This is a genomic window from Microbulbifer rhizosphaerae (genome assembly GCF_014191725.1).
GTDB lineage: Bacteria > Pseudomonadota > Gammaproteobacteria > Pseudomonadales > Cellvibrionaceae > Microbulbifer > Microbulbifer rhizosphaerae.
Window position 1 is genome coordinate 1 of the sequence record NZ_JACHWZ010000025.1, and the last position, 57,671, is coordinate 57,671.

At 57.9% G+C, this 57,671-nt stretch carries 24 protein-coding genes (1 of these 24 running past the window's edge); 16 read left to right on the forward strand and 8 right to left on the reverse strand.

The genetic code is table 11. The annotated features are described in order from the left end of the window. The first annotated feature begins 322 nt into the window (after window positions 1–322). The 11 genes from FHS09_RS19530 to FHS09_RS19580 all read left to right on the forward strand — a co-directional run bounded on the left by FHS09_RS19530 (window position 323) and on the right by FHS09_RS19580 (window position 14,588). Window positions 323–1,021 (forward strand): ABC transporter ATP-binding protein, encoded by a 699-nt coding sequence (locus FHS09_RS19530; RefSeq protein WP_183463066.1) that lies wholly within the window; start codon window positions 323–325, stop codon window positions 1,019–1,021. Between the two features lie 13 nt (window positions 1,022–1,034). Continuing rightward, a complete protein-coding gene (locus tag FHS09_RS19535) occupies window positions 1,035–2,366 on the forward strand; it encodes an ABC transporter permease (protein ID WP_183463068.1) in 1,332 nt (443 codons plus the stop codon). A gap of 10 nt (window positions 2,367–2,376) precedes the next feature. Further along, complete coding sequence (locus tag FHS09_RS19540; RefSeq protein WP_183463069.1) at window positions 2,377–3,585, forward strand: ABC transporter permease; 1,209 nt, start codon at window positions 2,377–2,379, stop codon at window positions 3,583–3,585. Between the two features lie 160 nt (window positions 3,586–3,745). Next, the gene (locus FHS09_RS19545) at window positions 3,746–5,134 is read left to right on the forward strand and encodes a sigma-54-dependent transcriptional regulator (RefSeq protein ID WP_246395154.1); all 1,389 of its coding nucleotides are present in this window, start codon (window positions 3,746–3,748) and stop codon (window positions 5,132–5,134) included. Then, window positions 5,134–6,447, forward strand: coding sequence for a sensor histidine kinase (locus FHS09_RS19550; protein ID WP_183463072.1), 1,314 nt, complete (start codon window positions 5,134–5,136; stop codon window positions 6,445–6,447). Before FHS09_RS19545 ends, FHS09_RS19550 begins: the two co-directional genes overlap by 1 nt. Before the next feature lie 16 nt (window positions 6,448–6,463). Beyond that, entirely contained in the window at window positions 6,464–7,189 is a 726-nt protein-coding gene (locus FHS09_RS19555) for a helix-turn-helix domain-containing protein (RefSeq protein WP_183463074.1), read from the forward strand. After that, complete coding sequence (locus FHS09_RS19560) at window positions 7,186–7,965, forward strand: CPBP family intramembrane glutamic endopeptidase (protein WP_183463076.1); 780 nt, start codon at window positions 7,186–7,188, stop codon at window positions 7,963–7,965. The genes FHS09_RS19555 and FHS09_RS19560 overlap by 4 nt, the downstream gene beginning before the upstream one ends. A gap of 37 nt (window positions 7,966–8,002) precedes the next feature. Continuing rightward, window positions 8,003–8,188: a hypothetical protein gene (locus FHS09_RS19565; protein WP_183463077.1), complete on the forward strand. Its 186-nt coding sequence runs from the start codon at window positions 8,003–8,005 to the stop codon at window positions 8,186–8,188. Between the two features lie 474 nt (window positions 8,189–8,662). Next, window positions 8,663–11,290, forward strand: coding sequence for a TonB-dependent receptor (locus FHS09_RS19570; protein WP_183463079.1), 2,628 nt, complete (start codon window positions 8,663–8,665; stop codon window positions 11,288–11,290). 157 nt (window positions 11,291–11,447) lie between these two features. Further along, entirely contained in the window at window positions 11,448–12,884 is a 1,437-nt protein-coding gene (locus tag FHS09_RS19575; protein ID WP_183463081.1) for an alkaline phosphatase PhoX, read from the forward strand. 405 nt (window positions 12,885–13,289) lie between these two features. Further along, the gene (locus FHS09_RS19580; RefSeq protein ID WP_221192144.1) at window positions 13,290–14,588 is read left to right on the forward strand and encodes a jacalin-like lectin; all 1,299 of its coding nucleotides are present in this window, start codon (window positions 13,290–13,292) and stop codon (window positions 14,586–14,588) included. A 367-nt stretch (window positions 14,589–14,955) separates the two neighbouring features. Here the strand turns inward: FHS09_RS19580 and FHS09_RS19585 are convergent, their stop codons facing one another. After that, a complete protein-coding gene (locus FHS09_RS19585) occupies window positions 14,956–15,438 on the reverse strand; it encodes an RNA polymerase sigma factor (RefSeq protein ID WP_183463085.1) in 483 nt (160 codons plus the stop codon). Window positions 15,439–15,687: 249 nt separating this feature from the next. Between FHS09_RS19585 and FHS09_RS19590 the strand changes: the two genes are divergently transcribed. After that, window positions 15,688–15,960: a high-potential iron-sulfur protein gene (locus FHS09_RS19590; RefSeq protein ID WP_183463087.1), complete on the forward strand. Its 273-nt coding sequence runs from the start codon at window positions 15,688–15,690 to the stop codon at window positions 15,958–15,960. Between the two features lies 1 nt (window position 15,961). Here FHS09_RS19590 and FHS09_RS19595 read toward each other — a convergent pair whose 3' ends face one another. The 6 genes from FHS09_RS19595 to FHS09_RS19620 form a co-directional block, all read right to left on the reverse strand. Continuing rightward, window positions 15,962–16,762: a peptidyl-prolyl cis-trans isomerase gene (locus FHS09_RS19595; RefSeq protein ID WP_183463089.1), complete on the reverse strand. Its 801-nt coding sequence runs from the start codon at window positions 16,760–16,762 to the stop codon at window positions 15,962–15,964. A gap of 17 nt (window positions 16,763–16,779) precedes the next feature. After that, the gene (locus tag FHS09_RS19600; protein ID WP_183463091.1) at window positions 16,780–39,708 is read right to left on the reverse strand and encodes a PA14 domain-containing protein; all 22,929 of its coding nucleotides are present in this window, start codon (window positions 39,706–39,708) and stop codon (window positions 16,780–16,782) included. A 122-nt stretch (window positions 39,709–39,830) separates the two neighbouring features. Further along, window positions 39,831–40,580 carry a thioredoxin domain-containing protein gene (locus tag FHS09_RS19605; protein ID WP_183463093.1) on the reverse strand — a complete coding sequence of 250 codons (750 nt, stop codon included), beginning with the start codon at window positions 40,578–40,580 and terminating at the stop codon, window positions 39,831–39,833. Window positions 40,581–41,103: 523 nt separating this feature from the next. Continuing rightward, window positions 41,104–42,018, reverse strand: coding sequence for a lysozyme inhibitor LprI family protein (locus tag FHS09_RS19610; protein WP_183463095.1), 915 nt, complete (start codon window positions 42,016–42,018; stop codon window positions 41,104–41,106). Between the two features lie 92 nt (window positions 42,019–42,110). Then, on the reverse strand, window positions 42,111–43,247 hold the full coding sequence (locus tag FHS09_RS19615) for a hypothetical protein (protein WP_183463097.1): 1,137 nt from the start codon (window positions 43,245–43,247) through the stop codon (window positions 42,111–42,113). 13 nt (window positions 43,248–43,260) lie between these two features. Then, a complete protein-coding gene (locus FHS09_RS19620; RefSeq protein WP_183463099.1) occupies window positions 43,261–48,822 on the reverse strand; it encodes a thrombospondin type 3 repeat-containing protein in 5,562 nt (1,853 codons plus the stop codon). Window positions 48,823–49,224: 402 nt separating this feature from the next. Between FHS09_RS19620 and FHS09_RS19625 the strand changes: the two genes are divergently transcribed. After that, the gene (locus FHS09_RS19625) at window positions 49,225–52,182 is read left to right on the forward strand and encodes an FG-GAP-like repeat-containing protein (protein ID WP_183463102.1); all 2,958 of its coding nucleotides are present in this window, start codon (window positions 49,225–49,227) and stop codon (window positions 52,180–52,182) included. Then, window positions 52,172–54,187: a multiheme c-type cytochrome gene (locus tag FHS09_RS19630; protein ID WP_183463104.1), complete on the forward strand. Its 2,016-nt coding sequence runs from the start codon at window positions 52,172–52,174 to the stop codon at window positions 54,185–54,187. The genes FHS09_RS19625 and FHS09_RS19630 overlap by 11 nt, the downstream gene beginning before the upstream one ends. Window positions 54,188–54,504: 317 nt before the next feature. On the opposite strand, the gene FHS09_RS19635 is transcribed toward FHS09_RS19630, so the two are convergent. After that, the gene (locus FHS09_RS19635; RefSeq protein WP_221192145.1) at window positions 54,505–55,464 is read right to left on the reverse strand and encodes an AraC family transcriptional regulator; all 960 of its coding nucleotides are present in this window, start codon (window positions 55,462–55,464) and stop codon (window positions 54,505–54,507) included. A 374-nt stretch (window positions 55,465–55,838) separates the two neighbouring features. On the opposite strand from FHS09_RS19635, the gene FHS09_RS19640 reads away from it, so the two are divergent. Then, complete coding sequence (locus tag FHS09_RS19640) at window positions 55,839–56,981, forward strand: efflux RND transporter periplasmic adaptor subunit (RefSeq protein ID WP_183463106.1); 1,143 nt, start codon at window positions 55,839–55,841, stop codon at window positions 56,979–56,981. Window positions 56,982–57,127: 146 nt separating this feature from the next. Then, on the forward strand, window positions 57,128–57,671 hold the 5' portion of the coding sequence (locus FHS09_RS19645; RefSeq protein ID WP_183463108.1) for a multidrug efflux RND transporter permease subunit. It continues 2,660 nt past the right edge of the window; the window shows 544 of its 3,204 coding nt (coding positions 1–544); it begins with the start codon at window positions 57,128–57,130; its stop codon lies beyond the right edge, outside the window.

Here is a 57,671-nt window from a genome sequence, read left to right on the forward strand (position 1 = left end):
TCCTGACCCGAAGCCACTGACAGAGAGGAACAACGGAAAATGCAGTGCCAATAGTTGACAAGTCAATCCATATCAGGAGCCTGCTTGCAGGCGAATGGTTGAAACAGAGTGCCGCGACATTCGCCTGCAAGCAGGCTCCTACAAGGACAGATTCGTAGGATGGGCAAAGCGCCGGCAGAAAACTGCTCCATGCGTTTTCTGCATTCCCGTTGGGCGGCACCCCGCCATCCCTGGCGGGCTCGTGCCCATCAACTGACACCTGATGGGCACGCTGCGCTTTGCCCATCCTACAAAAGCAAATGAAGAATTAGGGAAAACCACCATGCTAAAAATGCACAACATCCGCAAAAGCTACCGCACCGACACCATCGAAACCCACGCCCTGCGCGATTTCAGCCTGGAGGTTTCCGAGGGGGAATTTGTCTCGGTCACCGGCCCCAGCGGCTCCGGGAAAACCACCTTTCTGAATATCGCCGGCCTGTTGGAAACCACCACCGGCGGTCAGTACCTTCTCGACGGCGTGGACGTAAGCGGGCTCAACGACCGAGAGCGCTCCCGCCTGCGCAACGAAAAGATCGGTTTTATCTTCCAAGGTTTCAACCTGATCCCGGATCTCAACCTCTTCGATAATATCGACGTGCCCCTGCGCTACCGCGGATTTAACGGCAAGGATCGCCGCAAACGCATCGAGAAAGTGCTGGAACAGGTGGGCCTTTCCGCCCGTGCCAAGCACCTGCCGGCGCAGTTGTCCGGCGGACAGCAGCAGCGCGTGGCCATCGCCCGCGCGTTAGCTGGAGAACCGCGCTTCCTGCTCGCGGACGAGCCCACCGGCAACCTGGACTCGCTGATGGCGCGCCAGGTGATGGAGCTGCTGGAATTTATCAACGAGTGGGGCACCACCATCGTCATGGTTACCCACGATCCGGACCTTGCCCGCCGGGCCCATCGCAACATCCAGATTGTCGACGGCCAGGTATCCGACTTGCACCGCAGCCACACGGCAGAAGCCGTGACCGCCTGAGGAGAGAACAATAATGTTTGGATACTATATTTCCCTGGCGTTGCGCAGCCTGCGCGGCACGCCGGTATTGAGCGCACTGATGGTGGCAGCCATCGCCGTCGGCGTCGGCGCATCCATGACGGTGCTGACGCTCAACTACATGATGTCCCAGAACGCCCTGGCCCATAAGGACCAGGTGCTCTACGCCGTACAACTGGACAGCTGGGATCCGAATTCGTCCTACCGGGGCGACCGCAATCCCACCCGTATGCCCTGGGAACTGACTTACCAGGACACCCAGGTGCTGCTGCGCTCGGATATTCCCAGCCGCCAAGTAGCCATGCATCGCTGGGGCGCCACCGTCACCCAGGACGATTCGGAATTGCGTCCGTTTATCGGCCAAGTCCGGGTGACAACGCGGGACTTTTTTGCACTCTTCGATGTGTCCTTCCTCTACGGCGGCACCTGGGAGAAAAATTCCGATAACAATTCCATTCAACAAGTGGTGATAACGCAAAGAACCAACGAGAAACTTTTCGGCGGTGAGAACAGCGTGGGCCGCACCATCAACCTGAATGGCAACCCCTTCACGGTGATCGGCGTGATCGAGAACTGGAACCCGGTGCCGAAGGTCCACGACCTGAATAACGGCGCCTTCAACGACTCGGAAGCGCTTTACATTCCTTTCGGACTACACCGCAAGCTGGGCATTTACAGCTGGGGCAACACCAACTCCTGGAAACACGAGAAGGAACTGGAGGGCCGGGGATACGAGGGTTTCCTGCAGAGCGAAATGGTGTGGATACAGTACTGGGTGGAGCTGGAATCCGACGAGCAGAAGCAGCGCTATGAGGACTTCCTGAGTGGTTATATCCGCGAGCAGAAGGCCCAGGGCCGCTTCGAGCGCCCACTCAAGTTCGGCCTTACCCGGCCCTCCGAGTGGCTGGTGGTCAACCAGGTGCTACGCGACGACAATCGCATACTCGGCTGGCTGTCACTGGCATTCCTGCTGGTGTGCGTGGTGAATGCAGTCGCGCTGCTACTGGCCAAGTTCCTGCGCAAGGCGCCGGAAGCCGGTGTGCGCCGCGCCCTGGGCGCCAGCCGCAAATCTATATTTACCCAGCACCTGATTGAGAGCGCCTGTATCGGCATCATCGGCGGCCTCTTGGGCATATTGCTCAGCACCCTCGGCCTGGTCGCCGTCAAGAGCCTCGCCATGGGCTTCGCCGATCGCATCGCCCATATGGACTGGGTGATGATGTTCGCCGCAGTCGGCCTGGCGGTCGTCGCCAGTCTGTTGGCTGGCATCTATCCGGCTTGGCGTATCAGCCATACCAACCCCTCCATCTACTTGAAAACCCAGTGAGGACAGAATCATGTTTGAATTGAAACCCATGTTGTCCGCTCTCTGGCGCAACAAGGTAGCGGCCCTGCTGATTGCCGTGCAGCTGGCCCTGACCCTGGCCATCGTCGGCAATGCCAGTGTTATTGTCGACGATCGCCAGGACAGGATTGCGCGCCCCACCGGCATGGCGGTAGAGGATATTGTCAGCGTCACCTTCCACCCGACGAATTCGGACTTCGACCTATCCGGTGCCGTGCAGGCGGACCTGGACATGATTCGCAGAATACCCGGAGTGATCAACGCTACTCACACCAGCCATATCCCTATCTCCGGCTCCGGCTCGTCGAGCGACTTCTATCGCGAGCCCAACCAGAACAGTCTCGATGGGGAGACGGCCAATATCTATTACACCGGACCGGAATTTATCGAAGCACTGGGGATCAAACTGATTGCGGGCAGGAACTTCACCCCCGCTGAGATGAAGATCTTCAACCCGGACGACCACTACACCTCACCTGTCACCATTGTCACCCAGCAGTTTGCCGATGTGATGTTTCCCGACGGGAACGCCCTGGGCCAGTTCCTGTATACCGGCAAGAACGACCCGATAGAAATTGTCGGTATCGTCGAGCGTCACCTGGGAGCCTGGGTGACCTGGCCCCTCGCAGGTAACGTGGCCTTCTATCCGGCACTGATGGACATCAGTTTCGGGCGCTACGTGATCCGCGCGGAGCCCGGCAAACGCGATCAGGTGCTGAAGCAGGTTGAAGAAAAGCTCGCTCAGAGAGATTCCCAACGGGTGATTCATATCAAAACTCTTTCCGAAGAATTCGACGAGGGTTATGCGAAGGACAACCTGATGGTCAAAGTACTCTCCGCCGTCATCGCCATGCTCACCTTTATCATCGCCCTCGGCATCGTCGGCCTGACCTTCTTCTGGATCAACCAGCGCCGCAAGCAGATTGGCGTGCGCCGCGCACTTGGCGCCACCCGCGCGAATATCAGCCGCTACTTCCTGCTGGAAAACTGCCTGATTGCCGGCACCGGCATCGCCATCGGTATGGCCGCGGCACAGATCGGCAACCACTTTATGGTATCCAACTTCTCGCAGCCGGCGCTGCCGCTGTCCGTGATGCTGGCCTGCTCCTTGATACTGCTCGCCGTCAGTCTGGCGGCGGCACTGGTGCCGGCCCTGCGCGCAGCCAATATCTCACCGGCCACGGCCACCCGAAGCGTATAACCGGTACAGTGCGCAGATGGAAATGGAGGGGGAGCCGTCCCCTCCCTGCGACAAGAACGACAACAAAAGGAAACAAACATGTGCAAACGGATTGCAGCCCTGCCCGGGTTTCTTTCTTTCCGCGAGCCTCCTGTTTCTCCGCCCTTCTTATCGGTGCATAATGCTCACCGAAATAAATAGCGATACTGATATGGACAAGGTCCTGATCATCGACGACAACCCGGGCATTATCTCCGCCCTGGAACTGCTGTTGTCCCTGCACCGGATAGAAACCCTGAGCGCCCTCACTCCGCCCGCGGGGTTGCAGTTGCTGCGCGAGCACCGGGATATCAGCCTGGTGATCCAGGATATGAACTTCACCGCCGACACCACCTCGGGGGAAGAGGGCCGCGAGCTTTTCTTCGCAATACGCGACATTGAGCCTGACCTGCCGGTAATCCTGCTCACCGCCTGGACCCAACTGGAGATGGCAGTGGAACTGGTCAAAGCCGGCGCCGCGGACTATATCGGCAAGCCCTGGGATGACCACAAGCTGGTGGCCACGGTAAAAAACCTGCTGGAACTGAATGAGCTGCAGGAACAGCAGCGCCATGCCCGGCAACAGGCGCTGCAGGCGCGCCAGCAGCTGCGCCAGCAGTTCGACCTTCAGGGTATCGTCTACCGCAGCGGTGCCATGCAAAAACTGCTGGAAATGACCACCCAGGTGGCCAGATCCGACGTACCGGTATTGATCACCGGCCCCAATGGAGCCGGCAAGGAAAAGATCGCCGATATCGTGCAGGCCAACTCCCCGCTGCGCAACGGCCCCTATATCAAAGTCAATGTGGGCGCGCTGCCGGAGGACCTGATGGAAGCGGAACTCTTCGGCGCCGAACCCGGCGCCTACACCGGTGCCGGCAACCGCGCGCGCCAGGGGCGCTTCGAGGCCGCCGATGGCGGCACCCTGTTTCTCGACGAGATCGGCGAGCTGTCCGCCAGCGGCCAGGTAAAACTGCTGCGGGTACTGCAGACCGGCGAGTTCCAGCGCCTGGGCAGCAGCCAGACGCGCAAGGTCAAGGTGCGCGTGGTCAGCGCCACCAACAGCGACCTACCACAACAGATCGCCGCCGGTGAATTCCGCCAGGACCTTTTCTACCGGCTGAACGTCATCGAACTCAAACTGCCGCCCCTGTGCGACAGGCCGGAGGATATACTGCCGCTGGCGCGCTGCTTTTTAGGTGTAGAGCTCGGCACTGACAAGCGGCTCTCCCCCCAGGCGCAAAACGCACTGATGCACTACCGCTGGCCGGGCAATGTGCGCGAACTGCAAAACACCATGCAGCGCGCCTCGGTGCTCAGCCAGTCCGGAACCATCGACGAGGAAACCCTGGCCCTGCCGGTGCAGGAAAATACCGGCAAAAAAGTCGACATCAACTTCGAGCCCAGCCGCGAACTGTTGGAGCAGACGCTGGCCAGCTGTAACGGCGTTATCTCCCAAACTGCGCGGGAACTCGGTCTCAGCCGGCAGGCGCTCTACCGTCGGCTGGATAAATACGGTATTCCCTACTGATGTTCTCACTCGAAGGCCGCATTCTCGGTATATCGCTACTGGCCGTCGCTGTCGGAGTCAGCATTCCCTTTGCCCTTCTGTATGTCGGTATCGGCATGGAATTGGCCTGGGCCGGCGGCCTACTCCTGGCTCTCGCCAGCCTATTGGTGATGATGCGCCCATTCACCGGAAAAATTATTCGAGCGCTGCAGGCGCTCGAAAGCGGCCTGCTGAATTTCCGCGACGGCGACTTCTCCATTTCGCTGGCGATCAATCGCAATGACCAATTGGGCGACCTGGCCCGGCTGTACAACGAGGTCGGGGAAATACTGCGCCGCGAGCGCGCGCATATCTACCAGCGCGAACTATTGTTGGATACGGTAATTCAGAGCTCCCCCCAGGCATTGCTGCTGGTGGACCAGGGGCAACATATTATCTACGCCAATACCAGCGCGCGGCAGCTGCTGAACCGCGGCAAACCGATACAGGGATTCAAGCTGGAACAGATACTGCCCCGATGCCCTCCGGAACTGGCCGAGGCCATTGAGAAGCAGGAAGACGGCCTGTTCAGCTATAGCGACGGCGACACCAGCCACACTCAGCATATCGGCAACAATACTTTTGTACTCAATGCGCAGAAGCACCGATTGATCGTCATTCGCGAAATGACCCGGGAGCTGACCCGCGCCGAGGTACAGGTTTGGAAAAAAGTAATCCGCCTGATCAGCCACGAACTCAACAATTCCCTGGCTCCCATCTCGTCCATGGCCCACAGTGGGAAACTGCTGGCTCAGCAACCCAACAAGGCCGAAGCCCTGGAGAAAGTATTCGATATTATTGCCGAACGTTGCCGGCATCTCACCGAATTCACACAGGGCTATGCCCGCTTCGCCAAGCTCCCGGCTCCCAGTTGCGAAACCGTGCACTGGCGGCAATTGACCGACCGCCTGGCACCGCTGCACCAGTTTACCCTGCGCGGAGAACTGCCCGCCCGCCCCGGCTATTTCGATCCGGTACAAATCGAACAGGCACTGCTGAATCTGTTCAAAAACGCCGCCGAAGCCGGCAGCGACAGCGCGCACACAGAACTGCAAATCACCGCCGACGTCCGCGGCCAGGAAATCATTGTGCGCGACCGCGGCTGCGGCATGAGTGAAAAAGTACTGCAACAGGCGCTGCTGCCCTTCTACTCCACCAAACCCCAGGGCGTGGGCCTGGGGCTGGCACTCTGCCGCGAAATCGTCGATGCCCACGACGGCCATATCCAGCTGCACAACCGCCCCGGCGGGGGCCTGCAAATAAGTTTGTGGCTACCCTGGCCCAAGAACGGCTAGCAGGGGCGGAGGAAAAATGGAACTGCGACAGCAATTCACAGGTGGAACCCGCATTCCACGCCATCCCCACACGGAGCCCTACGCCGCAATTGTATTACAGGGCAGTTACTGCGAAGCCGGCGACAGCGGGCGGTGGTGGTCACAGGCCGGGGACGTATTGATCCACCGCCCCTTTTCCAGCCACTTCAACTGCTTCGCAAAAAACCGGGCACAGGTTCTCAACCTGCCCCTGCCGCTCGAAATCGGTATTGCGGCAACCCATTGCCGAACCGCGGACCCCGACCTGCTCGTGCGCACCGCCGAGCGCGACCCGCATGAAGCCTCCCAGCTGCTGCTCGCGCAACTGCTGCCGGGAAGCGCCGCCAGCGACGATCCCGTCGACCGCTTCGCCGCACAACTCGCCTCTCCCGATGCCCCCTCTGTCGCCGACTGGTCGCGGCAAACGGGCATCAGGCGCGAAACTCTCTTCCGCCAGTTTCGCGCCGCCTACGGCACCAGCCCCACGGAATACCGGGTGGAATCCCGCACCAAACTGGCGTGCAAAGAGATTGTGATCGGCACGCGGTCGCTGGCGGAAATAGCCGCGGATTTCGGCTTCGCAGACCAGGCCCATATGAACCGCGCGATCCGCAAGCTCACCGGCCAGCCGCCCGGCCGCTGGCGGACGCAACATTCGTTCAATACTCCGGACGGGCAGGCCATTAAATTGACCGCGAAAACCATCACGCGGGTAAAAAAATGATGAATACCTCTGTTGCGCCGCATCCCCGGCCGTTCTTCGAAGTCACCGGACTGCACTTTCATCTCTGGCCGATCCTGTTCGCCGGGCTGTTGATGCAAGGAATTTTGTGGCCCGCGCGGCAGGTGGTGCGCTGGTTGTATCACAACCACCCCGACCTGCTTTTCGGGCAAACCTGGGCTTTTGTCGGCATCGCGATGTTGCTGCAGGCCCTGGGCGGCCTGATCGGCATACTGGCCATGCGCCGCCTGCTGCCCGCCGCCGACGGTCACCTGCGTTGGCCGCCGGGCCGCAGCTATGCCGGACTGGCCGCCGCCATCGGAGTCGCCATGGGCCTCCTGATGCTGGTGGCCGATTACTGGCCGCAGCTGCTCACCCAGACCGCACCCGACGCCGGCTACGACCTGACCCCGGTGGGTGCCAGTGGCTGGCTGGCGATGATGGCCGCTACCGGCCTCGCCGAGGAGACCGTCTTTCGCGGCCTTTTGGTGGGAATGCTGGTGGTGTTGGTACCCGGCCGGGTGCGACTGGGCAGCTTCGAAGTACCCTTCGCCGCCGTAGCTGTCGGCCTGCTGTTTTCCGTGGCCCACTACGAGACCTTCCTGGTGGATCCCTTGCACCTGGCGATGGCGCAGCAGCTGTACGCCTTTGTCTGGGCGCTGGTCTACGTGTGGCTGATGGAGAAGTCCCGCAGCCTGCTCGCGCCGATTATCGCCCACGGGCTGGGCAACTTTACCGAGGTGGCACTGGTGATGTTGATGATGTCCGCCTGGAACTGAAGCGACTCTCTAGCGGCGGGCTCGCGACGAAGTCGATGTGGAGACACCAGTAAAGCCCGCCGCAAAGCTGCCGAACCCCTGGCGGGAGCACTACTCACCATCTTTATATAGCAATTTCCTGCCACTTGATCTGTCCGAACTCGACCATCTCAACAGTTTTATCGAACGAATGAATCAGCGTCCCGCCGTGCGGGCAGCCATGAAGGTTGAAGGGTTGATCTAAGCGAACAACCGGTGGCTGTTTGCGGGGCCTTTAACTCGGGCCATACATGGCCCTCGCCCTTCGGGCGCCTTCAGCGTCCAAAACAGCAATCCTACCGTTTTGTCACTGCCAAGGATGGCCGTGGAGAGGTACGACCGCCATGGATGGCGGGATGCCGCCCAGCGGAAGTGCAGATTTTGCAGGAACAAACATCTTCCAGCGGCGCATTTTAAGGGAGGCGCCCAGCCCGTGTGCCGCAAACAGCCACCGGTAGCAGGGCCGCCATCGGTCTCTCTGGGGAGAAGTATGAGTAGTTACCTTCCAGATAATTTTTCATTTTGCCCGCCCAACTGTTACAGGATTATTTAAATTTCAAAAATTCCCGAATCCGCCAAAAATAAATAAATTTTTGTCCCCTTTTTCTCTCCATTTCCCTCTTAGCTGGCTGTCTGAGGACGCAAACCACCAACACCAGAAGAATCCATCGGGGGAAAGATGACACTGTCCATTTACCGCAAAAAAGCCTTGCCCGCTCTGATCAGTGCCGTTACTTTCGGCACTGCCGTTTCTCCGGCTACTGCCCAGGAGAATCTGGGGGAGCTGGAAGAGATAGTAGTCACGGGAAGCTACAGCCGCAGTCTGCAGTCGGCTATCGACGCCAAGCGCAATGCACCCAGCGTTACCGACGCCATTATCGCCGAGGATATCGGGCAGTTCCCCGCGCAGAATATCGCTGAGGCGCTGCAACGGGTGACCGGTGTCTCCATCGTGCGCGATCGCGGCGAGGGGGTTTACGTTCGCGTGCGCGGCCTGGGTTCCAACTTCCAGGTAACCACCCTGAATGGCCGCACTATGGCGGTCAATGAAAATGTGCGCACCTCCGGCCAGTTCGGCCGGCAGTTCCGCTTCGATACCCTGCCCGCGGAGCTGGTCTCCGCGGTGGAGGTGATCAAGAGCCCCACCGCCGCGCTGGACGAGGGCGCCATCGGCGGCACGGTGAACGTGAAAACCTTCCGCCCGCTGGACCTGGGGGAGACCAAGTTCACCGCCTCCGGCCGCGCCAGCCACGCGGAACTGGCCGACGAGACCGACCCGCGCCTCTCCGGGCTGGCAAACTGGGTCAATGCCGACGGCACCTTCGGTCTGCTGGTCTCCAGCGCCTACGCCGAGCGCAGCCTGCGCCAGGACCGGGCGATCAACTTCGGCTGGACCGAAGTACCCGAGGGTATAGACACCAACGGCGACGACACCCGTGACAGCGGCCCCGTGATCACCCCCGGCGGTATCCGCCCGACCCTGGAATTGGAAGACCGCGAGCGCCTGGGCCTCTCCACCGCACTGCAGTGGCGTCCCAACGACACCCTGGATATCAACCTGGATATTCTCTACGTGGACCAGGAGGTGCAGTACGACGAATTCACCTACAGCGCCGACTACAACTATGAGGACTTGGTGCCCGGCTCCACGGTGATCCGCGACGGTGCCCTGGTGGGCGGCACCACCCGGGACGGCGCCGTGCAGATCGGCCGCGAGAGTTCCGGCATTCACGACGAGAACCTGGCCATCGGCCTGAACGCCGAATGGCAGCTGGGCCAGTGGACCGTCTCCAGCGACCTCTTCCACTCCACCGCCGACAGCGAGGACGCCGACCCGATCCGCCGCACCCGCTTCCGGGTCACGGGCGGCATCGGCTTCGATTTCCTGTTCCCTAAAGTGGACGGCGACTCGGTGCCCAGCATCAACTACACCGAAGTGGACCTGAATGATCCCGCCCAATGGCCCGGCCGCCGCCTGGAGTGGCGCACTATACGCGCGGAGGACGAGGAGCAGTCGATCCAGTTGGACGCCAGCCGCGAAATCGATTTCGCCGGCTTCAGCGAATTCGCCACCGGTGTCAAGCTGCGCGAGCGCTCGCGGGACTATTTCCGCCGCGACCTGCGGCTCACCGATGGTATCGAGGGGATCACCTTCGACGAGAGCTACTTTACCGATTTTCCGGTGAGTGATTTTCTCGGCGACGCCTCCGGCGGCCTGCCCCAGGAGTGGCTGGTACCCGATGAATCCCGTTTCTGGAGCGACTATCCCAGCTCGGAAGACCTGGCTGCGGAGCTCACCGCCGGCGACCGGCGCAATTCCTACCGAATCGAGGAAAGCATCCGCTCCGCCTACGCCATGCTGAATATGGACAGCCAGTTGGGCGAAATGCCCCTGCGCGGTAATATCGGCGTGCGCGTGGCGCAAACGGAGCAGGTTTCCTCCGGCCATGCCAACGTCGACGGCGAGGCCACTCCGGTGCGCTTTTCCAACGACTACACCGACGTGCTGCCGTCGTTGAACTTCGCGCTGGATATCCGCGACAACCTGGTCAGCCGCGTCGCCGCCGCCAAGGTGATCACCCGCCCGGACCTGCAGGATATGGCGCCGCGCCTGACCTTCAACTCCGGCGATATCCTCACCGCCAGTGGCGGCAACCCCAACCTGGAGCCCTTCGAGGCCTGGCAGTACGACGCCACCCTGGAGTGGTACCCGCGGGAGGGCACAGCATTAACCGCCGGGGTTTTCTACAAGGATATCTCCACCTTTATCCAGACTCAGGTCTCCGACCTGGAATTCAATGGCGAGGTCTACCGGCTCACGTCCAAGGTGAACGGCTCAAACGCGGATGTCTCCGGCCTGGAACTGGCCTACCAGCAGATTTTCAACCAACTGCCCGCGCCCTTCGATGGCCTCGGCGTGCAGGCCAACTACACCTACACCGACTCCAATGCGGTGTATGTGGACGGCGACGAGCGCATCGAGGGCGAGCTGGAGGACGTGGCCAAAAATAGCTACAACCTGACGGCGTTTTACGAAAGGGATGGCCTGGCCCTGCGCTTCAGCTACAGCTGGCGCGACGGCGTACTCAACCAGATTGGCACCAACAGCCTGGCCACCGAGAACAACGCCGAATTCGGCTCACTGGACTTCAGTGCCTCCTATGATATCAACGATGCGGTTTCCGTGTTTATGGAAGGCATCAATATCACCAACGAGGTGCAGCAGCTGTTTGTGGACGACGACGAGTTCCGCAGCTATACCGACTACGGCCGCACTTTCGTCCTGGGCGCGCGGATTAATTACTGATAAATCAATCTCACGCCCTCTTGTAGGAGCGGTCCGGCCGGGAGCGGCCGTTGGCCGCGATCGGCCTGTGAAATAAACCACCACTGATCGCGGCCAACGGTGGATGGCCGCCCCGCCGCTCCTACAGGTTTCTGTTTTTGTATTGGGAGAACCAACCATGACTCTTTCCCGCCGGTATTTCCTGCGCAACGCGGGCGCCGCCGCACTGGCCTTCGGCGGCCTCTCCAGTTTTTCCGCCCTTGCCCAGGTGTACGCGGTGGACCCAAAGCGTGGCTTGGACCGCTTCGGACAGCTCTATCGGGACCCGGACGGCATCCTCAACCTGCCGCAGGGATTCAGTTACAAAATTATTTCCCGCAGCGGCGATATGATGTCCGACGGGCTCACCACCCCCAGCGCCCCGGACGGCATGGCCGCCTTCCCGGTGCCCGGAAAAAAAGACCAATGCCTGCTGGTGCGCAACCACGAACTGGACTCCGTCGGTGAGGAAATCGGCCCCTTCCAAAACAATCCTTCCCGGGCAAAGTCCGCCGGCAAAAAAGCCTTCGATTTTTATGGAGACCTGCCGGTCAACGGCGGCACCAGCACCCTGCTCTACAGCCACAAAACCGGCCGCGTGGGGCGCTCCCATTTAAGCCTGCTGGGCACCACACGCAACTGCGCCGGCGGCGCCACCCCCTGGGGCTCCTGGCTCAGCTGCGAAGAGAGCCTGGCCGGCCCCGGTGAGGGCTTCGGCCGCGAACACGGCTATATTTTCGAAGTGCCTGCAATCGCCGAAGGATTGGTGGAGCCGGTGCCGCTGAAGGAGATGGGCCGCTTCGTGCACGAAGCCGCTGCAGTGGACAGCAGCAACGGCATCGTCTACCTCACCGAGGATTTCGATCACGCACTTTTCTATCGCTTCCTCCCCGCCCAGCCGGGCGAATTGGAACAGGGCGGCAAGCTGCAGGCGCTGGTCATCCGCGACTGGCCGCGGGCGCTCACGCGCAACTGGACCGAGGACGCGGACAATCCCGACGCCCGCGCGGTGGAAATCGGCCAGCGTTTCAGCTGCGAGTGGATGGACCTGAAGGATGTCACTTCCCCGGATGGCGACCTGAGCCTGCGCGGCGCAGCAAAGGGCGCGGCGCGCTTCTGTCGCTGCGAGGGCGTGGCTTTCGCCACGCGCACAGACGGCGGCCGGGAGATCTTCTTCGCCGCCACCGGCGGCGGCCCCAAACATATCGGGCAGATATGGCGCTACCGCCCCGGCAGCCACGAGGGCAGCGGAAACGAAACTCCGGGAGAACTGGAACTGGTTTACGAGACCCGCGACCGGGCGCTGATGGAATCCTGTGACAACCTGGCCATAGCGCCCTGGGGCGACCTGATTATCTGCGAGGACAGCTATTCCGACAGCCCGGATATGGTCAACTATATCCGCGGACTGACGCCGCAGGGAAAACTCTATACCCTGGCCATGAACGCCCACCCGGACAAGGGAGAATTCTGCGGTGCTTGCTTCTCGCCGGATGGCTCCACACTATTCGTGAATATCCAACGGCCGGGTATAACGTTGGCGATCACCGGGCCTTGGGGAAATTTACGCGCATAAGCAGCGAAAAGTCCCCCTGTAGGAGCGGCCGGGGGGGGGGGGGGGGCGGGGGGGGGGGGGAAACACCCCCCCCCCCCCCCCCCCCCCCCCCCCCCCCCCAAAAAAAAACCCCCCGGGTCGGGGCCCCCCCCCCCCCCCCCCCCCCCCCCCCCCCCCCCCCCCCCCCCCCCCCCCCCCCACCCCCCCCCCCCCCCCCCCCCCCCCCCCCCCCCCCCCCCCCCCCCAACCACCCACCCCCCCCCCCCCCCCCCCCCCGCTCCTACAAGGGGAAACAAAAAAATAATTGCTGTCACCCAATTGCCAAAATAAATTCATCGGCGCAGCTGTCCCCCCGGCGCCACCTGAAGTCTCTTCCGTATACCTGCAATTCGCAGGCACCACATGCTCATGCAAAGGAGAAAAACCATGAAGAAAACCTGGGGAATATTCGCCGCGCTGGCACTCAGCAGCCAGGCACTGGCGGATGGGCAGCTCAGCGTACTGACTTACAATGTGGCGGGCCTGCCGGATGCCTTCAGCTCCGGCAGCCCGGCCACCAACACCGTAAAAATCAGCCCGCTGCTCAACGATTACGATATCGTGCTGGTGCAGGAGGACTTCAGCTACCACAGTGACCTGGTGAGCCAGGTGCAACACCCTTACCAATCGCCCCACTCCGGCGATATCGCTTTCGGCGACGGCATGAACCGCCTCGCGTTTGCCGGGGTCACCGACTTCGAGCGCACAAAATGGAACGACTGCTACGGCGTCTTCGACAGTGGCAGCGACTGCCTCACCCCCAAGGGATTCTCTTTTTCCCGTATGTTCCTTAACGACGGCGCCATCGTGGACGTGTACAACCTGCACGCCGATGCCAACACCGACGACAACTCCAACAGCGCCCGCGCCAGCAACCTGCTGCAGCTGCTGGAGGCCGTCCAAACCCGTTCCCGGGGTCATGCGGTAATCGTCGCCGGCGATACCAACTCCCGCTATACGCGCACGCCGGACAAGCTGCACGAATTTATCGCCGCCGGTTTCACCGATGTGTGGGTGGAGCAGTCCCGCGGTGGCATCTATCCGCAGAGCGGCGACCCGGCACTGCTGGATTGCGCAGACAAGAACAGCGGCAATTGTGAGCGGGTGGATAAAATTCTCTACCGCAGCGGTCCGGCGGTGATCCTATCCCTCAGCGATGCCCATGTACCCTCACACTTTGTCGACGAAGCGGGCGAGGAACTCTCCGACCACGATCCGGTAGCCGCCCATTTCAATTATTCGGTCGCGGAGGGTTTCCACCTGACCGGGACTCTCGGCGGTCCACACGGGAATTTCTTCAATGACCTGGCAACCCTCAGCGACAGCGGCTACCCGGCGCCCACCGCTATAAGCCTGCGCACGGGACGCCGCGTGGACCGGCTGGAATTCAGTTATGACAACGGGCAGCAACTGGGCCATGGCGGCTCCGGCGGCAACCTGCAGACACTGACGCTGGCGCAGGGCGAATACCTGGATACCGTCACCGCCTGCCAGGAAAAACACGACGGCCATACGCGTATTTTCTATCTAGCGTTGGAAACCAACCTCGGCAATGCTATTTCGGGCGGCAACCAAGTGGGATATTGTGAGACTTTCACCGCCCCCGCGGGTATGGGCTTTGTCGGCGCTTACGGCCGCTCCGGCGATGAATTGGACAAGATCGGGTTTATCGCCCGGAATTTTTAGCCGGCGTTAAGGCTTGTAGGATGGGCAAAGAAGCGAAGCGACGTGCCCATCACAGGGCGTCCAGATCATTGATGGGCACGCTGCGTTTTGCCCATCCTACGAAACTTCCCCTGTAGGAGCCTGCTTGCAGGCGAACCACTACGAAACACTGATCTTTTCGTCTGCAAACAGGTCTACAGAGTACTCTGTAGGGTGCGCCGCGCGCACCGAATTGCCGCTCCGAAATGCAAGGCTCGTATTAGAAACTGGCCTTGATTTCAGCGGTCAAAGTGCCGCCGTAATAGCTGTAACCGGCAAACTCTCCACCGGCCACGGACTCGCGCTCCACCGCATCGGAGTAAATCATTTCACCTGCCCCCGCCCACCGTCAGACCTCCCTGTCCAACATGCGCTGCAGATCGCACAGGGCGCGGCTGATATGTTTCTTCACCGCCTCCTCACTGATCCCCAGTTCCCGGGCGATAGTCGCGCGGCTGTCGCCGTGCAGTCGTCGGCGGACAAATGCGGAGCGGCGCAGGGGCGGCATGGATTCCAGTGCACGGGTCAGCAGCGCCACGCGCTGGGCGCGGCTGACGCTCTCCTCCGGCGTGGGGCCGGGACAGGCCTGTTCACGCTCGTCATCGTAGCCGGGCGCGGGGCGATTGATAATCAGGTTGCGCGCCACCCGGATCGCGTAGGCCACCGGGTTGTGGATGCGCTGCTCGCGCGCCCGCTCCAACACCCGGGCGACGGACTCCTGGTAAAAATCCGCCGCCTCGCTGGCATCCGCAACACGGCAGCTGAGGTAGCGTTTGATGCGCGGGCTGCCCTCTACCAGTTCCCGGCAGAGCGCCTCCTGTGGGACTTTCAATTGCGTCATTTCCACTGGGTTTTTCTTATAGATCCAGGCGCCAGAGCCTAGCGCCTCAATATGACAGTTTGGCGTCGGAAGCGCGGCTGCCGGCAGGGCGGGCGCGGAGGCGAGTGGGGCGACACACATTGTGCCGCTCCTCCGCAATTTCCTCTTCATGCGCAGCCCTGCCCAGCCGCTGCAAAGCTGCCCCGTCGGGCTAATCTAATAGGCAGAGACGGGCCAACCCTTCCAGCAAGGTAAGCTGTCATGAACAAGCGGGATCAGAACATTGGGCGGCGGAAATTTCTCAAGCTGTGCGGCTGTTCACTGGCGCTGCTGCCGGTCGCACTAATTGCAACAGACCGCCTGATCGCCCAGGGCAAGGCGAAGAAGGAGGCGGTGCAGTATCAGGACATGCCGAAGAACAGGCAGAAGTGCGCCGACTGCCGCTTCTTTACCCCGCCGGATGGCTGCCAGGTGGTAGAGGGGAAAATCAGCCCGGAGGGCTGGTGCAGTCTGTTTGTGGAAAAGCAACAGTAAATTATTGCGAGCGAGTCAACAGTGCCAAGCGCTGGTATTCCTTTCTCCTTAGCTCCTCCTTCAGTTGGTACTCGATTTTTCCCGCCACCTCTTCGTAGGGCTGCTCGTGCGCCACCACTTTATCTACGCGGAACAGCTGAAGCCCCCGGGAAGCAGCCATAACGGCGCTGATATCACCTTCTTGCAGGGTGCTCAATGCCGCAGCCACCCGGGTGTTGATATTTGCGGAATCCAGTTCAACACCTTCTTCTGTGGAGACAGAAATACCGGTATTAGATTTTCCCTGATCCAGGACACTTGTCACTGCTTCACCAGCGACCAAAGCCTCTCGCACTGACTCAGCGGCAGCAATCAGTGCCTCGCTATCGTGGGACTCAGCAGCACTGGACCGTAAAAGAATGCGCGAAACAACGTAGTCGCGCTTTGAAAACTCCGCCTTGTTCTTCTCGTAGTACTCTTTTAATTTGGAATCTGACAACTGAGATGCCGCGAACTCTTCAAAATAGGCATCGACAATCTTCCGGTTCGCCACTTCCTGGAGTTCAACCTTTAAGGGCAAGCTGCCGTCGAGTTCATTTTCCAGCAGGTAGCTGGCAATCCGACTCCTCTCCATAAAGCTCTCATACGCAGATCGCCTGCGATCAAGGGCACGCTCCGGAATCCGGTTGATTTCCGCATACTGCTCCATCGACACGGTATCACTGCTGACAAATGCCCCCCGGCCATCGAAAGCGCTTTTATCTGAGCAGGCACCTATTGCCAGGGACAAAATGGCCATAGAAGCCAGTTTCTGTACATTCATTTTGTCGATTACTCCAACTACTGACTAGTCGAGGACTCACTTATTACGCTTGAAGTAGAGTCCACAAGCAAATTACTAATATCTATCAATTCGAGCCTGTCATCGCCAAAGCTCACTGAGGCTCCGCCGGTAACTGTTACTGCCTCGAAAGTGTGAACCCCCACCAATTCCTGGCCGATAACATTGCTCAAGTCATCCTGTGTACGCAGTGTAAGGGTACTGGCAGAATTGCTTTCCACCAGATAGTGGGGACTGGCAGTCTCGCTCGCGTCCAAGTCCACCTCGATTCCGTCCAGGCCCCAGTCGAGTTCGGTATCACTGGGCAGCCAGGGTTCATCGGCAATCTGAATCTTCCATTCACCCAGCGTGGGCTGGTCCACAGCGGTGATCATATGGCGACCAATGCTGCGTATCGGCGTACTGCCCTCTTTTGCTTGGCGACTGCCGCTATCAACTAACAGACGCCCATAGCTTTGCGACAGCTGTTGTATAAAAGTCGTGCCTGCCCCGGAGACCGCACCGCCGGTGCCGCCGTGCGCCAGGTATTTCCCGGTAAAGTTATCCGTCTCGGTGTAGACACTGATCCGCCCGCCGGCGCCAGCCGGATAGCTGCTGGAATAGACATTGCTACCCCCCGTTGCTTCCAGGCTGCCGGTACCAGTGAAAACCTGCGACTCGATATGAATCGCACCGCCGGCGCCGGCCGCTCGGCTGCCACTCGGATAGCCGCCGTTCCAGCCATTGGCGCGGATGGCGCCGTCCACATTGACGCTGGCCGCCAGAAGTTCAACGACACCGCCGCCGTAACCCCGATTGCTCGTGTTCCAATAACGTCCCCCGCTGCCGGCAAAGCGGGAACGCTCATAGCGGCCGTAGGTACAATCCTCGGAAGTATTGTTGCGGATGCCGCCGTGACAACCAGCGCGGGATTGAGTCTGGAAGTCGGGGCCGCTCCAGTCAGAGTCTGGGTAACCTTTACCGGAAACATCAACCACTGACGTTTCATCGATATTCACGGCACCGGCAACCTCCAGACGAACACCGTAGAGAGACTTGCTCGGTGCCTGTGCCAGCGGAGCCGATACCGTGGCGCCGTTGCGCAGGGTCAGGTCTCCATTGATCTGCACCAATTGGTTCAGGTTACTGAGTGACCAGCTCTGGTTGTCCAGCACCAGCGACCCCTCCCACAACTGCTCACGACTCAATACCACCGACTGCGAATCGATATAGGAGTCAGCCGGGTTGCGGATAACCAGACGGTCCTCGCCAAAGTCCACTGAGGCTCCGCCGGTAACGGTAACCGTCTCGAAGGTGTGAACACCCACCAACTCCTGGCCCGCCATCCCGCTCAGGTCGTCGTCCGTGAGTATTGTCAGAGTGTTTTCGGTGTTGCTTTCCACCAGGTAGTGGTGACTCACGGTCTCATCGGCACTCAGGTCTACGGCGATGCCATCCAGTCCCCAGCCACGTTGGCTGTCGCTGGGCCGCCAAGGCTCTCCTGCCACCTGGATACGCCACTGGCCCTCCGCGATCAATTCCACGGCATTGATCGTATGGCGACCCACTGTACGAACCGGAGTGCTCCCGACCGCGGCCTGACGATCGGCATTGTCGACGATCAGGTGGCCGTAATCTTCGGCAAACTGTTGCACATAGGCAGTGCCGGCTCCGGATACAGCCCCGCTGCTGCCGCCGCTCACACGGAACTTGCCGGAAAAGCTATCGGTGTCCGTGTAAACACTGATCCGGCCGCCGGCACCGGCCGGATAGCTGGTGGAGTAGACATTGCTACCCCCCGTCGCTTCCAGGCTGCCGGTACCAGTGAAAATCTGCGACTCGATATGAATCGCACCGCCGGCGCCGGCCGCTCGGCTACCACTCGGATAGCCGCCGTTCCAGCCATTGGCACGGATGGCGCCGTCCACCTTGACGCTGGCCGCCATAAGCTCAACGACACCGCCGCCGTAACCCCGATTGCTGGCGTTCCAATAACGTCCCCCGCTGCCGGCAAAACGGGCGCGCTCGTAGCGGCCGTAAGTGCAATCCTCGGAAGTGTTGCTTCTTATGCCGCCGTGACAACCGGCGCGGGACTGGGTCTCGAAGTCGGGACCGCTCCAGTCTGGATCCGGGTAGCCTTTGCCGGAAACATCGATCGCCGAACCTTCATCGATACTCACGGCACCGACCACCTCCAGGCGAACACTGTAGATCGACTTGCTGGCCTCCCGTGCTATCGGAGCAGTCACCATAGCTCCATTGAGCAAGGTCAAATCACCGTTGACACGCACCACCTGGTTCCCGTTACTGAGCGTCCAGCTCTGGTTATCCAACACCAACGGGCCATCCCAGAGTTGCTCACTACTGTGCAGTTCTGATTGCGAGTCGATATGGGAGCCGGCCGGATTGCGGACGACGAGGCGGTCCTCACCAAAGTCAACGGAAGCGCCGCCGGTAATGGTGACCGTCTCGAAAGTGTGAACACCTACCAGCTCCTGCCCCACAATTCCGCTCAGGTCGTCTTCCGTAAGCAGGGTAAGGGTATTTTCGGTATTGTGTTCCACCAGATAGTGGGTACTCACATCGCCGTTCGCATTCAGGTCGACAGCCATTCCGTCAATCCCCCAGCCGTGCTCGCTATCGGTCGGCAACCAGGGGGTATCTGCCACCTGTATATTCCATTCGCCGGGTTCGACTTCCTCCACAGCAACAATCGAGTGGCGGCCCACGTTGCGAATCGGGGTGCTGCCATCGTTGGCCCGACGGTTGGCGTTGTCGACGATCAGATGGCCGTAATCTTCGGCAAACTTTTGCACATAGGCAGTGCCGGCTCCGGATACAGCCCCGCTACTGCCGCCGCTCACACGGAACTTGCCGGCAAAGCTATCGGTGTCCGTGTAAACACTGATCCGGCCGCCCGCACCGGTCGGATAACTGGTGGAGTAGACATTGCTACCTCCCGTCGCTTCCAGGCTGCCGGTACCAGTGAAAACCTGCGACTCGATATGAATCGCCCCGCCGGCGCCGGCCGCTCGGCTACCACTCGGGTAGCCGCCGTTCCAGCCATTGGCACGGATGGCGCCATCCACATTGATGTTGACGGCACGAAGTTCGACCACACCGCCGCCGTAGCCCCGATTGCTGGCGTTCCAATAACGCCCGCCACTACCGGCGAAATGGGCCCGCTCATAGCGGCCGTAGGTACAATCCGCGGCGGAGTTATTGCGGATACCCCCGTGGCAGCCCCCGCGAGACTGGCTCTCGAAGTCCGGACCGCTCCAATCGTCGTTGGGATACCCTTTACCGGATACGTCGATTGATGAGGCGCTATCGATATCGAGCAGTCCGCCAACGGCAATATCCAGTACCTGCACCGATTTTGTGGAAGTCTGGGCATGGGGAGCGGTAAGGCTGCTGGATACCAGCGACAGATTGCCGACGGCATCGAAACTGCCCACATCCAATATCAGCGAGGTATCCACCAGGTCCACATCTCCGCTTACCTCGATGGACGGCGCCTTCAGCACAGCATCCGCCACGCCTTCCAATGACAGCGCCGCGAGGGTCAGCGGGTGGCTTGCCTCAACCCGCCCCTGGGACTTGAGAGCGACGACCAACAGTTGGTGATCCAGCCAGCCGGCGCGGATCTGGGCCCCGCCACCGATCTGCGAGTTCTCCAGATCAAGCACAACCAGCTTGTCCTCGCCGAAATCCAGCGAAGCACCGCCGGTAACGCGGATGGTTTCAAAGGTATGGACCCCCACCAACTCCTGGCCCACGGCGCCGCTCAGATCGTCCTCCGTGCGCAGTGTGAAGCTGCTGGCGTTATTGCTCTCCACCAAATAATGAGGACTGGCTATCTCGCTCGCATCCAAGTCGACAGCGATGCCATCAATACCCCAACCAAATCGACTGTCTGTCGGCTGCCAGACATCTTCAGCCACATGGATTCGCCACTGATCCGCCGAGATCTGTTCCACGGCGGTAATCGTATGACGACCTATGCTGCGAATCGGCGTGCTGCCGTCTTTGGCCATACGATTGGCGTTGTCGACGATCAGATGTCCGTAGCTCTGTAGCAGCGGCTGCACAAAAGCCGTACCCGCGCCGGACACAGAGCCGCCAGTGCCACCATTTACCTCGAGCTTCCCGGTGAAATCATCGATCTCGGTGTAGACGCTGATCCGCCCCCCGGCGCCGGCAGGATAGCTGCCCGAGTATGTGTTGCTGCCGCCAACAGCCTGCAGCACACCCACCCCGCTAAAGCTCTGGGCCTCGATATGAATGGCCCCGCCAGCACCGGCAACTTGGGTGCCATTGTGATAGCCGCCATTCCAGCCATTGGCCCGGATAGCGCCTTCCAGATTCACGCCGGCCGCATAGAGTTCAACCACGCCGCCGCCATATCCCTGGTTACTGCCGTTGTAGTAGCGCCCACCGCTGCCGGCAAAGCGCGCCCGTTCGTAGCGGCCGTAAGTGCAGTCCGCGGAGGTGTTGCTGCGGATACCGCCGTGGCAGCCTCCTCGGGACTGGGTTTCATAGTCCGGGCCACTCCAGTTGTCGTTGGGATAACCCTTACCGGACACATCAATCACTGAAGTTGCATCGACATTGACTACGCCGGTTACCTCCAGACGAATTCCGTAGATAGATTTGCTCGAAGTCTGCGCCGTCGGAGCGGACAGAGTCGCACCGTTGATCAGAGTCAAATCGCCATTGATTCGCAACAATTGGTTGCGGTTACTGAGCGACCATTCCCGGCCATCCAACACCAACGAGCCATCCCACTGCTGCTCTCCACTGTGAACCGTCGACTGAGAGTCGATATATGAAGCCGACGGATCGCGGATAATGAGGCGATCCTCTCCAAAGTCCACCGAAGCCCCACCAGTAACAGTAACCGCCTCAAAGGTATGAACGCCCACCAGTTCCTGGCCTACGACAATGCTCAGATCATCACTGGTCACTACTGTAATGGTGTTATTGGTATTGCGCTCCACCAAATAGTGCGAGCTGCTTGTATCACCGGCCTGCAGGTCAACAACAATACCGTCGATGCCCCAACCGCGTTCACTGTCGATCGGCTTCCAAGGTTCACCAGCCACCTCAATGCGCCACTCACCAGCGGCCACCTCATCCACACCGGTAATCTCGTGCCGACCGATGGAACGGATCGGCGTACTGCCGTTTTTGGCCCGGCGGTTGGCGTTATTGACGATCAAGTGGCCGTAGGTCTGTGACAACTGCTGCACATAAGCAGTGCCGGCGCCGGATACGGCTCCGCCCGTGCCGCCGTTCACATGGAATTCACCAGTAAAGCTGTCGACGTCGGTGTAGACACTGATACGTCCGCCAGCGCCGGCAGGGTAACTACTCGAGTAAGCGTTGCTGCCGCCCACAGATTCCAGCACACCCGCGCCACTGAAACTCTGTGCCTCGATATGAATGGCACCGCCGGCACCGGCAGCATAGCTGCCACTCGGATAACCACCGTTCCAGCCGTTGGCCCGGATAGCGCCCTCCAGATTCACGCCGGCCGCGTAGAGTTCAATCACACCGCCGCCGTACCCCCGGTTGCTGCCGTTGTAATAGTGCCCGCCACTGCCGGCAAAGCGCGCCCGCTCGTAGCGGCCGTAAGTGCAGTCTGCGGAGGTGTTGCTGCGGATACCACCGTGGCAGCCTCCTCGGGACTGGGTTTCGTAGTCCGGGCCACTCCAGTTGTCGTTGGGATAACCCTTGCCGGACACGTCGATTGCCGAGTCCGCATCGACGCTGACCACGCCAGCTACTTCCAGGCGGATTCCATAGGTGGACTTGCTCGAAGTCTGCGCCGTCGGAGCGGACAGAGTCGCACCGTTGATCAGAGTCAAATCGCCATTGATCCGCAAGATTTGGTCGCGGTTACTGAGTGACCAGCTCTGGCCGTCCAGGACCAGTGAACCGTCCCACAGCTGCTCCGCGCTGCGCACCGTCGACTGTGCGTCGATATAGGAAGCGGTAGGGCTGAGGACAACCAAGCGATCCTCGCCGAAATCCACCGAGGCACCACCGGTTACCGTGACCGCATTGAAGGTGTGGACACCTACCAGTTCCAAGCCCACGACGGAGCTCAGGTCGTCGCCGGTGCGCAGTGTGAGTGTGTTTTTGGTATTGCGCTCCACTAGGTAGTGCGGACTGCTTGTATCGCTCGCTTGCAGATCGACAACGATGCCGTCGACGCCCCAGCCGCGCTCTCTGTCAGTAGGCTTCCAAGGGTCGCCTTCCACTTCTATGCGCCATTCACCCGCTGCGACTTCATCCACACCCACAATCTTGTGGCGACCAATCGTGCGGATCGGCGTACTACCGTCTTTGGCCCGGCGGTTGGCATTGTTAACAATCAGGTGACCGTAAGTCTGCGATAGCTGCTGTACATAAGCGGTGCCGGCACCGGATACGGTTCCACCTACGCCGCCGTTCACACGGAATTCACCGGTAAAACTGTCAGCGTCGGTGTAAATGCTGATACGTCCACCGGCGCCAGCAGGATAGCTGCTCGAACGGCCGTTACTGCCTCCAGCGGCTTCCACCACTCCCGTTCCGCCAAAGCTCTGAGCCTCGATGTGAACAGCTCCACCAGCACCGGCGGCATAGCTCCCACTCGAATTGCCTCCGTTCCAGCCATTGGCAAGGATGGCACCGTCCAAGTTGAGAGTGGCTACATAGAGTTCTACGACACCTCCGCCATAACCCCCGTTGCCGGAGTTGTAATAGCGTCCGGCACTACCGGCAAAACTCGCCCTCTCATAGCGCCCATAGGTGCAATCCACATTGGTATTGTTACGAATACCACCGTGGCAGCCGCCCCGCGACTGGTTCTCGAAATCCGGACCACTCCAGTCTTCGGTGGGATATCCCTTGCCGGATACATCAATTTCCGAGGCGCTGTCGATATCGAGTAATCCCCCCACAGTAATATCCAGCACTCGCAACTCTTTGGCTGCGGACTGTGCAGAGGGCACAGTAAGGCTGCTCGATACCAGCGCGAGGTTATTGGCAACGGTCAGGGACTCGGTATCCAGCAAGAGGGCAGAGTTAGTCAGCGTCACATCACCGTTTACGGAAACTGACGGAGCCTTGAGTACAGCGTTCGTCACACTATCGAGTGTCAGCGCTTCCAGAACCAGGGGGTGCGACAGCTCCACTCGGCCTTGGGATTGGAGTACGCTGGCAAGGAAATAGTGATCCAGCCAGCCGGCACGGACCCGCGCGCTGCTGTCGATGTGCGAATTCTCCAAGTCTCGAACAACCAGCTTGTCTTCACCAAAGTCCACCGAGGCACCACCGGTTACCGTAATAGTCTCCAGATTGTGAACACCCACCAGTTCCTGACCGAGCACACTGCTCAGGTCATCGTCAGTTTTGACGGTAATCGTATTGGCCGTATTGCGCTCTACCAGGTAGTGAGTACTCGCATTTTCAGTCGCATCCAGGTCGACATCTATACCGTCGATACCCCAGCCTTGCTCAACATCGGTGGGTTTCCAAGGTTCGCCGGCGACTTCGATACGCCACTCACCCGCAGCCACTTGGTCCACACCGGTAATTACGTGGCGACCGACATGTCGAACCGGAGTACTGCCATCATTGGCGAAGCGGCCAGCATTATCGACGACCAGGTGACCATAGGTTGCTGACGGCTGACGAATATAGGCTGTACCCGATCCCGAAACCGTGCCGCCGGCACCGCCATGAACATGCAGGTCGCCAGAGAAAGTATCGTTCTCGACATAGAGACTGATGCGGCCACCGGCACCCGCGGGATAATTGCCCGACCGGGCATTGCTACCGCCGATGGTTTCCAGGGCGCCGGTACCAGAGAAGTTCATCGTCTCGATATGGATGGAGCCACCGGCGCCCGCTGCATAGCTACCGCTCGCATAGCCGCCGCTCCTACCATTGGCGCGGATGGTACCGTCGAGTTCAACACTACTCGCACGGAGCTCTATCAAGCCACCGCCATCTCCTGGATTATCCGAGTTGTAATGACGCCCGGCACTACCAGCAAAGCGAGCTCTCTCATAACGACCGTAGGTACAATCGGCGGTAGTGTTATTACGGATACCGCCGTGGCAGCCCGCGCGGGACTGGCTCCCAAAATCCGGGCCACTCCAATCGTTAGTTGGAAAGCCTTTACCGGAAACATCAATCGTCGATTCAGCATCCACCTCCAGAGTTCCGCTCACTTCCAGCAACAGCGGATGTATCGCCTTACTCTCGGTATTGCCACCGACGCCAATGACTTCCGAACCGCCGCTCACCAGCATGTGATCGGCAACCACATGCTTGGCCGTCAAGCGTGATCGATTCACCAACGCCAGGCTATCGGCTGTCAGTGTCTGCTCCACTTGAACATCGGCAAAGCTATCCAACAGCAAAGTACCGGAAACCTGCAAGCCTCCCTTGAAGATAAAGGTACCTTCCAACAGCATCAGGTCGCTGGCCACAACCGGCCGGATAAAGGTGAGCGGCTGTTCAGGAGTGGAGTGCAGCTCGGATTCCGACAGCTCCACAGTCTCGGACAAAACTAGTTGACCCAGAATGCCGGGATTGCGGAAATAGAAAGCCGACGCAGGTATTAGCTCCTCGCTGACCGAACCGTAACTCCATCGCAAACTGATAAAGTCCTCAGAAGCCGCCTGTGTGTACTCAACCAATATACGGTGGCGACCTGCGGTCAAAGAAACCGGTTCAGCCGTATAGTCACCACAACAACCGGCATCGACAATCAAGTTTCCGTCAATCCAAACCCTGACTGTAGTATCCGAACGACCGCTAAAGGCATAATCCGTTGTCTCCGGCACCTCCAGTTCACCCTGCCAGCGAATACTGAAGTAGTCGTGCTGCAGGCCGTCGGGCTGGCCGGAATTCCAATCGAAGTCGATCTGCTCATCCACCCGCGAGAAACGCTTGGCAGTGAAGTCCTGATTATCGTAGTAGGTACCCCAGAGACCGCCTTGCTCGTAAGCGGAGGGCGTGAACACCTGCATGCTCACTTCGTCCAGTTCACCTACCTGCAGGGAGCTGCCGAAGGCGATATCGGAACCTGCCGGGTCCAGCAGCACCAAGCGATCGTCTCCCAGATCCAGCGAGGCGCCGCCGGAGACTGTCACGGTATCAAAGGTGTGCACACCCACCAGTTCCCTGCCGACAATTGCAGACAGGTCGTCTGCGGTGTGTAGGGTGATGGTGTTGGCGGTGTTCCGCTCGATGCGGTACAGAGGGCCGGACTTGTCCGCCGCATCCAGGTCCACATCTATGCCGACAATGCCTCGCTGCAGCGACTCGTCGCTGACCTGCCAGGGTTGGCCCTCCACCTCGATCCGCCATACACCGGTATCCACCAGATCTGCACCGGTAATCAGGTGGCGGCCCACTGAGCGGATCGGCGTGCTGCCCTGAGGCGCACTGAGACCGATATTATCAACCAACAGATGGCCGTGGCTCTCGTTCGGGTTGCGCAGGTAAACTGTGCCCGCCCCAGAGGGATGGTAGCTGCCACTGGCTGCCTGGAAGCGACCACTGAAGCCACTGCGATCCGTTACATAAACGCTGATGCGGCCACCAGTACCGGCACTGGAGAGGTTGCCGTTATCTGAATAACCACTGTGGTTCCGTCCACCGTTAGCACGCAGCAAACCGGACCCTTGCAGCACCTCTGTCTCCAAGTGAATACTGCCGCCGGCACCACCGGTCTCGTGGCCCGCTCTGCCACTGGCAAGCACGGAGCCATCAATAATCATCTCACGGGCAGCCAACTCAATGACGCCACCTCCGTTAGCAGTATCGGTCCCGTTCCTATAATAACCCGCACTGCCAGCAAACTGCGCCCGCTCATAGCGGCCATAGCTGCATACGTCACCACTGCGGCGGTTGCCGCCGTGACAGGTGGAGTAACCACTGTCGAACCAGCTGGTCTGGTAGTCGGGCCAGGTGTAACCGTAGTTGTCTTTACCCGGATAACCCCGGCCGCTGACGTCAATCCGGGCCTGTTCCGATACAATTATCGTATCTGCCAGCAGCTGCAGCGACCTGATCTGACGCGCCCCAGTGTCCGGGTAGAAGCCTCGAATCTCAGCTCCCCCAAACAGTTCTATCGAACCGATACTTTCTACCTTGGAAGTATTCAGGAGTGCTCGGTCCGTCAGTCGAATGGACTCAGCATACAATTGCCCACGCACCGTCAGTTCAGTCAGCTCCGCCAATACCAAGGGGCCATTGACGATCAAGTCGCCATTAAAGACGAAAGCACCCGACTGCAAGGTGAGCCCATTACTACTTACCGACTGGTTAAAGGTAATCGGCTGCTCGTCAGAAGCGTAGAGCTCAGTTTCTTCAAGCTGGTGAACCTGGGTAAGGATAATGCGGCCGTTCACGCCCGGATTACGGAAGTAAAAAGCCGACGCAGGTATCAGCTCCTCGCTGACCGAACCGTAGCTCCATCGCAGACTGATAAAGTCCTCAGAAGCCGCCTGTGTGTACTCAACCAATATACGGTGGCGACCTGCGGTCAAAGAAATCGGTTCAGCCGTATAGTCACCACAACAACCGGCATCGACAATCAAGTTTCCGTCAATCCAAACCCTGACTGTAGTATCCGAACGACCGCTAAAGGCATAATCCGTTGTCTCCGGCACCTCCAGTTCACCCTGCCAGCGAATACTGAAGTAGTCGTGCTGCAAGCCATCGGGCTGGCCGGAATTCCAATCGAAGTCGATCTGCTCATCCACCCGCGAGAAACGCTTGGCAGTGAAGTCCTGATTATCGTAGTAGGTACCCCAGAGACCGCCTTGCTCGTAAGCGGAGGGCGTGAACACCTGCATGCTCACCTCATCCAGTTCGCCTACCACCAGGGAGCTGCCGAAAGCGATATCGGAACCTGCCGGGTCCAGCAGCACCAGGCGGTCGTCGCCCAGGTCCAGGGAGGCGCCGCCAGAGACGGTGACCGTATCGAAGGCATGCACGCCCACCAGCTCCTGACCGACAATTGCCGACAGATCGTCTGCCGTGTGCAGGGTGATGGTATTGGTGGTATTGCGTTCGATACGGTACAGCGGGCCGGACTTGTCCGCTGCATCCAGGTCCACCTCGATACCGGCAATTCCCCGCTGCAACAACTCATCCGTGGCTTCCCAGGGTTCGCCTTCCACTTCTACCCGCCATACACCGGTATCGATCACGTCGACGCCAGTAATCAGATGGCGGCCCACCATGCGTATCGGAGTACTGCCCTGGGGCGCGGTGCGGTCGATATTGTCCACCAGCAGGTGGCCGTGACTCTCATTCGGGTTGTGTAGGTAAATCGTGCCCGCGCCGGAATGCTGGTAGCTACCACTGGCGGCTTGGTAACGGCCGCTAAAGCCTCTACGATCCACAGCATAGACGCTGATACGACCGCCGGTACCCGCACCAGAGAGGTTGCCACTGTCGGAATAACTGCGGTGATTGCGGCCACCGTTGACCTGCAGCAAACCCGAACCTTTTAATACCTCGGTCTCCAGATGAACACTGCCACCGGCACCGCCTGTATGGTAGCCCTCGCTGCCGTTGGCAAGCACAGAACCATCGATCAACAGTTCCCTGGCAACCAGTTCGACCACACCACCGCCGTTGCCCGGACGATCAGTATTCCAATAATCACCGGCGCTGCCGGCAAACTGCGCACGCTCATAGCGGCCGTAGCTGCATACATCGCCACTGCGCCTATTGCCGCCATGACAGCTTGAATAGCCGCTGTCGAACCAACTGGTCTGGTAGCGGGGCCAGGAGTAGCCGCCGTCGCCGGTGCCCGGATAACCGCGGCCACTGGCATCCAGCTTCGATCCCTCTTCTATCTGGATGCGGTCCGCTGTGATCGTCAGGACTGAAACACGCTTTTCAGCAACCGAGCTGCTGGGAACAGTGATCGTAGCCCCATTTTTCACGACTACCTCACCGGCGACCTCCAGGCCTTCAATCGAGTCCAAGGTTACAGTGGCACCATCGATCACAAAGTTTCCAGCAACGGCGAGCTTGCGCAGGGAAACCCGAACCGGCTCAGAGCCGCTGATGACCACATCGCCATTGACTTGCAGCCTATAGTCCAGACCGTTGACGATAGAGTTGTTCAGCGTCAAAGCGTGGACCTGGCGATCCGAGTTCAGGTCGACAGTCTGGCTCGCCCAGTTTTGCAACTGCGGCCCGGATACATGGACTGTCACCTGCGCCTCCAGACCGGCAAACTCCGCGGTCAGATTCGTCGAGCCCTCTTCCAGCAAATAGAGTCCGTCTACTTGGTGCTGAGCCACTGCCGAGTCGGAACCGAACGCTACCGCAAACAGGTCTTGACTATTGATACCCAACGGGTAGGAGTGCCCATCGACCTCAACGACAACACCCAGGTCAAACTCAACAATATTGGAGTCGACCTCCAGATCGACAATGCGATCTGCCGGCTCGTAAACCAGGCTGGTGACATAGGGAGTGATATCCGCATCGCCCGGAACCAGAGGTGAAGAACCAATAGCTACTTCGAGGCCATCCGGCACGCCGTCCTTATCTGTGTCCGGATCATGGATATCGGTCTGATGGAGATCAGTCTCATCTGCATCACTCAGGCCATCACCGTCACTGTCGCGGGCGGCAACCTGGTCCCCCAGTTCCAAATAATTGTCACCGCCCCAATCTACGGACGCCCCGTTGGCAATGGTAATCGACTTGAACAGGTGCACGCCGACCAGGTTGTTGCCAACGGCGCCGTTCAGATCGTCGAAGGTTTCCACCATCAGGGAAGACACGTGGTTGCTGACCACCGGATACAAAGCTGCATCCGGATTCTGGCTATCCAGACTAACCAGCAGACCATCGAGCCCCTTATCCAGCGAGTCACCGGAAGGCTGCCAGACATCCTCTGCCACCGACACCCGCCAGCGGTTAGCCGACAGCTGTTCAACCGCGGTAATCTGGTGTTCGCCGACCGAACGAATCGGCGTGGAGTTTTCCTGCGCTGCCTGGCCACCGTTGTCGACGATCAGGCTACCCACAGAATCGGCGAGGTCGTGGAGGTAGACAGTACCCGCACCGGCGATATCACCCGGACCGGATGTCGAGGATATAGAACCTAGGTAACCCTCTTTGCTTCCCGTATAGATGGAAATGCGACCACCGGCACCCGCGGAGTAGCTGGAGCTTGAGCTGCTATGGTAGCGCTGGCCGCCGCCGTTTGTTGAAATTAGTCCTGAACTGGCACCGGCAAGACTGGCAGCTTCGATATACACCGAGCCACCCGCGCCGCCGCGGACATAACCGCCCTGGCCATCGGCGACAATGCTGCCATCGACCACCAGCTCGGCCACGGAAATATCCACCGCGCCGCCGCCGTGTCCGGGGTAAGCCGAGCCGGAGGCATCCCCACCGGATCCCGCATAATAGGCATTCTCATAGCGACCAAATGCCGACTTGCCATGACGCCGGTGGCCGCCATGACCAGAGGTCCTGCCACTATTTGAAGCAAAATCCGGGCCGTAGTAATAGTTGTTCGGATAACCTTTGCCGGCAACGTCGATAGAGGCGGTTTCGGCAATTGTCATTCGCCCATCGGCGACCACTTGGAGGCGATAGATATGCTTGGCAGTGATGTTGGCAGATGGAACCGTCACCTCGGCTCCGGCGCCGAGCATAAAGTCCCCCAACAAGGAAACCGATTCGCTGATTAACTGACCGTCGTTAATCAAGAGCTGACCGGCGTCAATCGTCAGGGCCTGTACAGTGGCATCGCCGCTGATTGACAGTTCACCCGCCACTTCCAGGCCATTGTCAAAGTGGACCTTGCCCGAAGAGATCGACAGCCGGTCTATCGTTACCTTTTCACTAAAGCGCAGGGTGCTCTCGCCCAGGTTATCCAGTACCAGATTCGACAGCTGAGGCGTGTTGCGCAGGGTAACCGTGGCGCCGCCCTCGCCTGCCAACTGGATCAGATCCTGGCTTAGTTCCCCCGCCAGCAGCGAGCTGTTGGCGGCAAACTGGGAGTTGGCGGTATCCAGCACCACCAGGCGGTCCTCGCCGATATCCAGTGAGCTGCCACCGAGCAGTTGAACGGTAGCAAAGGTCTGTACACCCACCAGTTCCTTACCAACCACCGAGTAGAGGTCGTCGCTGGTGTGGATCTCCAGCGCGTTTTTGTTGTTGCTCACTATCTGGTAGTGAGTGCTCGCTGTTTCGCTCGCGTCCAGGTCTACCCACAGGCCGTCGACACCGTAGCCATAGAGGTTGTCGGAGTCTTTCCACGGGCTGCCAGCAACTTCCACTTTCCACACGCCGGCTGTGGGCTGGTAAGCTCCGACGATTTGGTGGCGCCCCACACTGCGCAACGGAGTGCTGCCGGACTGGGCGATCCGATCTGCGTTATCGATGGTCAGGTGGCCAAATTGCTGCAACGGATCCTGGATATAGATGGTACCTGCACCCGAGATATCTCCGCTTCCAGAGACAGCACTCATTGTGCCCAAGTAACTGCTGTGATCACTGGTATAAATACTGATACGGCCACCGGCACCGGCTGCATAACGATCGTTTCCACTGGAGACGGACCGCTGGCCGCCCCCGTCGGCGGCAACCAATGCAGTACCCTGCCCAACGATCGTATCTACTTCGATATGGATTGAACCACCGGCACCACCCCGGTGATTGCCTTTCTCACCATCGGCCAGTATCTGACCATCGAGTTCCAGCCCGGCAGCAAATAGCTCTATTACGCCACCACCATAACCCCGCGATGATCCGTCATACAAATAGCCTGCTGAGCCGGCAATACGCGCACGCTCGAAACGGCCGTAGGCTGTATTTCGATGACGACGACTGCCGCCATGTCCTGACGCCTGCTCTCCCCACTGTTTGAATTCGGGGCCATAGTAGTCGTTGGAAGGGTAACCCTTCCCGCTCACGTCGACCTTGGCCAGCTCACCGATGGAGACATTACCGCCCACCGAGAGCGTCAGCGGATAAATAGCTTTTAGGGAAGCGTCGGCATAAGGCGCAGTCAGGACGGACTGATCCTGCAGAGAGAGATCTCCCGGTAAATCCACCACGGAGGTTTCGAGATTCGCATCACCAACTAGATTCAGATTCTGGGCGTTAATCACCAGAGATCTGACATAGGCGCTGCCGCCGATAGTCAGCTCACCGGCCACTTCCAGACCATTGTCGAAGTAAACCTTGCCCGAAGAGATCGACAGCTGATCGACAGTAACTTTGTCACTGAAGCGCAGGGTGCTCTCGCCCAGGTTGTCCAACACCAGGTTCGACAGTTGTGGCGTGTTGCGCAGCGTTACCGTCGCTCCGCCCTGACCTGCCAACTGAATCAAGTCTTGGCTCAACTCCCCCGCCAGCAGTGTGCTGTTGGCGGTGAACCGGGAGCTGGCGGTATCCAGCACAACCAGGCGGTCTTCGCCGATATCCAGCGAGCTGCCACCAAGCAATTGAACCGTGGCGAAGGTCTGCACGCCCACCAGTTCCTTGCCAACTGCCGAGTAGAGATCGTCGCTGGTGTGGATCTCCAGGACATTTTCCCGGTTGCTGATAATGCGGTAGTGGGAACTGGCCGTTTCGCTCGCATCCAGATCCACCCACAGGCCGTCGACGCCATAGCCGTAGGGGTTGCCGGAGTCCTTCCAAGGGCTGCCGGCGACCTCCACCTTCCACACGCCGGCTGTGGGCTGGTAAGCCCCGACGATTTGGTGGCGGCCTACATTGCGCAGCGGAGTGCTTCCGGACTGGGCAATGCGGTCGGCATTGTCGACCATGAGATGGCCGAATTGTTGCGGCGGGTTCTGGATATAGATGGTACCCGCACCCGAGATGTCTCCGCTTCCGGAGACAGCACTCATTGTGCCCAAGTAACCGCTGTGATCACCGGTATAGATACTGATACGGCCACCGGCACCGGCTGCATAACGATCGTTTCCACTGGAGGTGGACCGCTGGCCGCCCCCGTCGGCGGCAACCAATGCAGTACCCTGCCCAACGATCGTATCCACTTCGATATGGATTGAACCACCGGCACCACCCCGGTGATTGCCTTTCTCACCATCGGCCAGTATCTGACCATTGAGTTCCAGGCCGGCAGCAAACAGCTCTATTACGCCACCACCATAGCCCCGGGATGATCCGTCATACCAATAGCCCGCGGAACCGGCAAAACGCGCGCGTTCATAACGACCGAAGGCATTATTGCGATGACGGCGACTGCCACCATGGCCCGATGATTGCTCTGACCACTGGCCGAATGCGGGGCCGTAATAGTCGTTGGGCGGATATCCCTTGCCCGTTACATCGATCTTGGCCAGCTCGTCAATGGAGACATTGCCACCCACTGACAGAGTCAGCGAATAAATAATTTTTTGTGAAGCGTCGGCATAAGGTGCAGTCAAGACAGACTGATCCTGCAGAGAAAGATGCTCCGGTAAATCCACCACAGAGGCTTCGAAAGTCGCGTCGCCGGACAGAGTCAGGCCCTGAGCATTTACTGCCAGAGACCTGACATAAGCGCTGCCACCGACAGACAGGCCACCAGCCACTTCCAGGCCACTGTCGAAGTAGACCTTGCCAGAAGAAATCGTCAGCTGGTCAACGGTGACTTTGTCGCTGAAGCGCAGGGTGCTCTCGCCCAGGTTGTCCAGCACCACGTTCGACAGCTGTGGCGTGTTGCGCAGGGTCACCGACGCGCCACCCTGGCCCGCCAGTTGGATCAAGTCCTGGCTCAGTTCTCCAGCCAACAACGAGCTGTTGGCGACAAACTGGGAGTTGGCGGTATCCAGTACCACCAAACGGTCTTCGCCGATATCCAGTGAACTGCCACCCAGCAGTTGCACCGTGGCGAAGGTCTGCACGCCCACCAGTTTCTTGCCGACTATCGAGTGGAGATCGTCGCTGGTATGAATCTCCAGTACATTTTCCCGGTTGCTGACAATCCGGTAATGGGAACTGGCTGTTTCGCTCGCATCCAGGTCCACCCACAGGCCGTCGACACCGTAGCCGTAGGGGTTGTCGGAGTCCTTCCAGGGACTGCCGGCTACTTCCACCTTCCACACGCCGGTTGTCGGCTGGTAGGCACCGACAATCTGGTGGCGGCCCACATTGCGCAGCGGAGTGCTGCTGGACTCCGCTACCCGATCTGCATTGTCAACGGTAAGGTGGCCGAATTGTTGTAATGGATCCTGGACGTAGATGGTGCCCGCGCCGGCAATATCTCCACCTGCTGAGGCGGCACTTAAACTGCCCAGATAACTACTCTTATCGGCAGTGTAGATACTGATACGACCACCAGCACCGGAGGAATATCCACTACAGGTATCACAGTGGTGATACTGACCTCCACCATCTGCCGAAATTAATGCAGCGCTCTGGCCGCTAAGGCTGTCTACTTCAATATGTACCGAGCCGCCAGCACCGCCCCGGTGCTCGCCCGCCATCCCCTGCACCACGATTTTGCCATTGAGTTCCAAATGGGTTCCAAACAGCTCTACAATGCCGCCGCCATGTCCAGGCATGGAGGCATTCTCCCAATCGCCGGCCGAGCCGGCAAATCGAGCATGCTCGTAGCGGCCATAGGCATAGCTGATATGACGGCGACTACCACCGTGCGCTGACGAGCGATCCGACCATTTGCCGAATCCGGGACCATAGTAGTCTTCAGCGGGATAGCCTTTACCTGTTACATCAATCCTGGCCAACTCATCCACCACCACTTGGCCGGCAACTAGTAGGCTTAACGGGTAAATTATCTCTTGCGAAGCATTCGCATTAGGAACGGTGATTTCTGAAGTTCCTTGCAAATGCATACTTCCAGCGACATTAAAGCCGGAATCCAGAGCCACAGAGAGCCAAGCATTATTGAGTTGGACATCCCCTACCACCGTCAGCTTCGGGGCATCAATTAGCGAGGCAACTGCCGGCTTTTCCGTATAGTCGAGCAGCAACTCCTGCAACACAATTGGCGAACTGGAGAAAATACGCCCGCCGTCGCGGATAGACTGCTGTACAACCGCCTCGCTGATCAGTGAGCCAACTACCTGTCCGTTACCGCTAACTGTCGATTGTTCGATATCCAGAACTGTCAGCCGGTCGTCGCCTACATCCAAAGATGCACCGCCAGTCACTTTCAGGCTGTCAAAGATATGCTCACCGACTAGCTCTTTACCCACCACCGGTAACAGATTGTCGGAAGTATGGATTTCCAGTACGTTTTCGCGATTGCTAACAACTCGATAGCGCGGGCTCTCTGTTTCGCTCGCGTCCAGGTCCACCCACAGGCCATCGACTCCGTAGCCATAGGGATTATCGGAATCCTTCCAGGGGCTCCCGGCAACCTCCACCTTCCATACCCCGGCAGTGGGTTGGTAGACATCGATTATCTGGTGGCGCCCTACATGACGCAGCGGGGTACTGCCTAATTGGCCTATGTGATCGGCGTTGTCGACGGAGAGGTGGCCAAACTGTCCTAACGGGTCCTGAATATAGATGGTACCCGCACCAGCGAAGTCTCCACTGCCGGAAGCGGCAGCCATGGTTCCCAGGTATCCACTATGATCGGCCGTGTAGATACTGATACGGCCACCGGCGCCAGAGGAGTAATTACTGCAAGTGTTACAGTGGTGATACTGACCACCACCATTAGCAGAAATTAGTGCAGTGCCTTCGCCGGTGAAGCTACCTACCTCAATATGGACTGAGCCACCACCGCCACCACGGTGCTCGCCCGGCGTCCCCTCAGCCAGAATGTCGCCATTGAGTTCTAGGCTGGAGGCAAGCAACTCTACAACGCCACCGCCATGTCCAGGCATTGACGAGTTCTCCCAGTCCCCAGCCGATCCGGCAAAGCGGGCTCGTTCATAGCGGCCATAGGTATAGCCGAGGTGCCGGCGACTGCCGCCATGCGCTGACGATCGATCCTCCCACTGCTTGAACTCTGGGCCATAGTAGTCACCTGATGGATAACCTTTGCCCGTTACATCGATTTTCGCCCCTTCGGCAACACTGACATGCCCTGCCACATCCATCGCCAAGGTATAAATTTTCTTACTGGAAGCGTTGGCATAGGGAACCGTCAGCACTGCGTCGCTGATGGAAAGATTGCCTCCTACATGCATGGTTTCGTCCAGGGCGAGTATTACCGTCAACTTGTTATCGGCATCCAGACCGCTGATCTGCACATCGCCGGTAACCGTTAACGAAGGCGTATCAATGGTGGCCTGCCCCGTACCGGTCAGGTTCATCTCAAACAGCTCGACCGGCTGCTCCGTTACGATACCGCCACCCTGGGTCAGGGCCAGTTCGATCACATTCTGTGGCAGGATATTGGCGGAAACCGTTGCGCTGCTGATAGTCGACTGCGCCACCTGCACAAGCTGCAGACGGTCCTCCCCTATATCCAGCCAGGCACCGTTGCGCACTGTCAGGCGGTCGAGGATATGAACGCCCACCAGCTCGCTGCCGACATAAGCGCTAAGATCGTCCGCAGTAGTGATTATCAGCGTATTGCTGCCGTTTTCCTCGATCTGGTAGCGCGGCGCCGCTTCGCGGTCGGCGTCCAGCACTACCCAGTAGCCGTCCACACCCCAGGCATATTCAGCACTGCTGGGTTTCCAGGGACTGCCGGCGACGGTAATTTCCCAGCGGTCTTCCGCCAGTTGGGTCACTGATTCGATGCGGTGACGGCCCACATTGGGTAGCGGCGTTGTCCTTCCGGCAGCTGTTACGCCAAAGTTATCGACAACCAATTCACCGTAGGTGTCGCCAGGTCTGCGGATATAAACGGTACCCGCGCCCGCGCTGGAACCGCTGTCGGCGCGCAGCTTGCCACTGAAGCCGCTGTCATCGCTTACATAGAGGCTGATACGGCCACCACCGGCGTGATCGCGCCGGCCCTTGCCGCCGCGCGCTTCGATGGAGCCGGAACCGGTGAGTAGTTCGGTTTCAATATGCACGCCGCCACCGGCGCCACCGGCATCGTAATCGCCCGGCAGGCCATTGGCGCGGATGGCGCCGCTGCCGGATAGCTCCACGGACTGGGCTTTGACACTGACCACACCGCCGCCGGCAGACGTATTGGTGCTGTTTTGCTTATCCCCGGAACCGCCGGCGAAGCCGGCCTTCTGGTAGCGGCCGTAAATACAATTGCGGTTTCTGTCTTTGATACGCAGACCGCCGTGACAGGCCCAGTTATCGCCATTGGCATCCGGGCCGCCCGTGTACTGGTTCAGGTATCCCTTGCCGTTGAGATCGACACTGGCCCCATCGGCTACTTTTAATGCTCCGGCGATATCCAGAGCCAACGGGTAGAAATTGTCTCCACTGGCGTTGGGAACCGTAAGCTGGGCGCCTTCCTGTAAAATCACGTCACCGGTTACGCTCACCCCTTGGGCACTACGCACCACCAGGGTGGTATTGGCATCCACAATCAGGTTGCCGCCCACCACCAGTTGGTCCACAAAAATACTGGAACTATCGCCACCTGTTACCAGCAGGTCGCCGGCAGCTTCCAGTTTGTGGGATGACACAAAAACCGCACTATCCATGGCGATACTAGCCGCCAGCAGGTCGTCATCAAAATAATCCAGGGTGACATCGGTCCACTCCTCGGCGATGGCGTCGAGGGGATTGACCGTGTAGGTGATACCGCCGGTGCTGCCTAGGTTGCCCGCCAGATCCAGAGCCTCCACGCGGAAGCTCAGCTGTTCTATGGCATCCGGCACCTTGTAGACGAAGGTATAGGGCGGGGTGATATCCGTATGCACCAGCTCGTCGTTGGCAAAGAAATTCACCACCGCCACGCGCACGTCGTCTTCCACCTGGACGCTGACTCGATAGGGGCGGCTCTGGAACAGCTCCTTGCCGAAGTCCGGCTGCTCCCAGGTAATAGTGGGCGCTATGCCGGCGATATCCTGCAGCTCGCGATACTGATTGATATAGAGGCGGTTGCGGGCTGTGCAGTAGGTGTAGCTCAGGTCGGCGTCGATACCATTACAGTCGTAGTCACCGAACCGGCTCATATCGATCAGGGCCTGGTAGAGCGGATTGTTCGGGTCCTTGATATTGACGATGGGCACAGCACTGGGGAACACCGTATCCGCATAGAAGGCGTGATCGCCGCGCACCACCACATCCGTAGGGACAAAGTCCCGCGGTGTCTCATTCACGACCGGCAAGGTCGGGTTGGTCAAATCCACGCTTGGATAATAGGTACCGGAGCCGGCCGCCACAAACGCGTGCTGGCCCTTGATCGCCACCTGCTGGGCGCCGCTGACGCTAGCGCGGCCCAGCTCGGTCGGACTGCTGGCGACAGTAACACCCACCGCGATCACCACATCGCCGGAAATCACCACCGCCAGTTCGCCTTCCACGGCTACCGATTTCAGCACCGAGCCCAATTGCAAACGGCCCAGCTCCGCGGCCGCCTGCGGCGAGCTGATATCGAGGATCACCAGGCCGCTGGCTTCGGTCGCCAGGTAAGCCTTGTTGTTTTCCAGCGCGATATCATTGACCTGGCCGGCATCCGTATAGGTCGCCAGGACAAACGGCTCAGTGGGATTGTTGATATTGACCATCGCCAGCCCGGACTGGGTGGCCAGGTAGGCAACTCCGCCGGAAACCTTTACATCTTTCGCCGCTCCCAGGGAAAGTTCACCGGCGACAAAGGGCGCCTTGGGATCGGACAGGTCGACAATGCTGAGCCCCTTCTCCGTCGCCACATAGGCGGTAGAGCCCTCCACCACCACATTGTTGGCCTGGCTGGTCAGCTCGATATAGCCCAACGGCTGGGGAGTAAAGGTGACCACCGTAACCTGGACTTCCGCGCTGAAGTCGCCATTGGTCACGGTAACTGTGGCAATGCCATCCTGGCCGGCATAGACACGCCCGGATTCGATACCGAAGTTGGCAATGGTCAGGTCGCTGGAGCTGTAATTGGTGCCGCGGGAGACTGAGGTGATGTCGGCTGCGGTGCCGTCTACCAGCGTCGCAGTAACTTTCAGTTGCAGGGAGGATTCGGAATCGATGGTGTTGTAGAAAAGTACCGCACTGCCCGGCTCCACCTCAATATTGGTAATCAGGGCACCGTAGTTGGCATCCTCGCCGTCGGTGGGATCCGAGCCTACGGTCAGCTCCACGCCGTCGTTAAGGCCGTCGCCGTCGGTATCGAATAGCAGCGGATTGGTAACAAAGCCATCTTCGCCTGCGGCGACTTCCTCTCCATCGGAAATGCTGTCACCGTCGCTGTCCGCGAGTTGGATCTTGGTGCCCAACTGGTATTCTTCCAGTGCGCTCAGACCGTCGCCGTCCTGGTCCTCAAATGCATCGATCGGGTCATTGGGGTCCAAGCCGCTGTTGGTTTCAACCAGATCGGGAATACCATCCCCATCCTTGTCCCCGAAATCCACTACTTTGATATTGATAATGCCGATGGCACCGTCCAGGCGTACAGTCAGCAGCGCTTGGCCTGTCGCCACTGCGGTAACCACGCCCTCGTTGTCGACAGTTGCCACATTGGGGCTGGAAATGGAATAGTTAATCCCCGGAGTCGTCGGGTCCAACGACTTTTCCACACTATTTGCGTAGCGGGCAATTATCGTGACCTGCCGTGAGGCCCCCTCGCCGTAGAGATCCAGGGTACGGCCAAAGTTGACCTGAAGGTCGACAGGCGGAGCCTGCTCGGATGCCTGGTAGAAATCGCCTACGGTCACAGTTTCATTGTCGACCACGGAAAAATAGTCGGTTTGTGCGGTAACGGTTTTGCCATCCCGCTGACAGGTGGCCCGGGCGCGCACCTCTCCCATAAACGACGGCACATTGGGCATCACGAACTGCCCGTGCTCATCGGCCTGTATGGTGCGGTTCAGGATGCTGACGATACACGAGTCGTCCACTTCAAACGGCACCCGGGCCTGCTCCTCAGCCCCAATTACAGTTTGCGTACCAACTGCAAACAACAAAGTACAAGCGAGTTGGCAGAAAAGTTTGTTACCCGAAATATTCATCAGCAGAAAGACCTAATTCCGTTTTAGGAGTTATTGTTTAGAAATTTATCGATTACCCGCTCGAAGGCGGAAAATGGCTGGGCGCCGGCCAGAGGCACTACATCCACCAGCTTGTCGCCTTCGACTCGGCCGATGTAGAAGCGCGGTGTACCACTTACACCGATCTGCTGGCCGTAGGTAAAGTCAGCTTCCACCCGGTCGGCATTTTTTTTTGTATCTAGACACTCTACGAAGGAATCTCTATCCAGGCCCAGCTTGTCGGCCCCCTGGACGAACAGATCCCTGCCCAGATTTCTATTGGCGAACAGGAAGTGGCGCATTTCCCAGTATTTATCCTGATCACCGGCACAATGAGTGGCGAGGGCCGCGGGCCTGGCTTGGGCATGGAAACTGAGCGGGAAATCCCTGGCCACGTAGCGGAGTTTGCCAGTATCCAGGTATTTCTTCTTCAGCTCGGGAAAAACTTGCCGGTCGTGGCGCGCGCAAAAGGGACACTGGAGGTCGGAAAATTCGACTATCGCGATTTGCGCTTTTTCATTGAGGGATGGTGCGTCATCCAAACGAATATTAGTTACTCGATTCCCAGCTGAGCGGGAACGGCCTTTGGATAGCTCTGCCACATCCTCGCGTAGGGAACGGACTTCCTTCTTTAATTCCTGAAGCTGGACCAGAACCTCCTCCTGATACCATTTACTTTCCGTCTCATTATCAGTACAGCCCAATATTGAAACGCAAATGCACATCAAGTATACAAATTTCCTACCAAAGCTCACGAACACCCCCTAAACCGCGTAACCACAAAAAGCAACACTACTAGCGACGCCATCACACCAAAAGAAAAATAATTAGATATTCTTCCCAAATACAATTCCCCCTCCCCAGATAAGAGAAAGGTTGCAATCCCACCATTCGCTATAGATCTCAACCTTTTCTCATCGTAAAGCGAGTAATGCTTCTTAAAAAAGCAATGATTAACGGGGTAAAAACCAATAACAGGATTTCTCAAGAAGACAGCCTTTCCTTGCCACAAAACCTTAACATCGATACGCGAGACTCGCCCAGACCCAGTCCGGACGCATTCTCTTGCAATTTCCAGAACATCAACTTCAACGGACTTATATGGACCATGCTGATACTCATGCTTCCACACAATGATCCTGTCGACCGCAAAGAAAATCATCAACATAGAAATAACTGCACCAAGCACTCTTACCATAAGCCAGTCAATTAGTTCGTTATGTACTTTAAGAACCGCATCGTATCACCAGGAACACCAATACACATAAAAGGCTCCTATTAGTGAGTTGTATATCTGGTCATTTCCACCAGCGTATTTTCATTCCTGTCGTATATATACTCAATAAAGTGCATACCGTTAACTTCTCCCTTATGTCTGGCTTCCTCTGAATTGGTCCAAAAGACTAATTTTGACGTACCACCGAATGTGGTGCATTTATTCAAATCAGCTTCCTGCAGTTCTGAGCTTGGCATCTCTACTTTTTGCCCATTACTATCAAAGTATTCTCTTAAATACCGCCATTTTGCATCTAAGGAAATATAGAGCTCCCAGAACTGCGGGCAATACATATCGCCCCCAGATTCAACTCCGTGCAGACGGGCTGGGCCGTAATAAACCCTCATAGGCTTAATTCTATTGAAGTCATCGATACTGATGCCTGAATATCGGTCAGAAAACCTTTCCCCATTAACGAGGAAATCCTCTGCAATTTGGTTTAAATACTGGATCAACAACTCTGGTAAAAAATCTTCTTCTATATCACCATGAAATTCGAAATCGAAGGCGTGAGCTGGAGAATATTCAGGCAACTGTAGCGTGGGACCAGCAATGAATGTTTGCAGTTCTTTAATTCTGATTTCCATATATGTAGAAAGATTTGGGAAGGGTTTCTCTCGACCTCTGAGCCATTCTTTTTGATTTGCCTTCAATATTTCCCTTTTTTCAGCCGAAAGCACTTTCATCCCATAAAAATAGAGTTCTGAAATTTCTTGGTCCAGAGAACTTAGGTGAGATTGCGAACAAATTTCCTTCTCGGCTTTTGATCGTGCCAAATTACAATCGAAACTAGGGCCGGCGGCATTTGCAGCTAATGTGACAATCAAAAATATCATGCCCGCAAGATAGTTCATATTTTCCTTACTTGGTCTGCTCATACTGTTATGCGAAAATGTAGGGCATTGTTTTTTAATCATTGCAATTTTTTAGAACAAGAAATAACAAAAACTTAAAAAAGACACAACCAAAGAATTAATTACTTTCATTCAACCACCAAAAATAAGACGCCCTAAGCACCACAATCAAACTTAACTGAGAAGAAAAAATTCTTATCCTTTATTACAAAACCACTTGACTCTTTCTCAAGCTCAGACCCTGAAACCAAAACGATGACATCACCAACCTTGCCGACAACAGCTTCTCCAAAAACTAATCTGCCATCGCTAATCATGTCCGGGAAACGTTCTTCGCCCCTCCTATTTCCGTATGCAAAGAGATCTATCGACGGCTTACCATTATATTCACTTGGCATTGCTGTAAGATATCGCCCATCTTTACAGTCTTTTACCAACGGCGGATATAGACTATCCAGCTCGCGGCGCCCTACAACCACCAATTCCTCGTCCATAAAAACATATGTTGAAGATCTATCCAAAAAACCTTTTTTAACAACACCAACATATCCATATCCCGCACCAACCACAGATAACACATCTCCGGAAAATTCCTCCAACAATTTTAATCTCTTTAAAACCTCTCCCTTATAATTCAAAATAATCCCCCACCAGCTCTCTCTTTCTGCTGAGGCGCCAAGCACATTAATACTCTCACGCTCTAGATAAACTGAACTTGTAATCCACCCCGGATCCAAACTTGACAACTCTATAGACACATCTGGAGCAACCTTCTCGGCCACATCAAGCTTGGAATAGACCTCCAGCAAATCTATGCCTTCCTTTTGCCTCCGTAACACAAGTCGTTCACAGTTATAACCAGCCCAAGTAATACCATTTAACTTAGAAAAAACCCTCTTTCTTTCCTGCTTTGCATTGCTAAAAAAAATCTTGTTAAGGTACAACTCACCGCCCGTCAAGCGCTCCAGGAATATAATCTTCTCATCATCGATGCAACCCGGTTGGAAATCAGACACTTTCGGGGTTTGTGGCAGTTTTAGCCTTACAGCATTACCTTCTTTTATATAAAGCACTGAAGTGACTCTATTGTCTGCAGCAATATATGGCAGAATTGAGACCCCATGCTTTAGTGAAGTTATACGAAAGTGACCTATTTTTGCTTGGATTTTATTTTTTATACTTTCAGTGTTCAAAGCACCAATAGATGGAGAGTCTCTTCCCGATACTGGCACACCAAAACTGATCGTAAAAACCAAAATACAAAAATTAATTTTTTTTAATGATCTAAACATTTTTTACTCTTCATTATTCTGGACAGCACATACAGTATTGAGATTGACGCTCCTGATATGCAGAACTACCTGCATCCCAGTCTGACAGTACAGTAAAGTAAAAAGACGCAGCATCGAAGCAGTATTCACGTTCCTGTGCATAATCTAAACAATTATCTTCATCTTGATAGGGGCACTGATTTGGATATGAAGCCGCGCAAGTATTCCTCATACCACCTTCAAGAGCCTGATCGCAGCTCAACTGCGTTTTCCCACATGTTTGATAACAAATATCATGCAAATTGCATGGACGGGTAATATTCCCCGTGTTTCCGTTATCTACTGCTCCGACCACAGATCCCCATTCCGGGAGAGTAACGTACTTATCAAAGTTCTCTAGATACCTTGTTTCAATAACAGCATTTTCAACGTTATCTGGAGAATTGCTACAGCCATCTATTTGGTGATCCCTACCCTCATTTTGAGTTTTATTTGGGCACGAACTTTGCAGAGTTTCATAATCAACGGACGCAGCTATAGTTCCACCGTCAAAGCAGCATGACTGGCCATCGTTTGTTCTCACCCCATTCTTTGAGGAATCAGCTGCCGGACCGTCATCAGAGCATTTCTTGCACTCATATGCAGGGATCCCACTATCCTCAGAAGGCGTCTCACTTGACGTATATTCCTCAGTACCTTTCCCATCCTTACAGACAGGAGCTCGGCAATCGCCCGGCTTATCTTCAATGTCCGGAGTTTCTGTATCATCCCAAGGAGCGGGCTTACTTGGATCACAACTCGGATCAACACAATCGTTCGGCTTATCCTCTGGCTCGTCCTTTGGATCGAGGACTCCCTTACCCCCCCCACATGTCTCTCGGTAACAGTTCCCAGGTATTTGCGTCTCCGCTTCCCGGTCGGGCGCCAATATGCAATTAGTGCCATCACAATCGTGACAGTAATCGCAGTTGTTAGGCGTACCACTGCCACCTGGCTGAGCACCACAGTGCCAACCAGCCCGCACCACACCGACTCCAGGGTTGGAACGGATCACGGTACCGTCTTCACTGATGCTACCCAAACCGATGGCCACAAACTCCTCCAGATCATGATCAAAGGAGAACATCTCCACCTGCGCCCCTGGCGTATGCCCATCCACATTCGGCAGCGTCAACCGCGCCGGCGGATCGAACAGCGCATTGGTGGGCTGGATAGTGACGATAAACTGCGGCTGCATACCGTTCGGCGGCGTCATCGGCACCTTGGAGCTGTTGACCACTGTGACCGAAACATAGCCCTCCCTGGAGCCGTCCGGGAAGGTAACCGAGCCGGCGGGGATTTCCAGCTTGAAGCCGGGCACTTCCGGTAGAGTGAGCTCCACGTCCTCCTTGCCCGCCCAAACCGCATTCTCGGTATTCAGCTTCACCATATAGATGGGGGACGAAAGCGGGTTGTCCACGCCGGAGACGGTGACCAGGTTGTAGGCCAGCGCCGGGTATTCGCCTTCGACAGTGGTAGTGGAACCATCCGCGATCAGGTGCACCGGACCGGCGGGCACTTCGGTGATCTTGAACTGGCCCTCGGCGTCGGATACCGCCTGGCGGGTGGTGCCGTCCACGCGCACGGTGACGCCGGGCAGCGGGGTGTCCTGGTTGTCCATCACCACGCCGCTGATGGAGGTATCGCCCGCATCGCCCGGTTTGAAGGCGGAGGCGGTAAAGCCGGCGGTAATTGTCTGCTTTACGCCGTCAACCACCGGTGCATCCAGCAGTGTGGCTTTGACCCGCTGCTGATCCAGGCCGGTGACGCCGCCCATCATCAGATGGGCGCTGGCGCGGCCGTCGCCGTCGGTCTGGGTCTCGTAGACAGTGCTGTCGTTCTGGAAGTGGCCGCCGCCGTTCACCACCTCAAAGCGGATACGGGCATCGGGCACCACGTTGGCGCCCTCGTCGGTGACCACCACCACAAAGGGCGCGGGCAGCGGCTGGTGGGTGCCGCCGCGCTGGTTGTTGCCGCTGTTGACGCTGAGTTTGTTACCGATATTGCCCGAAGCAGAGGCGGAGAAGACGGCTTCGTCTCCGTAACCCACCACCCGCGCGCGCACCTTCTGGTTGCCGACGCCGGCACGCTGGCCGAGGCGGTAGCGGGTATAGGCTATGCCTTCGGCATCGGTTTTCGCCAGTACGCCGCGGCCTTCCAGTTCGGTGCCTATGCCGATGATGCCGGAGCCCTGGATTACCCGGAAGACAACATTTTTGTCCACTACCGGGTTGCCGCCGTTATCCAGCACTTTTACGGCCAGGGGCTCGGACAGCTCGGTATTAATCTTCGCGCTCTGGCCGTTGCCGGAAATAATTTCCAGGCGCTGGCCAGTCAGCGGTTCGTAGCTCAGGGTAAAGGTCTGGCTGGCACTGTTGCCCACTTGGTCGACCGCTTCTACGGTCAAGGTGTTTTCGCCTTCCTGCAGGGGGATATCCAGCGCCTGATAGCTGCGGTTCACGATACTGGCCGCCACGCCATTGACGGTGACTGTGGCTTCGTCCTCCTCGATGGTGCCGCGCACTATGTCGTTGATCAGGCCGGTTACCGATACCTTGTCGCTGTGCACCGTCTGGCCGTCTTCGTGGGAGTCCACGGTGATATAGGGCGGAGTCAAGTCCAAGGCCACGCTGATTGAGGCGGTAGAGACGGTACCGGTAGCGTCGACCATACGCGCCACTACGGTGTTGTGCCCCTCGTGCAGGGAAACCTGGGCGCTGAACTGACCGCCGCCATAAGGCACGGCCAGGCCGTTGACGGTGAAGGCCACCGCATCCGGGTCCACCACGCCAGTAACGGTGACGGGTGTGTGCCCGACGGTGGAGAGGGTTGCCGGGCTGTTGATCATCACTACCGGCAGCTTGTGGCGGGAGGGATCATCCGGGAAGGCGTCGCTGTCGTTTTCCACTCCGTCGCCGTCGCGATCGGTATCGGCGTTATCGCCGATGCCGTCTTCGTCCAGGTCGGCGCTTTCATTGGGGTTTTCCGGGAACAGATCCAGGTCGTTTTCGACTCCGTCGCCGTCGCGGTCGGTGTCTGCGTTGTCACCGGTGCCGTCGCCGTCCAGGTCGCTGGACTCTTCCGGGTCTTCGGGGAAGGCGTCTTCCAGGTCGATCACACCATCCTGGTCTGAGTCGCGCTGGCTGTTATCGCAGCCATCGGCTTCTACCGGGGTGCCGGGTACTGTATTGGGGCACTGGTCATCCGCATTCAGTATGCCGTCGCCGTCTGTGTCGAGCTGGCTGGGGGAGCAACCGTCGCCGTTCGCCGCTTCGCCGGCGGGCGTGCCTGGGCACTGGTCGAGGCTGTTGGCCACGCCATCGCCATCGTCGTCTCGCTGGGATTCAGAACAGCCTTCACTGTCGACGGCTTCGCCCGCAGGCGTATCGGGGCACAGGTCCTTGTCGTCGGCTACACCGTCGCCATCGCTGTCGATGCTGATTGCAACTGCGGCGGTCGCACTGTTGCCGGCCATATCGCTGACGGAGGCGGAGAGGCTGACCTGGCCCGCCGGTAAATCATTCTGCAGGGAACAGTTGGCGACCCCGTTTTCCAGCTGGCAGCTTGCGGCAAGCTGGATACCGTTGGCGGCGACACTCAGCGAAGTCGCATCCAGTATCAAATTGTCATTTACCGCCAGCAGGAGTTGCGGGCGGCGGTCCACCAGTGCCGCGCCGTTCGTGGGTGAAGTAAACGCGAGGCTCGGCGCCGTCTGGTCAATCTTGAGGGAGAGCTCGCTCTGCGCGCTGTTGCCGGCCTTGTCCTGTGCCGATGCGGAGACCACCAGTTGCTCACCTTCCTCCGCCATCGTCTTCGCTTGAGGGCAGGCGGCCACGCCACTGAGGGCATCGCTACAGGAATAGGTCAGGGTCACCGGTGCGCTGTGCCAGCCGGCGGCATTGGGCTCTGCGGAAAATTCTACGTCGAGTTGCGGCGGGGTCTTGTCGAGATTCAATACGAGGCTGGTGCCTCGGCCGTTGCCGGCCAGGTCCGATGCGCTGCCGGAAACCTCGCGGCCTTGCCCCTCTTCAGTAAGGGTCTGCGTCTCCGGACAGTTGACAATGCCACTCAGCGTATCGCTGCAATCAAAACTCACGGTCGCATCGCTGTTGTGCCAGCCGGCATCATTGGCAGCCGGCGACACCAGCGCGGAAATCAGGGGTGGGGTTTTGTCGATATTGAGGCGGGTGCTGACTGAACGGCTGTTGCCGGCGATATCTTCCGACAGGCCGGTAATCGCCAGGCCGGCCCCCTCTTGGGATACCGCCTGTGCATCGCTGCAGGAGGCGATACCGCTCAGGGCGTCGCTGCAGGCAAACTGCACGGCGACATCGGTGTTATTCCAGCCGGCCGCGTTGGCGGCGGGCGAGGCCTGCACACTGATTTCGGGTGGCGTGAAGTCGATGTTGACGGGGGTTACCGTTTCGACGGTATTGCCGGCTTTGTCCCGTGCAGTTGCGGCCACAGCCTGGTCGCGCCCCTCGCTTTCCAGCAAACGCTCCTGGGGGCAGCTGAGTACGCCGCTCAATGCATCACTGCAGCTGTAACTGAATGTCACCGCACTCTTGTGCCAGCCGGCGGCATTGGCCTCCGGCGCAGTGCTTGCAACCATTTCGGGAGCCGCCTTATCCAGGCTGACGCTGGCGGTGACACTGGCGGTGTTCTGGGCCAGATCCACCGCGGAGCCGCTAACCTGCTGGTCCGCGCCCTCCTCACTGACGACGACCGGTTCGGAGCAGTTGGCAATGCCACTCAGCGCATCACTACATATAAAAGAGACCGTGGCATCACTATTGTGCCAGCCCTCTTCGTTGGCGGGCGGCACTATCTCAGATTCTATCTGCGGTGCATCGCTGTCCAAGCCCACCACTTCGATGCGCAGGCCGCTGCCCGGGCGGCCATTGATTTCCACCTGCAGGCTGTTGGTTTCGTTCAGCGATACGGCAAATTCGAAGAAGTCCTTCCGCCGCTTGGAGCCCCACCAGTTGGAAAAGCCCCACCAGCCGCGGGCAAAGTCCCGAGGGCCGAGCATCTGGCGACCGTTGAGCAGTACACGCCCGGCGACAACCCGCCGGGTATCTTCCGGTCCGTTATATACACGCAGAAGGTAAATATCCCCAACAACCGGCGCAGGGAAGCTGCGCTCGGCCCGGTAGGGACCCATATGCTTCAGCAGCTTGTGCAGCCAATCGGAATCGGTCCAAAGCCAGTCGAGGCCGGCAGCGCCGGCCTTTTTCTGTACGCCCCGTCCTCGGCCGAAAGTGGATTTTCCGGAATTGCCGTACCCTGCGTGCAACAGGGAAAGCGGGTTGTCCTGGGCTGCACCTGCCGAAAACTTGTGCAGGTCTTTTCCGTCAAAAGGAAAGAAATGATCCCGGACAAACAGCTCTGGGCCGTAGACTTGAAACTCGCCGGGCTCGGCCGCTGCTGCCGGTACAGACACCGCCAACACAATCGCAATCAGGCACTGCTGTAGAGCGGCCAGTTGCTGTTTTCTGGTGGATGGAAAGCCCGCGAAGAAAGAGCCGAAGAAGCGGCAAAAATAAGCTAGATACATAGGCCTACAAGCTGTTGTCCTTATACAGCGGGAACAGCGAACAGACCCAGTCGGGTAGACCCCACGCCCCCACCAACCCAAAACAAATCCTGCGCACCGAATTGGGGCGCAAAAAATAGTTATCTACAAGGTTTGTGGCGCTGTTTACAGAGAGGATTCGTGTAAGGTGTACGCGCTTTTACCAATCCCGACTGGTGAGCCGACCAGCAATCCTTTGAACAATTCACGTTGCCGCAGCCTGAGAAAGCCGCCCCCAAAGCCTGCTCTCCCCGCCGGTCTGCAACGGGTTTGTTCTTGTCTTTATCGCAATGAAGCGGCGATACTATAGCATTGAGAATTCATAGACAAATTTAATGGAACCTGTTCGATGTTTTCAGGGCGTCCAGAGCTTAATTGGAACAAATGTACAATCTAATAGACCCTGGGCGTCAGTTGGTTACAACCCCGCTGATCAGTCTTGTTATTGGGGCAGTGTTAACGATTTGCTTAATTCATGGTCAATCTTCCTCTTCTCAGCCGCTGTCGGAGTTGTCCAGTGCCAAGTCGAAGGAAAGCACAAATGAAAATCGCGCAGAAAACATACAAGAAAACTCAATTCGTCCTCCCGTTCTGAGCGAAGAGGCACTACTGCGCGGTCTCGACTTTTCTCACTTGCAGCAGAGCCACGGCATTACAGGCCTGGATGAGACACTCGGCAGCGGCATCTGTGTGCTGGATTTCAATAACGACAACCGCCCCGACCTCTTCGCCGTGGGTGGAAGCGGCCACACCCGCTTTTACGGCCGCAACTCCTGGTGGTCGCAAAAGCAAGGCAGCCGCCTCTATCAAAATGACGGTCGCGGCTATTTCAAAGATGTTACGCAGAAGATCGATCTGCAGCCGGATCTTTGGGGCATGGGGTGCAGCGCTGCCGATCTGGACAGCGACGGCTTCAGTGACCTGGTTGTGACATCCAGAGATGCCGTCTATCTTTTGCACAATCGAGGGGGCGGGCGCTTTAAAACTGCAATGCTCTATCAGAGTGATTCCGGCTGGCCCACCAGTGTAGCCATCGCCGATATCAACAACGACGATCTCCCGGATATATACGTAGCCAATTACCTCGGTTACAACAAAACCGCCAAACATTTCGAGGGTATCAGCGGCTACCGACAGGCGACGCCAGCCAGCTTCCAGCCAAATTTTTACCAGGGGCGAAGCAACTTACTGTTTCTCAACAAGGGAGAACTGACATTCGAGGAGTCGGCGGCAATATTTAACTTAGATGTCAGTGAGGGAAGGAGCCTCTCCGCACACTGGCTACATGCGAACAATGATGCCTATGTCGACCTGTTGATAGTCAACGGTCTCGGCTCCACTACCCAACTGTATATCAACCAACGCGGTCAAAAGTTCGCCAAAGCGGATCTGTCCCGTCATCTGGACCTACCGAGCGGGACCCGCAGCGCCGCGATCAATGATTTTGACGGCGATGGGGATGCCGATATCGTTCTGTCGACCACAACCGGAGAGAGCCCTGCCCTGCTTGTAAATACCGGGAATGAGTACATCAATGCAACCTGGAAGCAGCTGGACTCCCCCGGAAAACTAACCGGAATGTCGAGTTACGGCATCGACCTAGTCGATATCAACAATGACGGATACCCGGACCTACTCTTTGGCAATGGCTTCCACGGCCCCGATGGCGATTCCTATTATGTCCCTCAGGGGCAACCAAACCTGCTAGCACTGAATGACGGCAAGGGGCGTTTTACTCCTTGGATCCCAGACCCACAGCCATTTAGCGAAACTCTGTCGAGCCGTAGTCTGGTAGCTGCCGATTTCGACAGCGATGGCGATAGCGACTTTGTAGTCAGCAACAACAATGGCCCGTTACAGCTATTTGTTAACAACACGCCTAATCCGCGATGGATCGGCTTTGACTTTAGCTCCGCGGATTATTTGCGGGCGTTAAAGGTTACGCTGAACACCAACCAGCGCGCCCTAACCCGCTTCATTAGTATCGGTACATTTCTTGGAAACCGCAGTTCAAAAATCAGCTTTGCCCTGGATATCGACGAGTCTCCTGCTTCCGCCATTATTTATTGGCGCGACGGATCAGTTACCCGGGAAAACAGCCCGGGGCTTGACCGGTACCATCTGATTCGGCAAGGAAAATTCTCCAGTAGTTATGGGAAAAAGACAGAAACACCATTTCGGCCTTTACCCTATAAGCTGGCTATCTGGAAAATCATCGGCGGCAAGGCAGAGTCAGAGGAGCTCGCAAGAAGCTTTCTCACTTACGAGATAGCGGAACGACGGAGCATTCTGGATAAAATTGACGAACACGGGCCAGAAACCCACCTCCCCACCATAAAACTGGCGCTGGAAGATAAAGCCAAGGATATAGTAATCAGAGCGATAAACTTGCTCATTCGCACTGAGAATGATAACAGCCTGCACTGGCTTGAGCCGCTACTCTCCCGCTCTGAACCGGATATCCTTTGTGCAATTGCGGACGGTTACCGACACCTCTATATTGAAGAGGAGGCGGCAATACTGCGTAAGAATCTGGGGGTTAGCAGGCTGATCCGATTGCTGGAGCACGCATCCGGCGAAGTACAGAGCTGTGCGCTTGGAGCCCTCGGGGAGAGCAAAAGCTTCCGCCCGGTCAGCCCGATTATTCAACTACTCGACCGCACTTTTGATCCGGACGTCATGCAGAGTGCATACAATGCGCTGGGGGAATTGCGCCGTACCCACAGCGCAAAAACATTAAGGCTGCACCTGACAGATAAAGATCAACACAGAAAGCTGGAGCTTGCACTGCGGAAAACTGAAGGGAAAGTGAAACACGACGTAAAGGAAATGCAGTCTGAGCATAAATCTCCCAGTAACCAACCCCCAAAAACTGCCAAATACCTGGCCGGATCATGTATCCATCTCGACAATAACAAACTGAAGAAGCTGCATCCAAAACAACTGGCCAGTCTGTTTGGCGCCTGCAGCAGACCGCAGTTAGACCGGTGGTTTATGGACAACCTGGCCTTCTGTGGAGATAATTATTCTTTATTTCTCGACAACAGATGGATCCCGGCACCAGTTATCAGCACCCTACTCAGATCGCTATCCACAAACCCACCAGCGGGTTTTATCGATTTAATACATACCAGAATAAGAAATAACGGCAGGTATAGGCCAGTCCTGATTTCCAGCCTTGGGGGATATCCAGTGGACGACTCCGTCTATAAAACCCTCGAGCAAATATTCAAGGATGAAGAAGAGCCAAAAGGATTACGGATTCTCGCTGGAGATATCCTGATCAATCACAATAGCGACCTGGTATTGAGCTATAGCGAAGCACTATTTTATGACCAATAAGCTTTCACTACTTGACAGAGAGACCCTTGCCTTTAGATCCCTGGTTGCCACACTGATCATTTGCAGTCTTTCCGGGCTGGCTATTTTTATCCTACCAAAACATATGGCAGGCAATCAGTTGAACATACTTGCGCATGTGGTAGTGGGACTATCTTTTTCCGTTCTCGTGCTGGCCTACAGCTTCGTTCACTTCAAGCGCACTCTCGGCATCCGAAAACCACTGCTTATCCTCAGTGGAATCCTGGCGATAGCAACATTAGCAGCTTACTTGTATACCGGCTTCTACCTGGCCATCAATGGACATAGAGAAACCAGTTCCCATATCGGGCATTGGCATATGGTTGGGAGCCTGGTAATTATCGCCCTGATAGCTCTGCACTTGGCACTGCATAGGGTTATAAAATATCGCACGCGAACGGAAGATAACCGCGCCCATACCTACAGCTGGCACTCCCTAACTTATGGGCTAAAATGGGCTGCCGCCTATCTCTTCGTCATTTTTATCGCATCGGCAGCCTACGCTTTGTTCGACAAACCGCTAGCGGTTAAGAGCATCTCCGACAACTATGCCACGCCTTATGGTGACCATCCCTTCCGGCCGAGCCAGGCAGAAACAGTTAGCGGGGGCTTTATACACGAGAAGCAAATCGCCGGAGCCGCGCAGTGCGCCTCCTGCCATCAGGATATTGCCCGGCAGTGGTACAGCTCCGTGCATCGTCAGGCTGCATCTGACCCGGTCTATGCCCGCAACGTCTCTCTCCTCGCAGCTGAAAGGGGCATCGCTGCCACGCGCTACTGTGAGGGTTGCCATACCCCCGTAGCACTGCTAACCGGCGAACTGACACCGGGCGGCAAACACGGGGGAGTTCCGGGAACAAGCGGTCACGCCGAAGGGGTGACCTGCCTCAGTTGCCACGCCATGGCCGACACAGTGCATCTGGACGGCGTTGCCAGTTACCTGTACCGGCCGCCGCACCCCTATCTGTTTGGCAACAGCGATTCGGCAATTCTGCGCGGAATCAGTCAGTATCTGATTAAAATCTCTGCCGACCAGCACAAGCGGGATGTAGCTGCTCCGGTCCTACGCGAGGCGAGGCACTGCGCCACCTGCCACACCCAATTTATGGACAAGGACATAAACAATTGGGGATGGGTAAAAATGCAGGACGAGTACTCGGCTTGGCTAAGCAGCCCATTCTCACGGCAGCACCAACAGACTTTCGCCACCGATAATATGACGCGTTGCCAGGATTGCCATATGCCTCTCGTTAAAGCGAACGACCCCTCCGCCAATGCCGAAGGAATGATTCGTTCCCACCGCTTCCTTGCCGCCAATACCATGTTGCCGCTGATATCCGGGGATACGGAGCAACTGGAACTCACCAAAAAGTTTCTGCAGAGCAATAAGCTGCGCGTCACCATCGAGAAACCCAACCGACAGAAGGCGCTGCAAACAGAAGTGAGCCTGGATGAGTCACTGCGCAAACACCAGGAAACGCCCTATTACCATTACCTGGGAGAAACGGTAACTCTCAAGGTGCTAGTCAACAATATCGGAGTGGGACATGAATTCCCCGGGGGAACTATCGACCTCAACCAGGCCTGGGTCGAACTCCTGGTGCGCGATGCCACCGGCAAGGCTGTCTATTCCAGCGGAACCCTGTCCGAGGATGGCTACCTGGATCAAGACGCACATATATATCGCAGTATTCCGGTGGATCGTCACGGCAAACAAGTCTGGACTCACGAACTGTTTAATATGGTGGGAGAGACTTACAAGAACGTAATCGCGCCTGGTGGTTCCGACATAGCTGAATATCAGTTTGAGGTGCCGAGCTGGGTCAAGGGTCCGCTGGTGGTTGACGCAACGGTCAAATACAGAAAGCTCAATCAACGCTATGCCAAATGGGCTCTGCAGGACAAATACCAGGAACTTCCCGTGGTCGATATGGCCAGGGATACCCTGGTGCTGGATATCCTGCACGAGAAAGAAGTAACGAACTGATTTCGGAGACTGCCGGCGGGAATGACCCTCTGCTGTTCGCCTGGCAGATTTTTGCGCTCAACCGCTCCACATGTTCGCGGCGCCTTCGGCCCTCTGCCGATTTGTATCCACCCCCTCGGTGACAACCTCGTAGGGTGCGCCGTGCGCACCATCCTGGGTCTGGTAAGGACTTCTTCCCGCGTCTCCGGTGCGTACGGCGCACCCTGTGGGAGCCTGCCCTGCAGGCGATTAGGATGTGCGCGGAGAATCAAACCAATCGCCTGCAAAGGCAGGCTCCCACATCACGGGTTTTCGAATTCAGTTTGAGCAGGCCCCGATCAGGCTGACACCCGCTGCTCCCCGCGCAATTTACTTACATCCGCCCGCGGCGGCGCGCCGAACATGCGGCTGTACTCGCGGCTGAAATGGGACGGGCTCTCGTAGCCCACCCGATAGCTGGCGGAGGCCGCCTCCAGCCCCTCGGCCAGCATCAGCCGGCGCGCTTCGTGCAGGCGCAGTTTTTTCTGGAACTGCAACGGCGACATGCGCGTGACCTGCTTGAAACTGTGGTACAGGGACGACTCGCTCATATTGGCCTCCCCCGCCAGATCGCGAATGCGCAGCGGCTCGGAGAAGCGGTCTTTGAGCAGGGCGATCACCCGCGAGATACGGTTGGCCTGGCTGTCCGCCACGGCGAACTTGCGCATGCGCGCACCCATCTCGCCCATCAGCGCGCGGTAGAGGATTTCCCGGCGCGCCAGCGGCGCCAGTATCGGCGCATCCGCCGGGGTTTCCAGCAACCCCACCAGACGGTTTACCGCCTCCAGCATGCCAAGATCCATCTGCGCGACGCACAGGCCGCAGGAGACTTCCGGGCAGGTGAACGCCGGATCGAGTTCCGGGGCCTTGTCCCCCAGGTCCAGCACCAGGTCGGTCACCTCCTGCGGGTCCACCACCAACTTCACCGCCAGGTAGGGCTCCTCGGGGGAGGCCTCCACCACCTGCGCCACCACCGGCAGGTGCACCGAAGAGGCCAGGTAGCTCGGGGAGCCGTAGGAGATTTCCTTGTCTCCCAGCTGCAGGGTTTTGCTGCCCTGCACGATAAAGCCCAGGCAGGGTTCGTATACCGAAGAGGTACAACTGGTCGCGGTATCGGAGCGGATCAACCCCACGCCGTCCAGGGCCGAATACTGCATTCCCTGCTCCGGCGTCCACTGCTGTATTCTGTGCGCGAGCTTCCTGCGCACCGCCTCGATATCCGCTTCCCCCGCGCCGACTTGCCTGTGCTCCACAGCCATAACCAACTCCTCACCGCCCGGTCATCACCGGGCATTTACCAACCCAACCATACCGGCGGCCAGTATACGGAGTTTTGGGCAACCCTCTTAGACTTTTGCAGAATTAGGCAATCACCCTGCAGCAATGTGCAATCCACCCGTATCCCGCCAACTATTGGTGCGACTGGGTTTCACGGGCACAGTTTTGCAACAATTGCGCAACTGGGTGCCAGCCCAACTCAACCCGGAAAAGCCTCTCAATACCGCAAAACAGGATTAGGCAATCACTGCACAGTAACCGGATACCGCCCCACCACCCTTCACCGGTATGGTTACCGTCCATCAGGAGAGAAGCCCCTTTCCACTCTTCCGTAACCCAGGGAGTTAATTTTGTTATGGTGAGAATTCTGAAAACCACTTTACTGGTTCTGGCTGCAACCGCACTGGCGGCATGCGGTGCCGATAAGCAGGGCGCCCGGCAGGCGCCGCCACCGGTGGTGGAAGTTGCCCAGGTGCTGGCTGAGCCGGCCACGCTCTGGAACGATTTCACCGGCCGGGTGGCCGCACCGGAAACGGTGGAGCTGAGGCCCCGGGTCAGCGGCTATCTCGAGCAGGTCGCCTTCACCGAGGGTGAACTGGTACAGCGCGGCGATCTGCTGTTTTCCATTGATCCCCGCCCCTACCGCGCCCGCGAGCGCGCGGCGCAGGCGGAACTGGCCAGCGCGCGCAGCCAGCTGACCCTGGCCCGGAGCCAGGCCGAGCGCGCACAGCAATTGCTGAAAAGCCGCGCTATTTCCCGCGACGAATTCGACCGGCGCAACGCCACGCGGGATTCCGCCAAGGCGGCGGTGGATGCCGCCGAAGCGGCGCTGGAAAACGCCCGTCTGGATCTGCAGTACACCCAGGTCGAGGCGCCGATCAGCGGCCGGGTCGGGCGCGCCTTTATCACCCGCGGCAACCTGGCCAGCGCAGACCAGACTCTCCTGACCACGCTGGTTTCAGTCGACCCCATGTATGTGTATTTCGAGAGCGACCAACAGACCTTTGTTGCCAGCCGCAGCTTTTTCACCCCCGAGCAGCATCCGGAGGTACGGGTGGGGCTGGCCGGGGAGCCGGGCTTTCCCCACCGCGGGCAGCTGGATTTTATCGACAACCGCCTGAACAGCCACACGGGGACCATACAGTTCCGCGCGGTAATCCCGAACCCCACCGGCACCTTCAAGCCCGGCCAGTTCGCCCGCGTACAGATGCCCACGGAGCAGTTGAGCCGCGCGGTGCTGGTCAACCGAAAGGCGGTGCTCACCGACCAGGACCGCCGCTTCGTGTATGTGGTGGACGGGGAAAACCGCGTGGCCCGCCGCGAGGTGGAGGCCGGGCCGCAGATGGATGAGCTGGTGGTGATCCGCCGCGGCCTGGATTCCGGCGAGCGGATAGTCGTCAACGGCCTGCAGAAAATCTTCGCCGCCGGTGTGCAGGTGGAGCCGCAGCTGGTGCAGATGCGCGCGCAGGATTCCGACCGGCAGTTGGCCGCGCGCTAGCTTCCAAACATTCTTTCTGTAGAAGCGGCCGTTGGCCGCGATCGGACTTCGAATGATCGACAAAGCCGATCGCGGCCAACGGCGGATGGCCGCCCCGCCGCTCCTACAGTGGTGCACAATCTCTGAAATTCATTGAGGGGAACTGCGTGAATTTTTCCCGTTTCTTCGTCGACCGGCCCATTTTCGCCTCGGTACTGTCGATTATTATTTTTGTGGTGGGCCTGATCAGTATTCCGCTGCTGCCCGTCAGCGAATACCCGGAGGTGGTACCGCCCAGCGTGGCGGTCACCGCCAGCTATCCCGGCGCCAACCCGAAAACCATTTCGGAAACCGTCGCCACGCCGTTGGAGGAGGCCATCAACGGCGTGGAGAATATGATCTATATGAAATCCGTCGCCGGCAGCGACGGCACATTGTCGCTCACGGTAACTTTTAAACTGGGCACGGACCCGGACTTGGCCCAGGTGCAGGTGCAAAACCGCGTGTCCCAGGCGTTGCCGCGGCTGCCGGAGGACGTGCGGCGCCAGGGCGTCACCACACAGAAGCAGTCCCCCAACCTGATGATGGCGGTGCACCTGCTGTCGCCAGACGACCGCTTCGACGCCACCTATATCCGCAACTACGCGGTGCTGCATATCCGCGACGAACTGGCGCGTATTCCCGGCGTCGGCCAGGCGGGACTGTTCGGTT

Bases quoted from the DNA above. Each gene is read 5' to 3' on its own strand.
- FHS09_RS19530 (WP_183463066.1), top strand. From the start codon at position 323: ATGCTAAAAATGCACAACATCCGCAAAAGCTACCGCACCGACACCATC.
- FHS09_RS19595 (WP_183463089.1), bottom strand. From the start codon at position 16,762: ATGAATGTACAGAAACTGGCTTCTATGGCCATTTTGTCCCTGGCAATA.
- FHS09_RS19555 (WP_183463074.1), top strand. From the start codon at position 6,464: ATGGAACTGCGACAGCAATTCACAGGTGGAACCCGCATTCCACGCCAT.
- FHS09_RS19590 (WP_183463087.1), top strand. From the start codon at position 15,688: ATGAACAAGCGGGATCAGAACATTGGGCGGCGGAAATTTCTCAAGCTG.
- FHS09_RS19635 (WP_221192145.1), bottom strand. From the start codon at position 55,464: ATGGCTGTGGAGCACAGGCAAGTCGGCGCGGGGGAAGCGGATATCGAG.
- FHS09_RS19615 (WP_183463097.1), bottom strand. From the start codon at position 43,247: ATGTTTAGATCATTAAAAAAAATTAATTTTTGTATTTTGGTTTTTACG.
- FHS09_RS19580 (WP_221192144.1), top strand. From the start codon at position 13,290: ATGAAGAAAACCTGGGGAATATTCGCCGCGCTGGCACTCAGCAGCCAG.
- FHS09_RS19610 (WP_183463095.1), bottom strand. From the start codon at position 42,018: ATGATTAAAAAACAATGCCCTACATTTTCGCATAACAGTATGAGCAGA.
- FHS09_RS19540 (WP_183463069.1), top strand. From the start codon at position 2,377: ATGTTTGAATTGAAACCCATGTTGTCCGCTCTCTGGCGCAACAAGGTA.
- FHS09_RS19620 (WP_183463099.1), bottom strand. From the start codon at position 48,822: ATGTATCTAGCTTATTTTTGCCGCTTCTTCGGCTCTTTCTTCGCGGGC.
- FHS09_RS19640 (WP_183463106.1), top strand. From the start codon at position 55,839: ATGGTGAGAATTCTGAAAACCACTTTACTGGTTCTGGCTGCAACCGCA.
- FHS09_RS19550 (WP_183463072.1), top strand. From the start codon at position 5,134: ATGTTCTCACTCGAAGGCCGCATTCTCGGTATATCGCTACTGGCCGTC.
- FHS09_RS19570 (WP_183463079.1), top strand. From the start codon at position 8,663: ATGACACTGTCCATTTACCGCAAAAAAGCCTTGCCCGCTCTGATCAGT.
- FHS09_RS19560 (WP_183463076.1), top strand. From the start codon at position 7,186: ATGATGAATACCTCTGTTGCGCCGCATCCCCGGCCGTTCTTCGAAGTC.
- FHS09_RS19545 (WP_246395154.1), top strand. From the start codon at position 3,746: ATGCTCACCGAAATAAATAGCGATACTGATATGGACAAGGTCCTGATC.
- FHS09_RS19575 (WP_183463081.1), top strand. From the start codon at position 11,448: ATGACTCTTTCCCGCCGGTATTTCCTGCGCAACGCGGGCGCCGCCGCA.
- FHS09_RS19630 (WP_183463104.1), top strand. From the start codon at position 52,172: ATGACCAATAAGCTTTCACTACTTGACAGAGAGACCCTTGCCTTTAGA.
- FHS09_RS19535 (WP_183463068.1), top strand. From the start codon at position 1,035: ATGTTTGGATACTATATTTCCCTGGCGTTGCGCAGCCTGCGCGGCACG.
- FHS09_RS19625 (WP_183463102.1), top strand. From the start codon at position 49,225: ATGTACAATCTAATAGACCCTGGGCGTCAGTTGGTTACAACCCCGCTG.